The organism is Pseudoalteromonas sp. M58 (assembly GCF_042604605.1).
Lineage (GTDB): Bacteria > Pseudomonadota > Gammaproteobacteria > Enterobacterales > Alteromonadaceae > Pseudoalteromonas > Pseudoalteromonas tetraodonis.
Genome location: NZ_CP152390.1, coordinates 921,739 through 979,409, shown reverse-complemented (window position 1 = coordinate 979,409; position 57,671 = coordinate 921,739). Strand labels below are relative to the sequence as shown.

The window sequence follows — 57,671 nt, the reverse complement described above, 5'->3', positions numbered from 1 at the left end:
TTATACCTACGCTCAATAGCCACAACACACTTTGTAGCCATGCCTGCATTGTAAACTTTAAGCTTACAAAGTTATGTAGCAATAGGTATTACACAACGTATTAAAGACCCCATACCCACTTTACTTTCAACCTCTATAGTGCCATTGTGCTCTTTAAGTACATTGTAAACTATAGCCATTCCCATACCAGTGCCTTGGCCTACGGGTTTAGTGGTAAAGAAGGGATCGAACATTTGTTTAAGTGTATCAGCGTCCATTCCACAGCCGTTATCTGCCACCTCTATGTAAATATTGTTTTCATTGGCAAACAGCTTAACACTTATTTTTCCTTGCTGATCGCGCAAATCGTCGCAGGCGTGTTTGGCATTAATTAATAAGTTTACAAACACTTGTTTCATCGATGATATATTACACCGTGTTAGAGGTAACTTTTCAATGTGTAACTCTATAGCACATGTCCCTAGCTGGTTGTCGAGTAGTTTTAGTGTGCTATTGAGTGATTCTGTAATATCTGCCATTGCAGTTACGTTGTCTTTTAGGCTTGCAAAGTCAACAAGGTTATTAACAATATGAGCGATACGTTCTAATCCCTCTTGGGTATCATCAACTAAGTCATCAATATCGTCCACAATAAAGCTTAAATCGTTTTCTTGATTGAGCTGAACTAAAATAGACTCTAACTGCGATACTGAAATCGATTTATCTACAAATTGTTGAGCCGCCGTCATTAACGAAACCAACACGGGCTTTATAAATTTTATACTTTCTACATTGCTGGTTATGTAAGCAAGCGGGTTATTTTTTTCGTGGGCCATCCCAGCAGAGAGTGTCCCTAGCGTGGCCATTTTTTCACTTTGCATTAAGGTTATTTGTTGGTTTTTAACCGTTTCGAGCTTTTCTTCCAGCTCTTGATTAACAATAAACAATGCCCGTGTTTTGTCTTCTAGTAGGGTTTCTAATTGATCTCTGGCTGATTTTTCGCGCAAATACGCTTTTTTATAATTGTAGTCGTCTTCAGCCATGGGGAGTCTCATATTTTATTTCAATTAAACACGAATCAAACCCATCATGCATACACTGGGCATGATTAAGTTTAGCATCAACCCCATAATGAGCCGCAGCACCAAAAATAAGCCCTTCGGCGCACATACAAAGCTGTCGCTTAGAGTTGTAACGCATTAAAATAAACCCGTCTTCAATAATTTGGGCGTCAATTTCAGGTAAATTAGGCTCATGATAAAGCTTAGCTACTTCAACATGAATTACTTTATCAATACCAATAATGAGATCAGCAAAACAATTAAAGTTAGCAACAATGCTTGGATGACGTGCCTTTAAGTGAGAAAATAAATACTCTCCAAAGGCCTTTAATACCTCTGGCATAGACATAGAAAGTGCAGTTGCTACATCTTGTGCTAAACCAACTATTTCTTCATCTGGATAACTTTCTGCAGAAATATAAACACGACCCTCCGGTGCATTTTTTTCAAGTAAGTCGTCCCATGCTGCCATGCCACGTTTTTCAATAACCAGTGCCTCAAGCCCTCTAAAGATAACGCCTTTCATGCATGTTCCCTCTATTATCACTTTTAGATTGTTAGCTGCATCTTCAATTAGTTACAAACGCTCGCTACCTTACTGCTCATATGTACACTAGGGTAATAAGTCTTACCCAGTAAAATATCAGCATTAAAGTAATAATAGTTTAGTCGCTTGTAAAACGCCCAAAAATGTTCGTTATTTGTATGGTCAACGTTTAACATTAAGTGACATTAAGGAAGCGTGATCACATTCTGCTTTTTACTCTATTGGTGGCAACGCTATTGGCAGGATCGTCTGGCCAAAAGTGCTTGGGGTAGCGCCCTTTCATCTCTTTTTGTACCTCGCGGTAACTACTATTCCAAAAATGTGCTAAGTCTTGGGTTAACTGTAGTGAACGCTTGCCTGGCGATAACAACTCCATTAGCAATGCTAATTTACCGTTAGCTAGCATAGGTGTACTGGTTAAACCATATACCTCTTGCATGCGCACACTAAGCTTGGCAGGTCCATCAAGTTGGTATTCAATTTTTATGTTAGAGCCACTTGGTACTGTTAGTCGCAGTGGGAGTAAAGATTTTAGCTCGCTTTGCTGTTGCCAATTAAAACAGTTTTGTAGTGCCTCAAAATAATTAAACTTTTTAAGTTGCTCAAGGGTTTTAATATCTTCAAGGTATACCCCTAACCAATCACCTGCTGTTTCAATGAGCTGCTGCTGATTAATAACAGGAAACTGTTCTGGCATCAATTTGCTGGCTAGGCACATTCTAATAAGTAACTGCTCACTTTCTTTTTGCTCGTTAAACAGTGAAAAGCCCTGCTTGGCAAACACACTAAGCCATGCCTTGGCACGCTCTGTTTTATCAAGCTTATGTTTACTTGGTTGGCTGCTAAGGGTAATTTCTCCAAGTTTTACTTCATCTTGATGAATAAACCTAGCAGCTTTTTCATCAAACTCGCAGCGGGTCAACTCAGTGAATAAATGCGGTAAATACTCTTTAAGCGCTAATGGATTTAGCGCCGTGGCCGCAAAAACTCGCCCGCCTTTGTGTCCGCCCATACTGGCAATAGCTATATATTCGTCATTATGCCAGTAGTCAGGGTTTAGCTCGGCCCCTGCGCCATTAGCAAGTAAGTAGCCATTACCGCGTTTTTTAGCGATGCGATCTGGGTAGGCAAGCGACACTAATAAGCTTAAATGATCGGTGTTTAAATCTGTTTTGCTGTCGGTAAATTTTAAGCGTTTTAACCAATAATTTAATTGTTGCTTAAACACAGGATGCGGACGCTGCTGTTGACTATGCAGTGCTAGGTTGAGCTCATTGGCAGTGCTAACTCGGCTTTCTAGTAAGGCGACTAAATAAATAGCTAAGCGATAAATCCCACTTAACTGTGGTTCTAGCATTTGCGCTTTTAATAACATGTGCGCTAGGCGAATATCGGCACCAAAGCCCAACATTTTACTCCCCAGTGCGGTGAGCTTACCGTGGCTATCTATCGCTTCAAGCATAGATAATAAATTGGTAGCTTGGTTGCATTGTTGCTCACTCGGCGGGTCAAGTAAGGTGAGTTCACTAATGCTTGCGCCCCACTGCTTCGCCTCAAGCATCAGTTGGCTAATATCTGAGGTCAAAATATCAGGGTTATCGTGGCTGTTTCGTCGCTCAAAAGTTTGTTTTGAACCTAAACGATACACAACCCCTGGTTCTATTCGTCCTGCACGCCCTGCGCGTTGTACTGCCGATGAACGAGATATACTTTGAGTCGTCAGCTCAGTTACACCGGTTTTTAAATTAAAGCTGGCTGCACGGCGCTTGCCGCTATCAATCACAATTCGAATGCCTTCAATGGTTAAGCTGGTTTCGGCAACATTGGTGGTCAGTACTACTTTTCGCATCCCTTGAGGCGCAGGTGCTATTGCAGCTTGTTGATTGGCTTTATCTTGCTCACCAAATAAAGTGGCGACTAGGCAGTTACTAGGTAAGTCGCTCAATGCTTGTTGCACGCGCAGTATTTCTCGTTGGCCGGGTAAAAATACCAGCGCACTGCCGGTTTGCTCATTGAGTGCTTGTTTTATAATAGCGGGGATGGCATCAAGCCAGCGGCTTTCATCTTTTATTGGGCAATATATTTCGTCAATCGGGTAACTTCGCCCGCTTGACTGAATAACTGGGCAATTAAAAAATGCGGTATAACGATCGCTATCGAGGGTGGCCGACATCAGCATAATGGTTAAATCTTCACGTAGCGCCGCTTGCGATTCTAAAGCAAAAGCCAGCGCGGTATCTGCTGCGATAGAGCGCTCATGAAACTCATCAAAAATCAGTAAATCAACATCACTGAGTTCAGGGTCATTTTGTAACATGCGTGTCAGCATGCCTTCGGTGACTATTTCAAGGCGCGTGTGTACGCTTACTTTACTCTCACCTCGCATCCGTAAACCGACACTTTGCCCCAGCGTTTCGTTTTGGCAATGCGCTAAATAATTGGCAATATTACGTGCAGCTAAGCGCCGAGGCTCCAACATCACTATGTGTTTATAAGGCCCATCGCGCATAAGCTGTAATGGCAACCACGTTGATTTACCTGCACCAGGCGGCGCTTGCAGTAAGGTGATTGGGTTGGCTTTTAATGCATCAATGAGTGAGTTATATATTTCTTGAACCGGCAGCACGCTATTTACCCTAAATTACTTTGTCGCCATTGTAGCAAAAATTAGCAGTTATTTATGTAGGGTACGACTATGTGCTTGGCTTATCATTTCATCTAAAACTTTAGCTTCTTGTTGCTGCGCTTGGCTTTGAAAAGCACGGTGCCTGTTGCTTACTATCCCTTCTATGCCTTTGGTAAAGCTCATTTGCTTAAAACAAGCTTGCTGTTGACGTAATTCATCTTGCTGTGAATCATGAATCCGCGCTTGTTGCTGCGCTGACAAACCAGACAAAATACGCTTCATCCCTGATAAATTTTGTAAGCTTAGCGCCGAGCTCATTTGCTGGTTTTTATCCATACTGTTTATGTGCTGCTGTAGCTGCGATAGTCGCTGCTGCTCTAAGTTACTTCTTTGTTGTAATTGAGTTTGCTCGGCCAGCATTTTATCTAATTTTTGTTGTTGTAATCCTAAAAATTTATTAAGCATTCAGTTCACCCATCACTGCATTTAACTGATTCACTGACTGTGAGAAATCCACTTGTTCGTTCAATCCTTGGCATAGAAATGATTCGATTTGTGGATACAAATTTACCGCACTGTCGAGTTCCGGGTCTTTACCTGCCTGATACGCCCCTAAAGGTATAAGCTCATGTACTTGCATATAGCGGCTATAAAGTTTTTTCAATTTATAACAAAAGCTTAGCTGCTCATCACTCACTATATTTGGCATCACTCGACTAATCGATGAACCAATATTAATGGCCGGATAGTGGCCCTTTTCTGCTAAGGTGCGATCTAAAACTATGTGACCATCAAGGATTGCTCTGGCATTATCGGCAATTGGGTCTTGTTGATCATCCCCCTCAGCCAATACCGTATAAATGGCGGTCATGCTGCCTTTACTTTTTTCACTATTACCTGAGCTTTCGACCAACTGGGTTAATTTACTAAATACCGATGGCGGGTACCCTTTAGATGCGGGCAGCTCGCCTACCGATAGGCCAATTTCACGCTGTGCTTGCGCATAGCGGGTTAATGAGTCCATTAATAGCAATACATTTGAGTTTTTATCTCTAAAATAGGCCGCCAGTTTATGACTAAGCTCGGCGGCTTTAATACGCAATAAGGGAGAATCGTCCGCCGGTGATGCAATCACAATAGCCTTTTTTAACCCTTCTTTACCTAAGCTTTGCTCAATAAAATCTTTTACTTCCCAACCACGCTCACCGACTAGGCTTACAATGACTACATCGGCCGAGGTAAAGCGGGTCATCATGCCAAGTAATTTACTTTTACCCACACCCGAACCTGCAAATAACCCTAACCGCTGGCCTTTACCCACACTAAATAGGCTATTAATAGCGCGAATACCCACATCTAACGGCTCGGTAACGCCTTTGCGCTCCAGTGGCGTTAAAGAATAATCGTTACTCAATTTACAAGCACCCATTGTGCTGTCTTGTTCAAGTGGCCCTAGGTTATCAATGGGTTGCATTTGCGCATCAATTACTCGCCCCAATAACTTTTCTGAAATAGCCACATGGCTGTTTTTTATAACTGGTCTGACTCGCCCACCAGAATATAAATTTTGTATTTTTTTCAAGGGCATTAAATAGGCTTCATCTTGATTAAAACACACAACTTCAGCGTCATACCAGTGACCGTCAACACTCTCAACTTGGTACTTTTCGCCCATAGCGAATTGCCCACCCGTCGCGGTAAGTGTTAAACCATTGACTCGTGTTAAACGACCATAGCTTTTAACTAATTCAGGCGGGGTTAGCGCTGTCAGCGCAGATTTTAAACTAGTGTGTAGGGGGTTAGTCATGTGGCTGCGCTTTGAGTATTTCAGGTATCACTTCACCCAGTAAGCTTTGTAGGCGCTCTGAAAAAGAAAACCGATGTGTTTGTTGCTCTGCCACCAGTTCAACGTCTCCACTGATCAGAGCCTCATCAAAGTAAATCGGCACCGAAAATTCAGCTAAACGCGCATCATTAAAGCAGTGGCGATCAGCCCCTGAGATCATAACTTTTGTTACTACATCACGATTGCTAAGCAAGGTAATGGCTTTTTCAATAAGCTGCGCGCGTATTTCGGGGCGTACTTTTAGCTCGCAGTCAATAACGTGCTCTGCTAACGTGCTTATCATCAAGGCAATGTCTTGTTTAAACTCATCATTAAAGTTAAGTAGTTCGTTATTCGCTTTGTCGAATAAAGTGTTAAAACGTTCAATAAGCTGTGTTTTTTGCGCTTCAAGACACTCAGCAACACGCAACTCTATTTGTTGCTCCATTTGCTGCTCTAATTCACTTTGCTTATTGGCAGCACCTTGCGCAAGGCCTTTTTCATAGCCCTGCTGTAAACCAACACGCTGAGCAGCATCTAAACGCTCTTGCAGCGTTTGATGTTGCTCATTTTTATTTAAAGTGGGAAACCTGAATACTTGACTCATAGCTAGCCTGCAGTCTCTTCTTCAAATAAGCGATATTCAATATCACCTTGTTTGCTCATGTCTCTGACAATCGACATAATTTCTTTTCTGGCGGCAATGACTTTGCTCAGTGGTTGTGCACTTAAGCCGTCTATTTGCTGTTGGTACACTTGCGCTAAACGTTTAGGTAGTGCACCTAAAACACGCGCTAAAAACTCACTGTTCACACCCTTTAATGACATCGTCCATAACTCATCAGGAATGTCATTAAGCAACAAGGTTAATGTCTCGTCTGTTTGCTTAATTAAGCTGTCAAAATCGTACATTTTTTCTTGTATTTCATCAGCCACGTTAGTGTTATGTTTTTTCATTAGTTCGATAATTTGGCTCTTATTACCGTTATAACGATTCATAATTTCAACTGCTTTATCCACACCATTAACCTGCGCGCCCACTTGGCGACCAACAAATTCAATACACGACTCAAGCGTTAAGCGCACATCATCAATAACGTGTTCACTCACTTCACGAAGACTGGCAATTCGATACAGTAAATCATCATGCTTCGATTCTGGAAACAGTACAATAATGGCTGAGGCTTGCTCTGGGGGTAAAAAGGCCAAAAACAGCGCTTGCATTTGCACATGTTCTTGCTCTAAAAAGCGTACAATAAGCTCTGGCGGGATCCACTCTAAACGACGTAAATCGTCATTCATGGCACCACCATAAATATCATCAAGCATAGTTTTGGCAAGCTTACGGCCGACGGCTTTATCAAGTGCTCGCTCTAAATACACACGCGACGCGCCATTGACGCCACTTTCATTGCGGTAGCAATCAAAAAATTCACTCAAGGTGCCTGCAACATCATGTTGAGTAACGTTTGAAATTTTAGCCATACGCTCAGAAATAGCCTGCACTTCACGGCGGCCTAATTTACGAATAACACTGGCGGCGTTTTCCTCGCCCATACTTAGCAATAAAATAGCGGCACGATCTAATGCCGGTAATTGTGAGCCTTTATCAAGCTTTTCTTGATTCAATTTCAACTCCTTGTTCTACCCAATATTTTATTACCGATGTGACACGCTCGGTTTCTTTATTAGCAAGTAACTGCATGTGCGCTATCTGTTCTTCAAAGTCATTGCCTATTTGCGGTAACGACATATTTTGATGTTCGCTTGCGCCCTCTTTGGCAGTTAAGTTTTCTATTTGCGATTTCGCATTAATGGCTTCATCAAGCGGACTACTTTGTCTTTCTGTTGCAGAGACTGACTTAACCTCATTATCTGTGGTTGCCATGGCGTTGTTTGCGTCGTTACTTTTGCCTTTAATTAAGTGATTAACTAATGGACGCACGCCAAATAAAATCAGCAATAAACTAATTAAAGTGCCAACAATATAACGGGCATACTCTTTAAGCTCTGGCATTTGCCACCACTCAAGGCCTTCACCTGGGGCAAGTATTTTTTGTTCTACAAAGGCAAAGCTAGTTATGTTGAATTGATCGCCGCGTGCGTCGTTAAACCCCGTGGCTTTTTTTACCATTTCACCTAATGAAGCGAGCTTTTCTTCGCTCCAGCCATCAGCAGTACCTGCTACTTGCTCATTAATAAGTACCGATAAGCTCATGTTTTTAATTCGGCCTACTTCAAATTGGGTGTGAGTGACTGAGCGGCCATTTTCAAACTGTCGCTTGCTCTCACTTCGTTGTGAAGTACGCTCGTTGTTTTCATCTTCAGCTTGTTCATTAGGCACTGGTGGCTCATTAGCTAAAGAACCCGGAATGCCCGCCGCCAGCTGATCTAGGGTGCTATCAGATTTAATAAACTCTTGTGTTAATACATTTTGTGGGTCAACCATTTCACGGGTTTCTTCTACCACGCTAAAGTCAACATCACTTGAAACCTGAATTCTAAAATTGCCTTCGCCTAAAATGGGCAACAACATAATAGAGGCACGTTGCTCTATGTTGCGCTCAACTTTTTCGATAAAGGCGAGTTTTTTATCGGTTTCTTTGCCTACTGGGGTGGTATCAAATAAGTCGCCGCTGAGTAATTTACCGCGCTGATCCACCACCGACACAGAACGAGAATCAAGCCCTGGCACACTGCCAATAATCAGTGCAATAATGGCTTCAACTTGTTCCGGTTTAAGCTCATGGCCTGGCGCTAAATCAACCATCACAGACGCTGCGGTTTTTTGCTCAGTACGACCAACAAACAAGCTGCGTTTAGGTACCGCTAAATGTACGCGCGCGTTACGAATACCTTGCATGTTAATAATGGTGCGCGCCAGCTCACCTTCTAAGGCATGTTGGTATTGCATAGATTCGATAAATTGACTGGTGCCCATAGACACTTTATCGCTAATATTTTCAATTCCCTCAGGCATAGAGGCTTTTATTCCTCTGGCTGCAAGCGTAATACGTGCATCCGCCAGCTTTTCTTGAGGAACCAAAATATTACCGCTATCGGTATCAATGCGAAACGTGATTTGCTCTTTATCTAAAATCTCTAAAATATTGGCTTTATCGTAGCTTTCTTGGTTACCGTAGAGCGGCACGTAGTTTTTAGCCGATGTCCATAAAATAAGGACTATGGTTGCCGCTACTAATGTCGCTAGTAGAGCAATGGTCGCGACACTTCTGTCACCTGAGCTACCAAAATTTAATTTATTTGAGAGATTAACCACTCTTTCTTTTAGGTTATTCTCATTTTGCTCAGGTACTTTTGCTAATTCTCCTTTCATATCAGCCTCTACAGTGACATGCGCATGACATCATCAATGCCATTGAGCACTTTATTGCGCATTTCCATTAGCATAGAAAAACTAAGCCCTGCTTTTTGACTGGCAATCATCGCCCCTACTACGTCTTCACTTTCACCGGTATCAACGGCTTTTACCATCTCACCAGCTATATTTTGTTGGGCGTTGATAGAGCGAATAACATGCTTAAAATCTTCACTAATATTTACATTTTGATTACTGATAGCAGCCGGCTCTATACTTTCTGGACCTGCAATTTTTTGCATGTCCATCATTTTGCCCAGCATCATTTGTTGACTTTCAATTGGCGACATTTTATTTTTCCTTCAAATTATGCAATTGCATCAATATCAATACCGCATTCACGCATTGCGGCAATTTTGTATCTTAATGCTCGGGTAGTTACCCCAAGCGCCTGTGCTGTTTGGGTGCGATGCCCTTTAAATCGACTCAACAAACTGTATATGTAATCAAATTCTGCCTGCTTTTTATTTTCTTTTAACTGGGTGGCACAATAAGCTGCCGCCGCCGGTGAGCATTGCGGTAAATTTAAGTCTTCAACCTGAATCTCTGCCCCTCTGGCCATCACTAAGGCGCGTTGGATTACGTTTTCAATTTCACGCACATTCCCTGGCCAGTTGTAACAAATCATCACATCTTCTGCTTGTTTACTAATATGAAACTCAGAGTTGCCATATTTTTTGATAAAGTGATAAGCCAATGGGATGATGTCATCAACACGATCCCGAAGTGCAGGCCAACTAAGTGGTAATACATCTAAACGATAAAATAAGTCTTCACGAAAAGCGCCTTGCTCAACCTGTTCACGCAGTACGCGGTTGGAGGCGGCAATAATGCGTATATCTAAATTGATTTTTTGATGACTACCCAGTCTTTCAACTTCGCGCTCTTGCAATACGCGCAGTAATTTAGCTTGAAGTTCCAATGGCAGCTCAGTAATTTCATCGAGTAAAATAGTACCGCCATTGGCTAATTCAAATTTGCCTGGCTGGGTATTTACAGCGCCGGTAAACGCACCTTTATTAAATCCAAATAACATAGCTTCGAGCATATTTTCTGGGATAGCAGCACAGTTAACTGCAATAAATGGCTTATCTTTGCGATCTGAAGCTTTATGAATAAAGTGCGCGAGCTTCTCTTTACCTGTTCCAGACTCGCCGGTGATTAACACGCCTGCTGAGGTATGTGCAGCGCGGTTGGCTAAACGTAATACTTGCTGTGATTTAGTAGAAACAGCGATTAAATCTTCAAACCCATGCTTCATTGAATCAGTGTTTCTGATTGTTTTTTTAAGCTGTTCAGCAAAGAAAGGTTTTAAGAGATAATCAACAGCGCCACCGGTATTAATTGTTTTTGAAGCAATTTCACTTTGCGATGAATCCACTAAAGTAACAATTTGTGAGGTTGGGCATGTTTTGCGCAGTAATTTTACTAATTCAACAAGCTCGAGTTGTTGAGTATCAGCATCAACAAACACGAGCTCCGGTTTACTAATAAGACAGTGACTAACCGCATCGCTGATAGAGTTTGTATGCAAAAACTTAAAATTTTCGGCAAATACAACTTGCTGAATTTCAGGCGTTGGCTGTTGTTCACTGATCCATAAGAGGTATCTTTGACTCATATAATTCCCTTACGATGCAATTAACTTGAGTGTCTGAAAAGACGAACTAAAACACGGCGATTAGACGATGCGCCCTGCTTTGAATTTTTAATAATGGGGTAGCGTTGACCATGCGCTCTCACTTCTAACATGTCTTTGGGTAAACCAAATTCAATGAGTCTTGAAGCTACGTCATCCGCTCTTTCTTTTGAAAGCAGCCGATTAGATAGCGGCGAGCCTGTATTATCGGTGTGGCCATCCACAAGTACTTTACTAACGCGATTGTCTAAAGAAATATAACGCACTAAATCCTTTAGAAATTTTAAGTCTTTTTCAGCTGTTACCGTGCGCTGCCCGCTGGCAAACTGTAACTGATGATCACGTGCTTGCTCCCAAGAAAGCGGAGAAAGGTTATTTAAACACTGTTGATAATCTGCAACTATTTCATCGCTATGGGTATTGGTAAACGTTAGGCGCAACTGCTCATCTTTAAAGCTGACTAAAGTGTCTAACCAACCACCTTGCTTAATTAAACGAAGTAAAGCACTTACATCCGCTGAAAATTGCACTTTATTGTCTTCGATATCTGTTGATGTGAAGTTAAGTGGGGTGAGTACTGTATTTGCTGATTGCCAATCGGCTTTGCGTGATGAAACGTGCAAGCGGGTTATTGGCTTATCTTTTAAAAGCCAAGTAAACACAAGTTGTTGCTGCTGTGCTGGCACGGTTTTAACTTCAAGCAACGCATAATTTTCAAAGCGCTGTTGTAGCGAACAAGCGAAAGAATCGCCCTTAACAGTCCAAGTCGAGTTTTCATAACTTTGGACCAGATTTTGTTCTGCAGCCTGCCCTGATTGCGTTAAAAATAATGCACAAGGAAGTGCAAATTTAATAATGTTAGGAAATCCGTTCATGAGTATTCCGTATAAGTTTAGAGAACAATTAAGTTTTTTAAATGAATAGCGAAATACAACAAATACAAACAAGGTATTAATTAATATCACTAAGTTAATGTAACCCCACGATCGTAGCGATTGCCTTAGACTGGAAGCTTTGCGTCCTATGCTTTCGCATAGTTTGCCATTTAATTTACTTATGCATTGTTTTTTACCAACATAAAAACTAGTAACTATGTATAATAAAAACAATAGACTATAGTTAAATAGGATTAATTGCAAATATTACTTACAAAATTCATGCTAAGTTCATTTGATAGATGAAATCTAACTAATTATCCCAACGATCCGAGTATATCAACACGAATGGTATCTGGAATTTCATTATAAGAAAGAACTACTAAGCTGCCTTTAGTAAAGGTTTTGGCGTAACGTGCCAGCAAGGGTCGTAACTGTGGCACCACAATTAATGTAGGTGTTACCCCTCTTGATTTCATATCTTCGACAATCAGTGGCATAGTGCGTTGAAATTGGCCTAGTAAATTAGGGTCAACCGCAAAACTATCCAGTACAACTTTGCCTGCTTGCATCGCTTGGTCGAGTGAGCTTTGTAAGGTACTTTCTAGTTTTTCATCTAAGCTGTAAGCACTGAGTTCATCACGATTACCCATTACCTGTTTTACTAATACTTTTTGCAAAGCACAGCGCACATCTGAAACCAGTAGAATAGGATCTTTAGTTACCTCAACACTGTCAATTAAAGTGCCTGCAATGGTGACAATATCTTTAATGCTAATGTGCTCTTTAAGCAATAAACGAATGACTTTAAGCTGCAAGTTAGTGGGTAAGGCTTTTTCGAAGGTTTCCGCTAAGCTAGGTGAAATCTCTTTTAAACGCTCATTGAGTTTTTGTACATCCTCATAACTGAATAGCTCATCTAAATGCTCTTTGATCACCTTACCAGTGTGTGTGGCAATAATGGTGCCTAAATCTACCACTGAGTAGCCCATATTCAACGCTTGGGTTTTGCTGTCATCTTTTATCCATACAGCTTCAAGCCCATAAGCAGGGTCGGTGGTTATTTCACCATCTAGCGAGCCATATACATCCCCGGTATTTAACGCCAGTAACTCTTTGGCATTCACATTGGCACTGGCAACGGGTACACCCGCTAAGTTTACTTTGTATTCTTGTGGATTTAGTTTCAGGTTATCTTTTATTCTGATCTCCGGTAATAAAAACCCAAGTTGTTCAGAGAGATTTTTACGCACACCTCTTAAGGTTTTTACCAGCTCTTCCCCTTTGTCTTTATCTGCTAAATAAACCAAACGAAAGCCAAGCTCAACCGACAGCTTATCAACATGAGAAATATCTCCCCACTCTAAGTGAGCTTGTTGCTCACTTAAAATGGTGTCGGTCATCTGCTCTGCTTCAATTAAGGAGTTATCGGGGAGAGAGCGCTGCAATCGCCAAGCAACATAAAACAATGGCGCAGCAAATGCTAAAAAGGCGACAGTTGGCATCCCTGGCACAATACCAAGCGTGACCATGATTAAAGCGGCGGTAAAAATAACACGCGGAGAGGCAAGTAACTGCTTACCGACTGCTTCACTCACATCACCTTCATCGTTCATTCGCGTAACAATAATTGCAGCAGCAACGGCTAACAGCAACGAGGGGATTTGTGCAACTAAGCCATCACCTATGGTTAATAGGGCAAAACGTTGAAACGCTTCGGCTAAACTTAAACCATGTTGAAAAGCACCTATTGATACACCACCGAGTAGGTTAATCACTAAAATAATTAAACCGGCAATGGCATCACCGCGCACAAACTTTGAGGCACCATCCATAGAGCCATAAAAATCGGCCTCTTGGGCTATGGTGCTGCGTCGCTCTTTTGCTTGCTCAGGGCCAATTAATCCAGCATTTAAATCCGCGTCAATTGCCATTTGTTTACCGGGCATAGCGTCTAGAGTAAAGCGTGCAGCCACCTCAGAAATACGCTCACCGCCTTTGGTAATAACCACAAAGTTAATCACCATTAAAATAACAAACACCACAATACCAACGACGTAGTTACCGCCTATAACCACTTCACCAAACGCTTGGATAACGCGACCTGCCACATCGGAGCCTTCATGGCCATGCAGCAATACCACACGTGTTGAGGCAATGTTTAGTGTTAAACGCATCAAGGTGGCGACTAACAAAATAGTCGGAAATACAGAAAAATCGAGCGGCTTTTTAGTAGATACCGCCACTAACAATACAATCACCGACAATACAATGTTAAAAGTGAATAATGCATCTAATAGCCATCCTGGTAATGGCAAAATAACCATCGACAAAACAGCTAACAGCAAAATAGGAATAGCGGTGTAAGGTTGAGTAAAACTGCGCCAGTTCAAATTATAACTCCAACATCTAAGGTTTCTGTAAGTTTTTAGGGATTGTTAATTCAGGTAAGGCTGCGGGTGCTTGCCCACGTCCTTGCTTGTATGCTTTTAGTTGCAATACATAGGTCAGTACATAGGCAACTGCGCTGTATAAGCCGTTGGGCACTTCTTGGTCGACCCGGGTCGAGAAATAAATAGCCCGTGCTAATGCGGGGATTTCTATTATTTCTTTGTTATTCATACGGGCCACTTCGCGTATTCTCAGCGCCATTTCATCCACGCCTTTGGCGACAACATAAGGGGCTTTAGCTGCCTCTTCACTGTACTTTATTGCCACAGCATAATGAGTTGGATTGGTGACAATGACATCGGCAGTGGGAACGCGCTCTTCAATTTTTCGGTTTGATTGCTGATACTGTATTTGCCTAATTTTATTTTTAATTTCAGGGCTACCGTCAGAAGATTTACGCTCTTCTTTTACCTCTTGGTGGGTCATTTTTATTTTATCGGCAATCTGTTTTTGCTGAAAAGGCACATCAATAACTGCAATAAAAAGTAGTAAAGTTACCGTGATCATTAACGATAAAAATAACAGTTCAATACCTTGGCCTATCGCCACTTTGATATCTAAGTTTTGTAATACCATGAGCTGCATCCACAGCTTGGTTAAAAAGGTATATAAGCAAATCGCCAGTAAGGTTATTTTTAATATCGATTTAAGCAGCTCAACTAACGACTGTTTACCAAACATTTTGCCTAACCCGGTTAATGGGTTGAGCTTGCTCATTTTTAGTGCGACCAGTTTTTTTGAAAACACAAACCCACCCGGTAAACACCCAGTGATCCACATTGCGCAAAAGCTTAATAATAAAAACGGCGTAAGGGTGGATAGCATATTCATAATGGCGTCACCCAATGCGATGGGCATCATTTTTTTGTTATTTATAATTGTGTGATCCAGCACCATGGTGCTGTTCATTAAGTTAACAAATAAGCTGTAAAATAAATTGGCAAACCACAATAGCCCAGCAATACTAACCATTAATAAAATAGCGGTGTTAAGCTCTTTTGAGCGCGCAACTTGGCCGTCTTCTTTGGCTTTTTTTAGCCGTTTCTCTGTGGGTTGTTCTGTTTTTTCTTGCGAGCTATTTTCAGACATACCGCTACCTCATCGCCTGTGCAAAGGTTGTTAGCACATGATACGTTAGCCTTGAAAACGCACTTCCGGTGTACTCTAAGGTCATAAATACACAGAAAAAGCCCATCAACAGCGACATAGGAAAACCCAATACAAAAATATTCAATGACGGCGCTGCTCTACTTGCCACACCAAAGGTTAAGTTAACCAATAACATGGCGACTATCCCTGGTAGCGAAAGCAGTAAAGCAGAGGAAAACATCCACGCAAATAGCATAATGATCGATTGAATATCAAACTCATAAATACTGCGCCCAATCGGAAAACTATGAAAACTCTCCACCATAACTTGTAGAGTTATCAGGTGGCCATCAACAGCAAAAAATAATAAGGCACACATAATCCAAAATAATTGCCCTAACAGGGCAACTTGATTACCACTGCCTGGGTCCATAACAAGCGCCATCGACAAACCCATTTGCATGGATAAAATCAGCCCTATCATCGCCATCACTTCAAACAAGATGCGCAGTGATAGACCCATCATCACCCCAAAAATGATTTGTTCGAACGTTAAAATGACCGCATCCAAAGAAAATAAGTCGATAGCAGGGGCTAGCGGTAACTGCGGAGCAACTAAAAAAGCCAACATCATAGACACTAAAATACGTGAGCGCGGCGTTACTGCCGGATTATCAAATACCGGCATAGACCATAAAAGTGCAGAAAAACGCACAAATGGCCACCAAAGCGTGCCCATCCAGCTGACTAAATCAGTAGACGTTAAAGAGAGTAATGAGCTCAATCAAATACCCCAGGTAACATAAATTTGAGCTTATCAAACCAATCAATCAAAATTTGTAGCATCCAATGGCCTGCAAATACCACCATTAACAAGGTTAATAACATACGGGGTAAAAACGTCAGAGTTTGCTCTTGGATAGAAGTAGCACCTTGAATAATGGCGACCACAATACCCAACAATAATCCGGGTACAATAAGCACTAAAATGAGCTTGATAATGGTATAAACTGCGCTTGAAATAAGCTCTACCGACATTTCTGGGGTCATGGTGACATTCCAAATGTAGCCGCCAGTGTACCCGCTATCATTGACCAGCCATCGGCAAGTACAAATACCATGAGCTTAAACGGTAAACTAATGATCAGCGGCGATAGCATCATCATACCCATAGACATCAATACACTACTGACCACTAAGTCAATAATTAAAAAAGGAATAAACAACATAAAGCCAATTTGAAAAGCGGTAGTAAGCTCACTTAATACAAACGCAGGCATTAACACTTCAAACGGAATTTCTTCGGCGGTGAGTGTCGTTGGCTCATTGGCAATTAGCAGCACTTGGCGTAATTCACTTTCGCGAGTTTGTCTGAGCATAAAAGCACGCAAAGGCTTTTCTGCGGTGAGTAAAGCTTCCTCTAATCCTATGGTTTGCTGCTGAAAAGGCGTATACGCGTTTTGATAAATATCTTGCCAAACCGGTCGCATAATCAACATAGTGAGCATCAGTGAGATGCCAATTAAAATTTTATTCGGCGGGCTTTGTTGTAACCCCATAGCTTGGCGCAAAATTGCCAATACAATGATGATTCTGGTAAACGACGTTAAAACCATCAGTAGCGCAGGCAATAAACTCAATACCGTCATTAGTAAGAGTATTTGCAGTTTAACGCTGTAGTCTTGTCCGTCGGCCGTATCTTTTAGAGAAAACAGCGTAAGTTCTTCTGCATTTAGCCAGCTTGGTAAAAACAACATGATTAACAGTAAGCTAACTTTAAAAATTACGCGTTTATTCATTTGTTTACTGATCCTTTGCGGTATCTGTTTGAGCAAATTTCAAACCATACTGCCCTTCAACCATTACCACTTCTGCTTTAGCAAAAAATACCCCATTCACTTTTACATCAAGCGCTTCACCAGCTACTTTGTCTAGCTTAAGCACATCGCCTTCTTTGGCTTGGCTAAGCTCGCCTAAGGTAATTTCGGTACTTGCAACTTCAAGAGTCACTAACAAAGGAACGTCTTGAAAAAATGACATATTGCCTTCGTTCGTTTTATTAGCAGATTTATCATCAAATCCATCAAAAGCATCCAGCTCTAAGCCCGCTAAGGCGCTATCAAGGTTTTCGTTCATAATTTAATTACTCGTTGTATTGTTTGATAATTGTGTGATTTGAAATGCTAAGCCAGCCTCTTGCTCAACGACTTGGCCTTTAAATATTTGCTTATGCCCTAGATTAAATAGCGCCGCTTCATTAAGCTCAATCGGTAATACACCGCCGGCCACACAAGCTTTTAATTGTTTTAATGTGACTTTTTTCTTCGCCATTTCAATTTGGCCTTGCACTGCAAACTGTGTCCACATATCGGTATTGAGTGTGTCGCTACTTGCTGGGTCTTGCTCGCTATCGGCTGCGCAAAAAAAGCTAATTGGTAGCCATAAAAACCAACTTATTACTTGGCTTTCTAATATAAACCGCACTTTAAAAGCTAAATATTGCAATGCTTCTGGTAAAGCATGCGATTTTTGTATTTCACCTAATAGCGCAGAGCGTTCTCTAAATAATAAGCCCTGAATACCTTGTACTTGGCGTTGTAATAAACGGCCACAAATACGGCTTTCTGTTGAGCTTAATTCGTTATTCACCTCATCAGAGACTTGCTCTATGCTGTTCACATTATTAAATTGCCCACCTAAACATAAATCCGCTGTTTTATATGCACTTTGATAATCAAGCGCTAAATAGGCCTCACCATGAGTAGGTGCGAATAAAGGACAGGCAAGAAATATCCTTGGGGATTCTTTAAACCAACTGTTAATAACCGAATGTGAACAAGGCGAAATTTCTACATCAAAGCGGCTGTCGTTAAATAATTGGGCTAGCTCTAACTCCAAAGTTTTACGAATATTAACGTTTATGTGCGCTGCTTTTTGTTGTGCTTGTTCATATGCTCTTTGCTCAAGCGTGAGTGCAAATGGAGTAATATGCTCAGAATTTTTCGCTTTAATTAGCTTTGTTTTAGCGTTTAACGTTTTACTCATACCACTGTTTTTCCTGATTCATTTATATTCAGCTTATGCTCGTTTTTTTAGCTTTTTTCAATTGGGCTTGTAACTGTAAACGATTAACAATATCGCTGCGTAAGCGCTCATTTTTGCTTATCCACTCAACCCCTAAAAACATTAATTTTTCACTCACTGCACGGCGATACATTACCTTGCCTGCCAATCGATTAGTTTTATCAAACACCACAATAATTTTATTGGGGATCGTCTTTTCAGCAGGCACTAATAAACCCACACCGCCCACGCTAATATCTTTTGCCACACCATGGCATAGTGAAATATCAATAAAACAACGTCGTAATAACTGCACGCCTACTCCGCCAAGCTGAACTGACTCAGGCTCGTAATTATCTTTGAGGTTTAAGTTCCATCTTTTGTAACTTCGTTTAGTTTCTGATTGGTTACTCATAATTCTCTTCAAGGCGTAGCACAGGTTTATTAGCAGTTGCCGCACTGGCAGATTTTTTTACTGGGTTATTAATATTGCTATCATCAAACAACTGATTAAATTTTCCCTCTGCATCTTTAGTTAAAATAAGTAGTTCAACCCGTCTGTTTTCACTGGCTTTTTGGTTTTCTTTGTTCAGTGGTCGATTAGATGAAAACGCATTTACTTGAAGCACTTGGCTTGATGGCATTCCGCCCATGGTCATCACTTTTCTGGCCTGTTGCGCCCTATCGCCAGAAATGTCCCAATTACGAGAGCTGCCATCAACAAATAAGCTGGCATCGCTGTGCCCAGAAATAATAATTTTGTTATTGATGTCTTTTACTAAGCCGCCAAGGTATAAAAACAGATCTTCAAAAAACGGAGTCATTTGCGACTTTGAGCGTTCGAACATTTGATGATGTTTGTCATCTCTAATAATCACTCTTAGCCCTAAAGGCACTTCTTCAACTAATAAGTTATTTTTTAATAACTCTTCTTTACTAAGTTCATCAATGCTTTCAAGTAATAAACTCAGCTCAGATGAGGCTTCAAATTGGCTATCAATGGCTGAATTTAACTTCTCGCCTTGTCCTGCTTTAGGCTCAACGGTTCCATCGGGCACTTGTAACACTTCACTGATTCCTGGCCTTGGAGAGTCCGGCGGCGTAATTCCCGACTCTAAGTGCTTAATTACTGAAGGAGACCCACCTAAATCAACAGGGAATGGGCTGTTTTGAGGGTCAAAAATAGCAGGGCCACCATCAAAAATTGAGTGAGTTCGCATGTAGTGTGCAATTTCTTCACGCTCAGATTCATTGGTGATCGCCATAATCCACATCACCATAAAAAACGCCATCATCGCCAAAGTAAAGTCGGCAAAGGCGACTTTCCATGCGCCACCATGCGGTTTTTCGGTTGCTCTTCTACGAGAGCGTTTGATGACGATTTCTTGATTTTTGTTTTCCATCATTAAGCCGCCTTGTTAGTGATCCACTCTTCCATGGTGGTAAAGGTCGGTTTAATTTCTTCATTAATTAATTTTCTACCTGAGTCGGTCGCTACAATTGGCACGTGGCCCTTGGCATGAGCGACTAACATGGCACGCACACACTCAAACATTGCCACTTGTTTTTTTACATACTGCTCCATCGCAGAAGCAAGCGGTGCAATTAAACAATAACAGGCAAAAATACCAATAAAGGTTCCTACTAGCGCGGCTGCTACATGGTAGCCAATTTCACTTAAAGGCCCATCTAAGTGTTGCATGGTGATAATAATGCCGCCTACCGCAGCCAAAATACCAAAACCGGGCATAGCTTCAGCAATATTAGCCAGTGAGTGAGATGGCTTCAGGCGCTGCTCTTCAATGGTGTAAATTTCTTGCTCTAACATGGCATCAAAATCATGCGAGTTGATTTTTCCCATACTAAACAAACGTAAGTTATCGCAAATAAAAGTGACTAATTGAGGGAACTCATACACTTTTGGGTAGGCAAGAAAAATAGAGCTGGTTTCGGGGTTTTCAACATGCTCATCTAGGCCCTTTATGCCTTTCACTCTGGCTAAATCTAATAAAGAGTAAATAACCAGTAGCAGGTCGTGGTAAAGCTCAGAGGTATCGGTTCCTTTACCACTAATAAATTGATACTTTAATTGCGATAGCATTTCTGTCAGTACATATTTTGAATTACCCACAATTAGCGCACCTAAGCCAGCGCCAAAAATGATTAAAAATTCGTATGGCTGCCACATAGTGGCAATGTTACCGCCGGCAAACGCAAAACCACCTAATACTGTTGCAAGTACCACTATTAACCCTATAACTCTTTGCATTCTTTATTCCTTAGGTATTAGATTTTTTGAAGCGCTTGTGTGAGCGCTTCAAGTGCTTGTTTATGAAGTTGGCAAACACGTGCCTCTGTTAAATCGAGTGTTAATGCTATTTCTTTCATATTCATTTCGTGCATGTAATACAATTGTAAGAGCAGCTTTTCTCGGGTATTGAGCTTGCTCATGGCCGCTTTTAGCGTAGCTGCTGTCTCTTCCTTGTCGTGTGTATGGGCACTGGTAAGCGCTAAATTAGGGTTAGCTTCTAATAGCGCTTCAAGGCTATCAAATGCCTCGGCTTGCTCACTGTAGTGCAGTTGAATAAGCTCTTTATGGCTTATGCCTAATGCTTCACACATTTCGGTGTCTGTTGCATCACGACCAAGCTGCTTTTGAAGTGAGCGGCTCATATCACGAAGCTGATGAGACTGCTGCCTTAGTTGACGCGGTCGCCAATCAACACGTCGAAATTCATCTAGCATGGCTCCACGAATACGCTTAAACGCAAATGCAGCAAACTTTTCATCTAAGTCGCGGCCATAGCGACGAATAGACGACAGCAAGGCAATAATGCCTATTTGATAAATATCATCGTTATCAACAATAACGCCTACTTGAGTGCGCATATGCGCAGCCGCTCTATTAACTAAAAAAGAGTACTGCGATAATAGTTGCGTCTCTTTTTGCGGTGTGAATATCACTGGCGGCTCGGTGACTAGCTCGCCCCACTCCTCTTGCAGCATCATAGCGATAGCCTATTGAATAAAGACATTCGTAATGAGTACATTATCTAGACGAACCGAAACCGCATTCGCTAAAACCAAATTAAACTGCTCGAGTAAGTCTTTTTGAACCGCATCGATATCCTTAAAAACAGCTTTTGCTTGGCTATGGCTCATGTTGGCAAACTGTTTTACCAGTACATTTCTCACTAGCGGCTCCATGGCCTCTGTTCCTGTGTTGTAAACTGATGGCGAAGTAACAAGTACCAAGTCGAGCACCAAATAACGGGCAATTGAGTCATCTGATACGCTTATAATAAAGCGCTCCATTTCGTGATATTCAACTTTACTAATGTCAGCTTGTTTACTCTCTTGAGATGAGTCACTGTCGTTAAAAAACTGTCCCGCAAAAAATGCAGCCGCAATAAGTGCTAATACGGTTAGGGCTATTATTATTTTTTTCACTTTTATCTCTCTTAATCCAAGGTAGTTATACTAATAAATCTAACCAATCTAATGGCGATTTTGCTGAGTGAGTGCTGGCTGTATCACTATGGGAAGGCGACTCGGTTTGATTATTTGCAATCTCGTTATTTTCAAGCTGCTGTTGCGACTGCTGCTGTTTATCACTTAAATTAACATCCACTGTGGTGGATGAGTTTTGTGATAATGACTGACGCAACTGATCTAAAGTTTGTGCTATAGCATCTCTCACCTGCGCATTACTCGTAGTTAAACTGACTGAGGTTTTATCACCTTCAATATTTATCGATATTTCAATACTGCCTAAATTAGGAGGATCTAATCTAATTTGCGCGCGTTGTAGTTGTTGGCCTATTTGCAGTTTTACCTTGTCGCCAAGTACATGTAATAAGCGCTGCCCCCATTCACTGGGAGCCTCTTTTAATTTTTCTTTATGCCACTCAAAGCTCTCTGGCGCGGGTGCGGACGCTGAAAATGCATTCACTAATGTTGATTTTTGACCCGTACTCTCGCGACTTTCTGTAAAGACCATTTTCGATTGCGCACTTTGTGACAATGCCGCAAGCTCAAGTTTGCTCAGCGACACACTCGGTTGTATGGCTACTTGCTCACTGGTTAGGCTACTTGATTGCGCTTGTGCATAAGTGTTCAACACTACCGAAGGTTGATTTAATCGATTCAAAAGCGCTTGCGAGTATAGTGTTTGTGGTGCTTTGTCTACTTCGAGTGTATTTAATTCTTTATTAACTACTGCATTTGCTGACGTTACATTTATGGCCGCAGTAGGCGCAGCCGTGGTGGCTATGTTCATTGCAATGTTTTGCACAGGCGTAGTTTTAGCAGGCTCTTGAGTTACAAAGCTGTCTTCGCTCTGAGTCTCTAAATGCGTGGTCTGCAGCTGTTCATTAGCCACAAGCTGTGCTGTTGGTGTTTCCTCAGCCATTACTTCGCTATCTACACCAAGGTTACTATTTGGATTTAGTAAGGTTTTGACAGGCGCGCTTATTTTATTGGTATCAAGATTATAATTTGCGGTGCTAAAAAAATACGGATTTATTACTTCATCCGTCTCTACACTGGTATCTTCACTTTGCTGTAACTGAGCTGAACTCACTTGTGTTTCATCAACGCTTGGTTCTTGTTGCTTTGATTGCTGCTTTGAGAAAAGCGTAAACGGCTCAATCGCAGCCTCTTGTTCCGCTGTATCTGCCGATACTGTGCTTTTTAGTATTGTTGGCTTATCAGCGGCACTGCCAAAATCAGCCTTTGTAGTCATAGAGTTCGCTTGAATACTCATAATGACAGTCCTTGTTGTACTTTTTCATATGCCAGTAAGCCTTCTTTATCCTCTTGATGGCGCTGCATTTGCACTTTGATAGCTGCTTGCTTTTGACTAACCAACTCAATTAAGTCCGCGTAGCGTGCTTTTAGATTGTCTTGTTCAGTTTTCATTGAGCTAAACCAAGGCATACTTTGTAACTGTGCATAAAGCGCAAGTAACTGCTTATCGGCTGCTTTAACTTGATACCAATTACTCTCATGGATAGCATCTTCCATGGTGCTAAGTAATTGTTCCATTTTTTGCGCTGCGTATTTTTGAGAGTGTTCCATTAGCAATACTGAATTCATTATAAGTTCATATTTCTTTTAGCAAAAAGCAAGCCAATTTTAAGTTGTTGTTTTATATTAATAAATAAAATAAAAACCCAAAAAGGCGGAAGCGGAACTTCCACCTCGGAAGGAAGTGATGTGCTATTAATAATAAATAGAAAGATTATTTAAGCAGTAGAGGAAGTAAAAAATAGCCGTGTTAAAAATGAAAAAACCAGCTAAGGGTAGCTGGTTCTAATACGTTTATTGTGTGCCTAACCCTTGCCACCCTTCTTGCAGGTTGTTCATCACCACACGGGTGGAATCAATATAGCTCAAGTCGTTTTTTATACTCGCTTGCAATAACGCTTGCCCACAATGCTGATAAAGGTTTTGCATGTTTTGCGCTACTTCACCGCCTTTTTCAAGGTCTAATGAGGCCTCAAGCCCGCCTAAAATGCGCATTAGCTTTTCAATACTTTCGGCTTTTTTATCATGTCTTTTTTGTTTTATATGGCCGGTTACTCTTTCAAGCTCATCCGAAAAACCATCAAATAACATTAACACCAGTTTATGAATATCAGCACTGGCCGCTTTTGCATCTACCGATGTGCTTTTATAGGCTGAAAAGCCATCATTTAAATCTAACATCTATGTTTAGCCTCCAAATTGACCCATTGTAGATTCTAATTGCGCAATAGTCTGTTGCATTTGTGTAAACTGCGACAAGTAACGTTGGTACACTTGCTCCATCGACACTTCATGATCTTTTTGTTGCCTAGTGACTATATTTAAGCTCGCCTGCAATGATTGTTTTTTATCCGTCATCAAACCATAGCTTTTAGTGAAAGGCTCAACACGGGTTTCCAGCTTAGATAACAACCCGTTTTCACCTGTTAGCATGCTGGTTAACTGTTCAGGGTTAGTCGTCATGGCTTCTTCAAGTTTTTTATTATCTATTTTTAAGTTACCGCTACGATCAAACTCAATACCCACAGAGAACAAGCTTTTACCTTCAAACGTACCTTGAAAATCGTTGCGTAAAGAGCGAGCAAGGCCGGCAGCCATATTATCTCTTTTTAAGTACTGGTTACTGGTAATGCCATTGGTGAGCGAATTAAATTTATCTACAAAACTTTGGATGTTTTCTTTAGAGCTTTCTTGATCTTGGTTAATTGATATGTGAATTGGCTGATCGCCCGGCGACTGCGCCTGCGTTAAATCAATCGTCACCCCATCAATAACCGTATCGAGTTTATTACTGCTTGAAGTGATTGTCAGTGCTGAGTTAGCCCCTAGCTTAACAATCGCATCTTGCGCTAAGGTTAAATCTTGTTTGTTTGTTATGGCATTGGTGATATCACTGCCATTGGCATCCGCAGCTGGAGTAAAACTCACACCCACCTGATTAGCAGCACCCGGCTCAGCACTGGTTAAAGTTAAAAAAGTTTCTGTGCCAGAGCGCACAACAGAGGCTTTAACACCGCTATTATCAACATGCGAGTTGATAGCATTAGCAACATCAGTTAATGATGCATCGGCGCCAAGGCTTGCAAAATCAATGCTAAACGCACTGCCTGCCAAATCAATGCTTAACTCACCATCAGTGGTTAAAGCTTTAGCCGGGTCAAAACTCAATGCAACTTGGTGTGCTTGCGCTAATTGCTCCACAAATACATCGTACTCGCCGCTGGCTGCTGTGCCAGTTGCACTCACAGCTAATGCCGATGGATTGCTCACTGTGGCTGTGTTGGAAAATAAACTACTGGTGTCTTTTAAGCTAGCTTGTAAGTCATCAAAAAAGCTTGATAAATTACTTTTCAAGCTATCAAACGCCTTAATTTGATTGCTAAAAAGGCTACTTTTAGTACTTAATTGCTGATCTTTAGCGCTACGCTCAATTTGTGTATATTGTGAGGCTAATTGCCCAGGATTGATTCCTATTGCAGAGCTCATTTTAATCTCCAAGCATTTTAGTTATAAGCAAAAAAATCTAGGGTAAATATTTTTACTTATGACTATAAACAATAATAGCTACACCCTTAGGTGTAGCTATGCATACTTAATTGATTAATCACTATTAACGAAGTAGTGAACCAATCATTTGTGTTGTGCTGTTAGCTGTGCTCAGTACCGAGATACCAGAGTTCATTAGCAATTGTTGCTTAGTCATGTTTGATGTTTCAGCAGCAAAATCAGCGTCCATTAACGTACCTACAGCAGCTTGAGTGTTTTGCTTCATGTTAGATACGTTAGTCATTGTATGGTCAAGACGGTTCATTGATGCACCAAGCGTTGAACGTGCAGTACCAATTTCGCCAACCAAAGTATCAACAAACGCAATCTGCGCTTGTGCTGTTGCAACGTCTGTAAATGCAGCAGCATTACCAATAGCCGTTGTCACATTCCCTAGCTCTGTAGAAATATCAACATTAAGGGTTTCTGCTGCACTTGAACCTACTTGGAAATTAACCGCACCTGCACCAAACTTACCAGCAGCTGCTAAAAGTTTAGTGCCATCACCAAACGACGTATTAGTCATTATGTTTGTAAGCTCAGTAGCTAGTGCTGTGTATTCTGCACTTTGTGCAGCCCACTCTTTTGCACCGTTTGTATCACTTGAACCTTGAGTAGCAAGTTCTTTCATGCGGTAAGCAATGTTAGTCATTTCATCAAACGCACCTTCAGCAGTTTGCATCATAGACATAGCGTTGTTACCGTTGTATAAACCAGCGTCTTGACCACGTACTTGTGCGTTTAAGCGTGAAGCGATTTGTAGGCCAGCTGCATCATCTTTTGCAGAGTTAATTTTAAAACCAGAACCTAAACGCTCAAGTGCTGTAGACAAATCGTTGTTGCTACGACCAAGTTGGTTTTGGATTGACATTGATGCCATGTTTGATTGAATTGATAAAGCCATGTTTATTTCCTCTTTGAATTAATAGCTAAAGTAATTAGTGAACCTAAATCACCTTCTAATAACTAAGAGCGACCATATTTTTAATTACATAAACTTTTTTCTAATTATTTTTTATTTTTTTAATCAATGTGTTCAAAAAAGGTAAATTAAGCGTTTTAAACTGGCTAAAAGCAGATAAGTGGAATAGCAGAAATAAAAAACGATGCAGCAATACTAGATTGCTGCATTAAAAAATTAAGTGAGAGAGTATTGCACCATATTACGAGTAATGTTTGCTTGCGACATAATCGCAGCCACACTATTTACACTCGGGTTTTGCATATGCTGTTTAACCCCTAAACTTAAAGCAAGCAGTTCATCGGTGTTGCCTAATGAACTAGCAGAGTCAAGCTGCTCTAGTTGGCTTTGTAACTGCTGTTTTTGTGCCTGAATTTTTATTAAATTGGCCTTTAAATGACGCTGCGCACTTTGAATTTGTTCACGATGCTGTGCAATAGAGGCATTTTTATCCGCTATTTTAGCAAGCTCATTAAGTGGGTTATCTAAATCATTAAGCTGCAACGAAATCGGGTTACCCGCCGCAACGCGCACACCTTGACCACTCATCACCCAAGGCTCTAAAAGTGGGGATGCATTTTCTTTTTGCGCACTAAAAAGCAGGCGGTTTTCACGATTAAGCTCAACATTAATATGATGTGGTGAAAACGCATTTTGAATGGTGGTTAAATTGGTTTTTTCGTCTTGATAGGCGGGTAGCTTTAAGCTTAATGATTTGCCCGAACGACCCATTACTAGCTGGATATTTTCTTCATGTGGGCGTGCGCTAAGTAGATCTATATTTGCATTAAGCTGTTTGGTAATAGCACGATTTGGATCTGTTATTTTTAGCTGGGTATCAAGCCCTGAGCCTTTTTTATTTGCTATGCCCTGTAATGACGCTATTTGCACTTTAATCTTTTGTTGTTGCATAGGTTGTGGCTGAGAGTTAGCAGCTTGGGTATTTAATTGTTGTGCTAACTTTTCAAGCCCCATGTACAAATTTCGTATTGTGCTTTCACTTTGCTCGGCTCTAGCCAACGCTTGACTAAGCGCACCACGCTGTGCCCAATCAGTCAGTACTTTAACTTGCTCCTCTCTGGCAACAATTTTGTTTTTCCACAAATTGTTAGCAGAGTCTTTTGTTGATGTAACGAGTGCATCCGATTTATTGGTATTAACCAAGTCAATTGCTTGTGCCTTTTCGCTACTTTTAACCAGCATAGTTAGTTCCTGACAGTATTAAAATTTTAAATGTATGAAAACAATGAAAGTTTGCTTACTGTTGAGTAAACCTGCATCGATGACTCATAAGCCGCCATTGACTCTTTCATCGAGATAAACGCTTCAGGGTAATCTACAGCACTCAAATCATCCTGTAAATTCACCGTAAACGTAGTGATATCTTGATTACTAGTAGTAATAGAATCAAGCGAAGCCATAATAGAGCCTATAGTGGTCACTTGGCTACTAATAGTACCTAAAAAGTCAGCTAATTTATCTATCATCACCCGTGATTGATTGCCAACGCCACCCGCTGGCGGATTATTTACTTCTACAAGGTAGTCTTGCATTGCATTTAAAAAACCCGCACCAGGGTCTAAATCATTACCCACAATATTATTTTTTACACTTGAGTCGTCAGATACAGCGACCTCTCTGACAATATCGTCCCCAGCATAAACGTAATTCCCCGTAGCATCAATTTGAAACGGTTTTTCATCGGTTTTACTACCCGAAAAATAATACTTCCCATCGCTGTCGGTTGCATTCAGTAAGTCAACAATCGCAGGAAAAGCCACACTCATTTCTTGGCCAAGCGCTTTAATTTCTGCCTCACCCATTGAGCCATCCGCCGCGGTGGTAATTAAACTTTGTAATGAATATATTTGGTTAACAATACCGGTTAGCTGTACTTCTTGTTGACCTAATGAAAAGTTAACTGCATCCATATTAGTTTTGTATTGCTCTAGCGATTTAATTTCTGAACCTAAATTCATAATCATCACAGTACCAAGCGGATCATCTGAGGGCTTAAGAATTCGCTTATTGGTTGCCAGCTGAATCGACTTTTCGTTAAAGTTTTCAGTATTACTTTGAATGTTTTTGATTGAATTTAAATGAAACTGGTGACTACTAACTCGCATAACGTTGCTCCCTAAAACATTTGCAGTAAAGATTTAAACATTTGATCTGCGGTGCTAATCACTTTGGCATTGGCACTATACATTTGCTGAAAATGCATTAAGTTTGCCGCCTCCTCATCAAGGTTTACCCCGCTGTAGCTATCGCGCGCTGCAATAGCGTTTTCACTCAAATTAGTGGCCGTGGTAATACTGTTTAGGTTTTGTTTACTGGTAATGGCAAGCTCACCCACTAATAACGTAAATTTATCGCCTTTTCCTGCCATTGAGGCAACAATATTTGCAATATTAGAGTTATCGCCCGGTCCTGAGGTACTACTGTCTTTAAAGCCAAGTTTATCGGGGGTGATCGCAGGGTTTATCTCAATTGTCCCTAATGGGTTTAATGGATTGTAAGTAAACAGCGCTTCACCGGGGTCGTTATTTAAATCAAAGCCACTTTGCAGTGCACCGTTCATATCATCAGCAAGGTCGGCAACTAGGTCGTTTAAGGTTGCAAGGGTTGGTTTAATTACATCGTTATCAACACTGATCAAGCCACCAAATTGACCGCCGACGTTTTTATCAAGAGTAAATTCTTGTCCAATAAACTCGCTTGTAACTGTAGTACCATTTACAGAGATTGAGGCGGCTTTACTACCTACCACCAGCGGGGCACCACTTAAGGTACTGATATCAATAAAGCCATTATCTCGCTCAACAATAGATACACCAATATGCCCAGATAACTGGTTTACTAGGCGTTCTCGGTTGTCTTTTAGCTCTGCGGTTGATTGATTATTTGCTGTTGCTAACCCGATGCTACTGTTAATTTCGGCTATTTGCTTAGTTATAGAAGACACGTTAAGCGCTACGTTACTCATTTGTGCATTTAACTTTGTTGCTTGGCCTGCCAGTGCGCCATTAATTTGCGCAATATCTTGCATAAAGCCTTCGGCTGAAGATAAAAATTGCTGCCTGAAAGCCTGTGAATCAGGCTTGGTTGCAGCAGCATTGAGTGCATCCGTTAGGCTTGCAAGAGAGTTATTTAAGTTGAGTGAGTCGGTACCAATTATTTGCTCAATAAAACCTAGATATGACTGTTTGTTTTCATAATAACGGGTATCTGAATTAGTGCGCCAAATATCATCATTTAAAAAGGCGTCAACAACACGGTCAACCGATGCCACCTCAACCCCGCCTAAATATACATTAGAGGTTTTAAATTGAGCTTGCTGACGCGAATAGCCTTCTACGGCTGCATTCGCCACATTTTGCCCTGACACAGTCAGCGCAATATTTGCTGCATTGAGGCCGCTTAACGCGTTATTTAACATAGACATAATTAACTACCTAATCGTAATAGCATTCAATGGCTGAACAAACGCCGACCCGGCATAAATATCATAGCTTTTGGTGGGTTCAACATTTTCAGCATCTTTATGATGATCATTAGCGACCAAGGTTTGGCTATTCTTAAATGTATTTTCTATCGGGGTAATTTTCTCATCAAACTGCTTAATAATCGCTTCGGCTAAACCCAATTGATGAGTTGAGGCCAAGTGCTGCGCAGTTTGGGCGTTATGCATGTCTCTAAATTGGGCTTGCTCGTTACTATTAAAAAAACCATTGTCACCGGCCATAGTTTTGGTGGTGCTATCCATACTTTTTAATACCAGCTGTAAAAAAATCGCTTCAAACTGCTCTGCCGCTTGCTTTACGCCTGCTTCACTGTTGCCGGTAATGTTTTCTAGGTGAGTGGGGTCTATCGCTAATGACTGAGATAATTGGGTTGATGACTCTATTTTCATGGCTATTTCCTTTAAATAACTAATAGCTCGGCTTCTAAAGCCCCAGCATTATCAAGTGCAATTAATATCGACATAAGCTCGGCTGGCGTTGCGCCAAGTGCATTTACCGCTTTAACTATTTCATCTAAAGAGGTGCCTTCAGGCCACAGCAGCATATTTCTTTGTTGTTGATCTACCGTGATATCACTTGATTGTGTAGCTGTGGTTTGGCCATTTGAAAACGGCCCAGGTTGCGACACTTGCTCTTGTTCGCTAATGGTAATGGTTAAATTGCCATGATTAACGGCCGCCTGATTCACCCGTACAGTATCGTTCATTACGACAGTACCGGTGCGACTATTAAATACGATTTTAGGACGCTCAGAGCCTTGCTCTACACTAATGTCTTGTAGCATCGACATAAACGTGTTGCGACTATTGGCATCGCTTGGCGCACTGACCACTAAACGCGCCCAATTTTCAGCAGTGGCCACATCGGGTCCAAATACTTTGTTTATTGCGCGCACGACATTGCGAGCAGTTTGATAATTTGGATCTTTTAAATTAAGAATTACATCGCTTTGGCTTTCATACATAGCCGTAACACTGCGCTCAATGATGGCGCCATTGGGAATAAGCCCCGAAGTAGGCACATTGACAGTCACCGAGGAGCCACTTTTACCACTGGCATTAATACCCCCTACCACTAAGTTACCTTGTGCTAGCGCATACACTTTGCCATCAACCCCTTTTAACGGGGTCAACATTAAGCTACCACCATGTAAGCTTTTTGCATCGCCTAATGAGTTCACAGTTACATCAATGGCTTGGCCTGGGCTTCCCATTGGCGGCAACGTAGCATGTACCGCAACGGCGGCAATATTTTTTGATTTTGGTAATCGCTCTTCATCTACAGAGACACCAAATTGCTTTAGCATATTACTTAACGATTGGCCGGCAAATTTCACTTGGGCTTTATCACCCGACCCCGGTAAACCTACCACTAGTCCGTAACCTACCAGTTGGTTTTCTCGCACACCTAGCACATCAACAATATCTAATAATGGACGTGCTTTGGCGGTCACAGTTGCAGGCGCTAATAGGCTAAAAAAGCACACTAGCATTAATAGTAAATATTTCATTAAAACCTCAGTAATCCCTTAGAACGGGTTTAAGAATCGGGTAAATAAAGTGGTAAACCAACCTGGACGATTCGCATCAGCCAATGTGCCTTTGCCGGTATAGCTTATTTGCGCTTCAGCAATACGAAGCGACGAAACACGGTTACTTACATCAATATCGCCAGGGCGAACTAGCCCTTCAATTTCAATGTATTCGTCACCTTGGTTGAGCTTAATTTGCTTACGCCCTTTAATAACCAGCGATCCATTAGATAAAACATGATTAACCCGCACAGTAATAGCGCCACTCAGGAAGTTTTGCTGGCTGGCACTGCTTTCACCGTCAAACTTAGCACTCGATCCTATACCCAAATTAAAATCAGCTACATTGAGTGCACCAGCTACTGGCACCGAAACATCCAAGTCGGTACTTTTATCTAAACTCGAATCGGCACTTTTACTTGATTGCGTGCGCTCGTTAAGCACCACAGTTAAAATATCGCCAACCCGGTAAGCACGTTTATCTGCATACAAAGAAAACATATAGTTATCTTGAAATAAGCTACCATCTTGCTGATTCAAACCCTGTGCATAGGCATCTTGGCTTATTTCATAGTCTTGAACTGATTTTTGAGTGGTATTTTGTGGGCATTTCACTTCCCCATACACCACTTCACATTCCACCATTTGGGTTTTTGATGGAGTGTTGCTGCAACCAGCAACACCTAAAAGCAGCAAAAATAATGTTAACTTATTCATCATAATCATACGTTTTGGTTTATAAAGCGCAGCATTTCATCTGCCGCAGAGACTACTTTAGCGTTCATCTCGTAAGCGCGCTGTACGGCAATCATGCTCACCATTTCATCAACGACGCTCACGTTTGAGCCTTCAATAGTAAATTGTTGTAAGCCCCCAAAAGCATCTTCGCCAGGGATACCCTCAACAGGTTCACCGGATGCCGCTGTTTCGCGGTACAAGTTGCCACCTAAACTTTGTAAGCCTGCAGGGTTTGCAAAGTTAACCGTTAACATTTGACCTAACTCTACCGCTTGCGCATCTTTACCCACTACCGCAGTAACGGTGCCATCGGTGCCAATACTCACTTTAGTGGTGCCCTCTGGCAGCGCAATATTTTGTGCCAATGGTAAGCCGTTGCTGTTTACCAGTAATGACTCAGAGTTAAGCTGAAACTGACCGTTACGGGTAAATAATAACTCGCCGTCAGGGCTTTCAATTTGAAAGAAACCTTGCCCAGCAATGGCCACATCTAACTGATTACTGGTTGTTTCAAAACTGCCTTCAGTAAATTGCTTTTGCGTGCCGTTAATACGCACACCGGTTCCCACCTGAATCCCAGATGGCAGCTGATTAAGCTCATCTACCTGCGCGCCAGGTTGTTTTTGTACTTGGTAAAATAAGTCTTCAAATACCGCTCTGTCTTTTTTAAAACCGGCAGTGCTTACGTTCGCGAGGTTATTAGATATTGTTGTCATTCTTAAATCTTGCGCTGCAAGACCGGTTTTACTCACCCATAATGCTGAATTCATGTTTGGCTTCCTGTTTATCCACGTCCACTGATAAGTTTATTACCGCTGGTCGCTAATTCGTCAGCAGACTTCATCATTTTTACATTCATCTCAAATTGGCGACTGATATTCATGGTTTTGATCATTTCAGCCACCGCATTCACGTTAGAGCCTTCTAAAGCACCGGTTCTTACTGTGATTGTTTCGTCGGCTTCAAGCGGCTGTAAATCGTTAGCTCTGAGTAAGCCATCAGCACCTTTGATTAAGTTTGCATCGGTACTGGCTAATTTAATTTGCGTATCTTCTGCAATCACACCACCGCCAATTGGGGTTAGGTTGATCATGCCGTTTGAGCCAATTTCAATATCACCAAACTCTGGGAGTTGAATATCGCCACCGTCACCTTGCACACGGCGGCCATTAACAGTAACAAAGCCATCGGCATCAACCACTAAGTTACCCGCACGGGTATAAGCCGGTTCGCCATTGTCATCCATCACCTCTAAATAACCGCCGTTGCTCAGTGCTAAATCAAGATTACGGCCAGTATCCATGATTGGCCCTGACGATAAGTCAGTAGTTACTGGTGTTAGTTGCGCGTGGTAACGAGTACGAAAGCCTTCGCCTTGTACCATCATTGATTGCGCTTGCTCTAAGTCGGCTTTAAAACCTACGGTGCTAACATTTGCTAGGTTATTTGCAGCAACGCGTAAGGCGGTATTATTAAGTTCAGCACCCGAAACGGCGGTATAAATTAACTTTTCCACGCTTAGCTTCCTTAGGTGTTACTAAATAAAATTTGCATCATTTCATCAGCACTGCTGATGGTTTTAGCATTGGCTTGGTAATTTTGTTGAAATGACATTAAGCCAACCAGCTGTTCACTAATATCAACATTTGAGCCCATAAATGAACCTGACAGTAATTTACCCAGTGAACCACTTTCTGGCTCGCCATAAAGTGCAGAGCCTGACTCTTCAGTTTGATACCACACGGTATTGCTGCCTTGCTCTAAACCATCAACGTTCGCAAACGAGGCAAGTACAACTTGGCCTTGTAATTTAGATTCACCGTTAGTAAATGTCGCAAATACACGGCCATCGTCTTCAACTTTCACACCAGAGAACGCTCCTGAGGTATAGCCGTTGGCATCATTTTCGTTAACACTGAAACTTGAACCAAACTGCGTAGTGCCATCGAATTTAAGTGCGATATTTAATGCTGCAGCACCACTGGTTATTTCTGCATTACCTGGTGTTGAAGTAATAGGCACTTCTAAATCAACCGCCGTTAAATCGCCTGAAAACGGCACCATTTGGCCATCGGTATCAAAGTTAAGTGTAATGGTACCGGCGTTAATTGAACCACCCGCACCATCATCAATAGCTTGAGTACCTGTCGTAGCACCAAGCGCTGAGAGCTGACCTTGAGTAAGGGGTTTACCATCTAAGAAAAACATCGCTTGCCATTCGTTACTACCCGTATGGTTAAAGTACTGGGTCATCACATGGCTATTACCTAATGAGTCGAACACTTCGGTAGATTGAGAAAAGTTATATTGGCTACCATCTTTAGGATCAAATACCGCAGGAGCTGTTGGATAAGCAATCACGTCGCTAGAAGAACTTAAGTTACCGTTAAAATTAATGTTTGTACTAGCTTGCGCTTCTATGTTTGAGGCTTCAATTTTTAAATCGGTTAATACACCCGGTACAATTGTCGGGTCACCACCATCAACTTGAGACACGCCAAAGCCTTGCAGTTTGCCGCCGTTGGCATTAACAATATTTAAGTCGTTATCTAACTGAAACTGGCCTGCTTGGGTGTAAGCCGTTCGGCCGTTTTCTGATATGGCAAAAAACCCTTGGCCATCAATAGCGATATCCAGCGCATTACCAGTGCGCACAATTTCACCACCGGTGACAAAATCTTCTTTAACATTGGCAACTTTTACACCGCCGCGTTGGCTACCGTTATAAACCGCGGCAAATTCTGCAGTGTTATTTTTATAACCAGCAGTACCCGAGTTAGCAATATTATTACTGGTTACTTCTAATCCTGTTTGGGTACTTTTAAGACCACTTAATCCTATATTGAACATAGACATATTATTTATTCCTCTTATTTATGCCACTTGATTAATTTCAGTGATACCAAAATTACCCAAACCATCGACTTGCAATAAAATATCTTCTAACGACTTACCTACAGAAACACGCTCAACCTCACCGCTTAACCAAATATCAAGCTGCTTTGGCACCTCTGCTGTAGTGGCATACGCTCTCACTGCATACGCACCGGCTTCTTGGTTTTCAAATTCAAAACGCAGCGAACCGACTCCTGAATAAGGCAGTTGTTTTTCTTCAACTAACTCACCATCTTGGTTATAAAGTTGTACTGTGACAGAGTCTGCGGCTTCACCTAAATTAACCATGCCTGAGACACTGCCATCTTGCTCAAGGGCAATACTGCTTGCTTGCACATCAACCGTTTGGCCAACCATATTGGTGGCTTCAAGCACCGCTAAGCTGCTGACATAATCCAAGCCATCGGCGGTGTTTTGGCGAATGCTTTGTAACGACTCAACATTCGAAAACTCCGCAAGCTGGCTTACATACTGAGTGCCATCCATAGGCTGTAATGGATTTTGATTACTAATTTGCGCAACGAGTAACTCTAAAAACATGGTCGACATTTCATCTGCAGAACTATTACCGGCAATATTCGTGGTGTTTTTTGTGGCGTCTGCAGCGCTTGGAACGGCAGAATTAACTTGCATAATATTATTGCCCTAACTTAAGAATGCTTTGCTGCATGCTATTTACACGCCCCATTACTTCAACAGATGTTTGATAGCTGCGACTTGCAGACATCATGTCTGCCATTTCTTCAAGTGCATTTACGTTGGAGTAAAATACATAACCATCGTTGTTAGCTATTGGGTTGTTTGGCTCGTAGCGCTGCTCTACTGCACGGTTTGACTCGGTGATCCCTAACACGTCAACCGAGGCTGAAATTGATTGGCTGTCTTGAGTTTGTTTGTACAAAGCAGAAAATACCGGTTTAAGTGCCTTGTAAGCGTCGGCTTCTGAACCGGCTGCGGTATCGGCATTAGCTAAGTTAGATGCAATGGTATCGAGGCGAATAACTTGAGCGCGCATGGCGCTGCCGCTAGCGTCATAAATTGAATTAAAAGACATTATGATTTCCCTGAAATAACTTTATGTAAGCCATTTATTTTCATATTTAAAAAGGTCAAACTGGTTTGAAAATCCATACTGTTGCTAGCAAATTTTGCTTGCTCAATATTTAACTCAACAGTATTGCCATCACTTGATGGTTGATAAGGAACGCGATATTTAAGTTCATCTGTTTGTACGCCAGCAAAATCAACCTCTCTGTTTTGCGAAAAACTGGATGAAACACTTTGCATAATTTGACGGTAATCTACATCTCGAGATTTAAACCCTGGCGTGTCAACATTAGCCAAGTTACTGGCAATGATTTCTGCTCTGTCTAACCTTAATTTCATTGAAAAAGGGTGAACACCTAACGCTTTATCAAATAGTTCCATTGTTGCCTCTAATTTTTGTTTCTTGTATGCTTTCGCGCTTCGCATACACTTTCTACCTTGTGTATAACAACCTTTATGCCAACTTTTAAAAGTATATTTTTTCAATGACTTATATAAAAAAAGAGCAAAAAACAGCCCAACATACGGAAGCTGAACTTCCCCAAGGGAAGCGTTGGTTTTTCCGCTTACTTTTAACTATTGGACTACTGCCAGCTCATGCTATGGCCACCCCCATTAATTTTGATAAAGAAATTCGGCAGTTTTTACACAGTGAAATAAATAGCTATTTGCACTCGATTAATTCGCAGAGTCAGCAGCAAAACATAGAGCTATTTATTCCTAAAGGTAGCGAAAACCTAAACTGTGATGAGTTGCAAATCACTCGCTCACAAAGTCACACGCCACCCGCAGGCAGAGTAAGTATTTCTGTATCTTGCCCATCGCCTGCTTGGCGCTTTAGAGCCAGTGCCAAAGTAAGTGTGTGGATAAACCTAGTGGCAGCAAAACACACTTTAAACCGAGGTAAAGTGCTTAATAAGCAAGACTTAGAATATAAAAGCGTGGATTTAGGCAAGCACCGCCATCAAGGCGAAACCGGTATTGATCAGCTAGTTGGACTCACCGTTAAACGCGAGATTGATAAAGGCACGGTGATCTCCACCCGCTACCTAGAAAAGCAGTATTTAATCAATAAAAATGAGCATATTTCACTGCAAATAAATACCGCAACTTTCTCGGCCAATGTTAAAGCCATTGCCCTTGAAGATGGTCAGCTTGGTGAGGTTATTAATGTAAAAAATTTATCATCAAAAAAAGTAGTTCAAGGCAGAGTAATTGCGCAAGGTGTGGCAGAGGCGGCGTTTTAAAAAATGTCGAAATAAAAGTTAAGTAATGCTTGTACTTGGTCGCTGATATAAACTAAGCAATATAAATTCGATAAACGAATTAGGTAACAAACAATGAATATAAGCGCAATAACAACCACTGCGGTTGAACAAAGCCAAAAAACAAACCAGCGTTCATCACTGGATGCAAAACCAGAGCAACAACCTGTAGCGGCTAAACAAGAGCAAGTAAATTCAGTGAGTGCATTAAGTAAATCAATAGACTCAACATTTCAAGATTTAGCTGCAAAGCCAGACGTTGATATGGATAAAGTAGCCCAAATGAAAGCGGCAATTGCCAGTGGTGAATTTAAAATTAATATTGATGAAACCGTTAACGCTATGGTTGAACTTCATAAAAAATGAAAACTGTAAAAGAGTATATTGTAAGTCTGCAACAAGACATTATTAAGCTAGACGCGTTAATTGAATTACTTGAAACGCAATACGAATTGCTAAGCCAACGTAATGTGCAGCTAGAAACACACAATAAAAAAATGCTTGGCTTTTTAGAAAGCTTAAATGAATCACATAACCAGCGCGATGGCTTTTTGGTGAGTTTAGGCCTGCAAGGTGGCAAAGAAGGCTTAGCACAATTAACCGCGTTGCTGCCTGCTGATATAAACTCGCTCACTACAAAATTATTACACCAGCTTGAGCTAAAAACTAAAACCTGCAAAATAATGAATGAACGCTCAGGGCAATTACTGTCAAGCCAACGTCGGTTGTTACAGCGTTTAACTGGCGGTGAAAACAAACAAGCGTACCCAGAAATGCCTTTATAAATACGTTACATAAAGGCATTTCTCGTTTAGTCACTTTGCGCCATATTTTTACTTTACTCCTATTATTACCTTTCAAAACCCTATCTTGAGTCCAAAAATAGTCGTTCCGTTAAAGCTTAGTATTGTTAGCTTTTGTGCAACTTTGCGGCTAATTGTATTTATAATAAGCAAATAGCGGCTAACGCCACCTTTATTAGACTAAAGAATGATTGCTGCTGAATCTGCTGATTTTATGACCTTTCTGCTATTTTACATGGCAAGATCACACTGTAAAAACAAAAACATAAGCCATTGAATTTAAATGGCTTTTAAATTTAACAAGCCAGTTACAACATATCCCTTTGCTATTTTTGTTAACACTTACAAAGCGTTAAGCTGGGCTATGCACGACCTTTTGCCTAATTACAATCTGTAGCAAGCTGTTTTACCCTGCGCACTCAATGTTCATTTGCTTTGTAAAAGCTGTATTTTTATTTTGAGTTAGCAACTAAGTTGCAGGAGAAGTCATGACCACCAAGCCGCTAGATGATAATTCATCTGATGCTATACCAGGAGCGGATACTCAAACCGTGTCCGATAGCTATGAAAATCTTCATAAGCCCAGCTCTGAGTTTGAAAGCCGCGACGCTTACCTAGAGCACGAACTGCAAATTATGCAGCCAAAACGCTGGCGTCCAAATTTACCATTTAGAGATTATCGCTTTGAATTTGAAGACACCATTCCAGCGATGGCCGCTACTATAGGTAAAGTAGTCATGGTTGCAGCCATTGCTGCCACGTTTGCAGGCCCTTTGGGTTTAAGTGATGGCTTTGTACTTGAAAACGTACGCTACGAACTTTTAATTGTTTCGCTATTTATTTTACTATTTTCGGGCTTTATTTTACCGACCGCTAATTTAGCCGGTACTCATGGCCCACTCATTCCATTAATTCCTATTGTGGTTGCAGCAGGTGGACATCCTATGGCCTTTGGTTTACTCATAGGTGCCTTTGGATTGATATTAGCATTTAGTAAAGGCGGCAGCCTCATGGCCAAGCTCACCAGTAAAGGGGTGTGTGGTGGCCTACTCCTCTATTTAGGCTTTGTGGGTACCATTTCACAAGTTAAAAAGCTGTTTGCATGGGCTGAAGAAATTCAAATGACCCATATTGCTTTTATCGTAATCTTAGCCACAATTTTACTTTATGCTTTATTGGAGCATTACAAAAAACGCTGGTTAGCCGTGCCACTGAGCTGTTTAATTGGTGGTTTTACTGCTTTTGCATTGGGCGCACCGTTTGAGTTTCATACCGCACCGGGCCTACCAAACATGAACCCTATGTACTGGTGGGGGGAAAACACTGGTTGGATGCTTGGTTTACCAACCGCTGAAAGCTTTGTAGTTGTACTTCCTTTTGCAGTTTTAGCGGTTGCTATGTGGTCGCCTGACTTTTTAGGCCATCAAGTATTTCAAAAAATTAGTTACCCAGAGCGTACTGAAAAAGTACAAATGAATATTGACGATACCATGCTTAGCGCATCAACAAGACAAACCTTTGGCTCGCTATTAGGCGGTGCTAACTTTGCGTCATCTTGGGGCACTTACATTGTTCCTGCTGCTATTGCAAAACGCCCTATTCCTGCAGGCGCTATTTTAACTGCGTTATTTTGTATTATCGCGGGTGTTTGGGGCTATCCAATGGACTTAGCTATTTGGCAGCCAGTATTATGTGTTGCCTTAATTGTAGGGGTGTTTATTCCACTACTTGAAGCGGGTATGGAAATGACCCGTGAAGGTAAAACCACGCAGTCGGCAGCTATTGTGGTGTTTGCATCAAGCCTAGTAAACCCAGCATTTGGTTGGTCATTAACTATGCTTTTGGATAACTTGGGCCTTATTGGCTGTAAAGAAAGAAGTGCTGATTTATCGCGAATGAGTCGCTGGGTCATCCCACTTATAATGTTTGTGTTATTAACCGGTGTAATGGCACTGGTAGGTATGCTACCTGGCATTCCTGCGCTAATGCCAAGCTTTAGACATTAATTCCTTTATTAAACAGCAAAGCGAGCTTTAATAGCTCGCTTTTTTTGTACTTATAGAAACCAGCACAGTGTACTTGCAATAATCCCCCATGAAGTAACAGCCCCTGAAGTCACAGTCCCTGCAATAATTACAAGCCACCCTGCAGAATTTTTATAAAGCTCGCCACCAGCTAAAAAACTTTACGCACCAAAAACCATAAGCAGTTGATATATAAATAAAATTAAATTTTTATTTTCTGGTATAGCCTTTGCAACTTTATAAGTGAACGTTAAAAATCATTTTATTAGTAACGCTTTTAAAATGAAAAATCATCACTCTTAATAAGGAGCTAATTATGAATAGCGATCGTATCGAAGGAAACTGGAAAGAACTTAAAGGTAAAGCGCAACAAAAATGGGGCGATCTTACCAACGATGATTTAGATAAAATTGAAGGTAGCCGTACCGAGCTTGTTGGTAAAATTCAGCAAAAATACGGTAAATCGAAAGAGGAAGCCGAGCGCGAAGTAAATGACTTTGAGAAAGGCCATTAAAATAAAGCGTGTTAACAGCTTTACTTGCTAATAAAAAACCGCCAATTGGCGGTTTTTTTGTTGGTAAATAATAGAATCACTAGATTTAACATATTCGGTAATTCTTTGAATTAACCAACCTGTTTATTATTTGAAATCGACGTCAAAAGTTCAGATATCAGCTGCCTATCTATCTGAGCATTTTTTTCACTCAGTTTATGAATAAACTCTAAAGGTGTAAGCCCATGTGATTTTTCTTTAATGGTAATACTCGCGCCTTTATCCATTAAAAGTTGCACTAAACCAAAGTCATTAAGCAAAATAGCCGAGTGTAGAGGTGATAAACCATCTATGTGACTTAACGTATTTACTTTGATTCCTTTAGAAATAAAGTATTCGATATAAGCATCGCGCTTATCTATATCTTTAATTTCAAATAAAAATGCTAGACCAGCGCCTGATTCAAGTGATTCAATATCACTCTTATCTGCTCTATAATTAAGTAAGTAATATTCACAAGCGTCACTTGGGATGTAATGAGTATTCTCATCAGTGCTGCAAATAATAACATCTTCAATATCACTATTAATGAGCGAATATAAAGCAACTGTAGAATATCCAACAGATAATAAAAGTAACAAATAAATAGTAAGCTTTTTCACCTCTACCCCCAAATTACTTTACTATCAGCATCACTGTATGCAAACATACCGAAGTGATTATTTACAGAATTAAGCTCAATCTTATTTATTTAGCCAGCGCTAGTTTTACTGCTGCCTTGGCATGTATTTTGGTGGTATCGTAAAGCGGAACCTGCGTATGTTGTGGTTTTACCAACAAGGCGATTTCAGTACAGCCTAAAATAATAGCCTGTGCGCCTTGTGCAAATAAGCGCTCTATAATACGCACATAATCAGCTCGCGAATCGTCATCAATAATCCCTTGGCATAACTGCGAATAAATAACCTCGTGCACTCGCTTTCGCTCATTAGGCTCAGGTATTAATACCTCAATGTTATGCTTATTAGTTAAACGCTCTTTGTAAAAGTTTTGCTCCATTGTAAATTGCGTTCCCAACAACCCTACTCGCGTAATGTTATCGTGCTTTAGTTGCTCAGCGGTGGCATCGGCAATATGCAAAATAGGAATGGTAATATTACTGGCAATCTCATCGGCCACTTTATGCATAGTGTTGGTACAAATAAGTAAAAAGTCGGCACCACCAACTTCTACAGATTTAGCTGCCTTGGTGAGTAACTTAGCTGTTTGTTGCCAATCACCTTGATGCTGTAGCGCTTCAATTTCCGAAAAATCAACACTCACCATACAAATTTTGGCACTATGTAGTCCACACAATGAGTTTTTAACGCCTTCGTTTAAAGCTTTGTAATAGCTGGCTGTTGACTCCCAACTCATGCCCCCTAACATACCGATTGTTTTCATAGTTAGTTCCCTCTCTCGATCGCTGTTTACGTTTCACAGTAAGTTAAAAATAACAGCTCTTCACTAGAAACTTAATTAGCTTTATTAACTGCACTGATCACAGCGTCAGACAATAACAACCTTTCGTCTTTATATACTTCAAGCCAACCTGGTGGTGAGGTATCACAACCAATTACCGTTACTTGCAATACGTAACTGTAACGTCCGTTTTTAAACGTATAGTGATGATTGCCGCCACTACCTTCAAAGGTAATATCACCATTAATTAAAACGATATCAGGCTTATCGCTTGGGCTTTTATCAATGCTCCACGACGCATAACGGAAGTTTCCATCGCCTAAATCATCAACACGAACTCGGTATTTTGATGTTTTCCAATCGAGTATTGGTTTTTGAAAGGTTTTAATACTTGAATGGAGTGATTGTTTATCTTGAGCAATTAGCTTTTCAACACGCACTTGCTCAGTGGCATTTTGTGTATTCACAGAAATAATTTTGCCGTCTTTGTCTACCCACACTACGCCGTTATTGAGCATAATGCCGCGCCAACCTACGCTATCCCAATCGGTATTGATATTAGAGCTACCAATAACGGCAACGAGTTCATCGTCAAACACTTCATCAAAACGGGTAATAAACTCAGCTTCATTTTTAATATCAGGAAGTGGATACTGCCTTTTTAGAGGGTAGCGAATATGCGCAGCAATCGCAGTTTTATCATGTGCTTTAAAAGCAGCAATAACAGGTAAAACACTCTCGTGATATATTTGCTCAAGCGCAAATGTATTCGATGTGAAAAATAGAGTTAGGCAAAATAATATGTAATTTAGATATTTCATGAATAGCCTATTAATATGTAACAAATAAAAAGTTTTGAGTGTTATCGTTTAAAGTTAAATGTCTAAGACATTTATAATTTTGAGATTAAAAATCTAAATCCCGACTTTAAACTTTGACTATACATACAAATTGTATAAGATAGACGCCTTATAGGTACATACTATTTATAAGGAAATAAAATGTTAATATCCGCCAGGGAAGATCTTAGAAGCCGCCAAAAAGAAAAGCAGCTATCTGCAACCTTAAAGTCAAACCAGTATAATCTAGTTCACATGAATGCATCTGAATTTGTTGATTATATTGTTAGCCTCAAAAAGCTTGCTGGGCAAAGTCCTGGTAAAATTATTAATTGGTTTGAGACTGTATTTGAGAAAAATAATATTTCATCTGACTTATGGCCACTTTACAGAGACTGGATAAAAAATAGTTCAGGCCTTATTCCAATTGGGATGGATATAGTTGCAGTTACGGCTATAGCAACAGAAATGAAAAGAAGCGGAAAAGCTTTTGATACTTTTAAAGTAAAAAGTTATTCAGGGAAAAACTATATAATTTTCAAAGGTTATCCAGGTCTAAGACAGCACCTCACTGGAACTCGCTATTTAGCGAACAACCCACAACTTGTATCATTTGGTATAGGTAAACTCGGCGCAAAAAAATCAATTAAAACAGGCTTTTTGGTTAGCATCCTTATATCTGCAGGATTTCATACAGTAGAACAGTTAGTTAATGATGAGAAGCTGTGGCACGATTTTATAGGTGGTTTCTCTGTTGATGTTGCTATTGCCGCTGCATCATCTAGCATTGCATGGTATGCTGTCTCTTCTATTGTAGGCACAGCTGCTGTTGTTGCTGTAGGTCCGATGATAGCTGTAATAGTGATTGGTACTGCATTAACTTTTTTTGCTTATACTTTTATCGATAGTGATGAGTTATCTGAAAAAATTGCTTCAAGCTTAAGAGTAGCGGAAAAAAACTTAAAAAGTAATATACAAAGAACACAAAACCAATTGCATGATGCTCAACGCTTGTATGAAGAAAGCCCCATAGAATTTATGCACCGAATTTTCGGTTTACCTTTCTTAAAATGAATTACGATAATTTAATGACATCTGAAAAATTAACTTTAAGCGAAAATATTAAACATACTTTTTTATTTATACTGTTTTTAACTTTTACCATAGCCTCACCTTTTGCGGCATGGGTTGAAGTATCGTCAGTAATTGAAGCTTTAAACAACAACGACCTCATTTTTAAAGAACGCAGCTTTAGCCCAAGTTTAATTTTTTGCGTTCCAATGTTTGGGACGCTAACAGGCTTACTCTGGCTAAAAATTAAGAACACTGAAATTAGCCCAAGCCTACTGAATAAGTGGTTCAAACTGTGTGGAATAACTTTATTAGTTATGGTTGTGACCATACCCGTTTACACTAACATTATTGAAAATAAAATTGAGAGTGAAGGTTATAGTATTTGTAATTGGTATGGCCGAGGCTCAATTGGTGCGCCTGATATTTGGGTAAGCTCCCAAAGCTATTGCATTAAAGAAGGCTTTAAAGTCAGAGTGGAGCTAATAGATTGGTTAAAACAACAAACGACTAAACCAACTCCAAAAGATGTTACGAATAAAATAAATGAGTTGCTCACTGATAAACTTTAAAAACAAAAACGAGCCTAATTTGGCTCGTTTTTGTTTTAACTGATAGCTGACCGCTAAAAACTGACCGCTTCGCTATTTAACCACTTCGCTTTACTCCGGCTCATACCCCAAATTAGGCGATAACCACCTTTCGGCTTCTGCGAGCGTCATATTTGTTCGCTTAGCGTAGTCTTCTACCTGATCCTTCTGTATTGCAGCAACGGCGTAGTATTTCGCTTGTGGGTGTGAAAAGTACCAACCCGAAACCGCAGCACCTGGCCACATGGCGTATGAGCTGGTGAGCTGCATACCAATGCGCTTTTCGGTATCGAGTAGTTGCCAAATTTTCTTTTTCTCGGTGTGCTCTGGGCACGCTGGGTAACCCGGTGCTGGACGAATACCTTGGTAGTTTTCGCGAATTAGCTCATCGTTAGGCAGGTTTTCATCGGGTGCATAACCCCAATACTCTTTTCGCACCTGCTCGTGCAAGTATTCGGCAAAGGCTTCTGCGAGCCTATCAGCAACCGCTTTTATCATTATTTTATTGTAGTCGTCTTGCTGTGCGTCGAACGCATTGGCTAGGTCGTCTTCTTCTAAGCCACCTGTTACCGCAAACGCACCAAAGTAATCAGGCGTGCCTTTTGGCGCAATGTAATCGGCTAAACAGTAATTAGCAAAGTCGGTTTTTTCGGTTTGCTGGCGCAAATGGCTCGAGGTAGTTAATAGCTCTTTGCGCGTTTCGTCGGTGTAAATTTCTATATCATCGCCCACACGGTTAGCTGGGAATAAACCAATAACACCTAATGGCTGTAAACTGCCTGACTTTTCAAGTTCATCGAGCATGTCGTTGGCGTCTTTAAACAAGCTTTGTGCTTGTTCGCCCACTACTTCGTCGGTCATTATGCGCGGATATTTACCGGCGATTGACCAGGTCATAAAGTACGGCGTCCAGTCTATGTATTTGCGTAAAGTCGCGATTGATACATTTTTAAACTCAGTCACGCCCAGCTTTTTAGGCACGGGTGGGGTGTAGTTATCCCAATCAAGCTGTGCTGCATTATCACGAGCGCGCTGTATGGTAACCGGTTTTGAGCGCGGCTTTTTGCGTGCTTGTTGTTCGCGTACTTTGTCGTACTCGGCGCTGGTTTTAGCTAAAAATTCTGCTTTATGCTCTTTTGATAATAAATTAGACACCACACCCACGGCGCGGCTGGCGTTATTTACATACACTACGCCTTTGTCGTACTGCGGCTCTATTTTAACTGCGGTATGCGCTTTTGAGGTGGTTGCCCCACCAATCATGAGTGGTAGCTCAAAGCCACGACGCTTCATTTCTTTGGCAACATGTACCATTTCATCAAGCGATGGGGTAATTAAGCCCGAAAGGCCTATAATATCGGCTTTTTCGTCAATCGCGGTTTGCAGTATTTTATCTGCTGGCACCATTACGCCAAGGTCGATTACTTCGTAGTTATTACATTGTAGTACTACGCCAACAATGTTTTTACCTATGTCATGCACGTCACCTTTTACGGTAGCCATAACAATTTTACCGTTGGTGGCGCCTTCCTCTTTTTCGGCTTCTATGTATGGGTCAAGGTAGGCGACCGCGCGTTTCATTACACGGGCCGACTTAACCACTTGCGGTAAAAACATTTTACCGGCACCAAATAAATCCCCAACCACGTTCATGCCGTCCATGAGTGGCCCTTCAATGACGTGAATAGGTTTATCGGCGCCAGCACGGCACTCTTCTGTATCTTCATCTATAAAGGTGGTTATACCTTTTACTAGGGCATGCTCTAGGCGTTTTTCAACCGACCAAGTGCGCCATTCTAAATCTTCTACCCGCTCAGCTTGCGCCATGCCTGAATATTTAGGTGCAAGTTCAACAAGGCGCTCGCCAGCACCGGGGTCGGTATTAAGAATTACATCTTCTACGGCTTTGCGAAGTTCCTCGGGGATGTCGTCGTAAACCGCAAGTTGCCCTGCGTTTACTATGCCCATATCCATGCCCGCTTTTATCGCATGATATAAAAATACCGAGTGAATCGCTTCGCGTACTGGGTTATTACCTCTGAATGAAAACGATACGTTTGATACCCCACCCGACACTTTACAATGGGGTAAGTTTTGCTTAATACGACGGGTGCCTTCAATAAATTCTACGGCGTAGTTGTCGTGCTCTTCTATGCCGGTGGCAACGGCAAATATGTTGGGGTCGAATATAATGTCTTCTGGCGGAAAGCCAATTTCGTCGACCAAAATACGGTAGCTGCGCTCACAAATTTCAAACTTACGGTCTGCAGTATCGGCTTGGCCGTCGGTATCAAATGCCATCACAACAGCGGCGGCGCCAAAGCGTTTTATAATTTTAGCTTGGCGAATAAACGGCTCTTCACCCTCTTTGAGTGAAATGGAGTTAACAATGGCCTTGCCTTGAATACACTTTAAGCCTGCTTCTATTACTTCCCATTTAGAGGAGTCGACCATAATAGGTACTTTAGAAATATCAGGCTCTGAGGCAATTAAGTTTAAAAACTTCACCATGGCCGCTTTTGAGTCCAGCATGGCTTCGTCCATGTTGATATCAATAACTTGGGCGCCATTTTCTACTTGTTCGCGAGCTACATTAAGGGCTGTTTCGTAGTCTTCTTCCATGATCAAACGTTTAAACATGGCCGAGCCAGTTACGTTAGTACGCTCGCCGACATTGGTAAATACTGCAATTTGTTGGGTCATTGGCGGCTCCTTAATTTAAGTTACAGGCTTCTAGGCCTGATAAACGCATACGCACTTCAAGCTCAGGTAATTTTCGTGGTGCTGTGCCTTCAAGCCCTTTGGCAAAGGCACGAATGTGCGCAGGCGTAGTGCCGCAGCAACCGCCAACAATATTAATAAAGCCCGATTTACCCCAATCTATGATCTCTTTTGCCATGTCGTCTGCTTCTAAGTCGTATTCTCCAAACTCATTGGGTAAGCCCGCGTTAGGATGAACAGAGACAAAGGTTTCGCACACACGTGATAGCTCTTCAACGTATTGGCGCAGTAAATCTGGCCCAAGGGCGCAATTTAAGCCAATTGAAAGCGGCTTAATATGACGAATAGAGTTATAAAATGCTTCGGTGGTTTGCCCTGAAAGCGTACGGCCTGAGGCATCAGTAATAGTACCTGAAATCATCACTGGCAATGTGCGCCCTGCTTGTTCAAACGCTTCTTCTACTGCGAACGAGGCGGCTTTTGCATTAAGCGTGTCGAATATGGTTTCGATTAAAATAATATCTACACCGCCCTCCATAAGCGCAAGGGTTGACTCAACATACGCAGTCACTAACTTATCAAAGGTGATATTACGATAGCCGGGGTCGTTTACATCCGGCGATAACGAACAGGTTTTAGACGTTGGCCCTAACACACCGGCTACATAGCGCGGTTTTTCTGGGGTTTTGGCGCTAAATTCATCACATGAAGCGCGGGCTAACTTAGCCGACTCTAAATTGACTTCACGGCTTATGCTCGCCATGTCGTAATCTTCCATCGAAATGGTGGTAGAGTTAAAGGTGTTAGTTTCGATAATATCGGCACCAGCGGCTAAAAAGCTGCGGTGTATATCAGTAATAATTTCTGGCTTGGTTAGGCTTAATAAATCGTTGTTGCCTTTAATAAGCACGTGCCAATCTTTAAAACGTTCACCACGGTAGTCTTGCTCTTCAAGCTTATGCGCTTGGATCATGGTTCCCATTGCACCATCTAAAATTAAAATGCGCTGTTTGAGCGCAGCGCTCAGCTCTTGATGCTTATTGTTTTGAGGATTATTCGGCATAGTTGTTAGTCCTTACGTCTTGGCTAACTAAGTTAATATCATAGGGTGTGGTTTGGTAAACGTAATAATTTAACCAGTTTGAAAACAGCAAAAACGCGTGGCTTTGCCATGTTTTAGATGGTTGCTTGCTGGCATCGTCATCAGGAAAATAGTTTTCGGGCTTTGGCGCATCAGGGCTTTTTTGTAAATCGCGCTCATATTCGGCTTTTAAACTGTCGGCATCGTATTCTGGGTGGCCGGTAATAAACACTTGGCTGCCCGATTTATTTTTAAGTAAATAAGCCCCGACTCGTTCAGAGCCCGCTAATACCACCAGCTCTTCACAGGCGTTTATTTTATTTATATCTATGTGGCCATAGCGTGAGTGCGGCACTAAAAAGGTATCGTCAAAGCCGCGGGTAAGTGCACCATGGGCAAAGTAGCATTGATGGGTAAACACCCCACACAGTTTATTTTCTTTTAAATCGCGCTTTAAATTATAACGGTGATATAAAGCCGCGTGGGCAGCCCAGCAAGAAAACAAGGTAGAGGTTACATGCTGCTCGGCCCAATCAATAATCACTTTGAATTCTTCCCAATACGCCACCTCTTCATACTCTAAATGTGCGAGCGGCGCACCGGTAATTAATAGTGCATCATAGTTGTTGTCTTTCACTTCTGAGAAATAACGATAAAAGGTATCTAAGTGTTGCTCTGAGTTACTACTGCTACGGTGCGTGTCTAGGCGCAATAGCTCAACATTTACTTGCAGCGGAGAATTAGCCAACAAGCGAATAAACTGTACTTCGGTTTCTACTTTATTAGGCATAAGATTAAGAATAGCCAAACGCATAGGGCGTATTTCTTGCGTTTTTGCACGTGTTTTTGGCATTACAAACACGTTTTCATGACGTAAACGTGCAATAGCTGGCAATTCATCTTCTACTGTAATTGGCATTCTTAAAGCTCCTGCTCATAAAAACCGAGAATTAATACGCTCTCATTATGAACAGAATGCCAAAAATATCAACCTCTAGATGTATAGATGTCTAAATGAAATTTATTCACGCGGTTTGTACAAATTGAATATGTACTTTAAAACAGCCCCATTCGTTGACTGTTTCACCTGTGAGCCACTACAATACAGCATTGAAATTTTTATTATTATTGAAGGCTTCTTCCATGGTTTTACCTGATAAGTTTATATTCTCGATGAGTCGAGTATCTAAGGTTGTGCCACCAAAACGCACTATCTTAAAAGATATTTCGTTGCATTTTTTCCCAGGCGCAAAAATTGGTGTGCTAGGTCTAAATGGTTCTGGTAAATCATCATTACTACGCATTATGGCAGGTGTTGATGAAGATTTTGAAGGTGAAGCTCGCCCTCAACCAGGCACTAAAATTGGTTACTTGCCGCAAGAGCCTGTTTTGGACGAAAGCAAAACAGTTCGTGAAATTGTTGAAGAAGCTGTAGGTGAAGTAAAACATGCCCTTAACCGCCTTGACGAAGTGTATAACGAATACGCAATGGAAGGCGCTGACTTTGACGCACTGGCTAAAGAACAAGGTGAATTAGAAGCGGTTATTCAAGCGCACGATGGTCATAATATCGATAACGTATTAGAGCGTGCAGCCGATGCTCTGCGTTTACCTGAGTGGGATGCTAAAATTGAGCACCTATCGGGTGGTGAACGCCGCCGTGTTGCTATTTGTCGTTTATTACTTGAAAAACCAGATATGCTTATTCTCGATGAGCCAACTAACCACTTAGATGCTGAGTCGGTTGCCTGGTTAGAGCGCTTCCTACATGACTACGAAGGCACTGTTGTGGCAGTAACGCATGACCGTTACTTCCTTGATAATGTTGCTGGCTGGATTTTAGAGCTTGACCGTGGTGAAGGTATTCCGTGGGAAGGTAACTACTCGTCTTGGCTTGAGCAAAAAGATGCCCGCTTACAACAAGAGCAAAAATCTGAAAAAGCACGTCAAAAGTCGATTGCACAAGAACTTGAATGGGTTCGTTCAAACCCTAAAGGTCGTCAAGCTAAGTCAAAAGCGCGTATGGCACAGTTTAGCGAGCTACAACAGTCTGATTACCAAAAACGTAACGAAACCAACGAGCTGTTTATTCCACCTGGCCCACGTTTAGGTGACCAAGTATTAGAAGTAAACAACTTACGTAAAAGCTTTGGCGACCGTGTTTTAATTGATGATTTAAGCTTTAGCATGCCTAAAGGCGCTATTGTGGGTATTATTGGTGCCAATGGTGCAGGTAAATCAACGCTATTCAAAATGCTAAGCGGTGAAGAGCAGCCAGATAGCGGTAATATCAGCATTGGTGAAACAGTAGAACTGGCAACTGTTGATCAGTTCCGTGGCAACATGGACGAAAGCAAAACGGTATTCCAAGAAATCTCTGATGGCCAAGATGTACTAAAAATTGGTAACTTTGAGTTCCCAAGCCGTGCTTATGTTAGCCGTTTTAACTTTAAAGGTAACGATCAACAAAAGTTTGTTAAAGACCTTTCAGGTGGTGAGCGCAACCGTTTACACCTAGCTAAGCTGTTAAAAGCAGGCGGCAACTTAGTACTACTGGATGAGCCAACCAATGACTTGGACGTTGAAACATTACGTGCCCTTGAGAATGCTATTTTAGAATTCCCTGGTTGTGTCATGTGTATCTCGCATGACCGTTGGTTCCTTGACCGTATTGCTACACACATTTTAGATTACCGTGACGAAGGCCAAATTAACTTCTTTGATGGTAACTACACTGAGTACGAAGAGTGGCTTAAAAAGACCCTTGGCGCAGAAGCTGCACAGCCTAAGCGTATTAAGTACAAAAAAATTGGCTAACAGCCACAGTGAATAAGTTAAAAGCCCTGCATTTTATGCGGGGCTTTTTTATGCGAGCTATTTTTATCTTTGAGCAAATTGGCGTGTTGAGCATTACCAGCTATGCTTATTATAAATAACAACTTTATAAGATTATTATGCAAAACCGTCGGCAATTTTCTCGTATTATGTTCTCTACAGCAGCGCAATTGGAAACGGCTAGCTCCCAGTATGCATGTACCCTATTAGATATTTCTTTACATGGTGCACTGATCACTAAAAGCGATGCCTTTACATGCAACAAAAATGACGAAGCAATATTACGTTTTACCTTGCCACAAAGCGATATTGAAATAAAAATGCCGGTGGTTATTCGTCACATAGAAGAAAACCATATTGGTCTTAAATGTCATAACATTGATATAGACAGCATTACGCATTTAAAGCGCTTGGTTGAACTAAACCTTGCTGATGAAACATTATTACACCGTGAGCTTGAAACGCTTATTTACCAAACATAAATAGACGCACTGCGTGAAGTTGATTACCATAACCAAAAATAATTAAACGACGCAGATATGAGTTTAAATCCCAATCTACCTTTAGTTTATCATCCTAATTACTCGTTTAGTTTTGATCCCAAACACCGCTTTGTAATGAGTAAATTTGCGCAGCTATACCAGCATGTTAAAACCCTTGGGCTTGCTGGCAGCAATATCATAGAGCCACCACATGGTCGTGTTGAAGAGTTAGAAATAGTGCACTGTGAAAACTACATTCACGATTTATGGCATAATCGCCTAGATGAAAAAGCCATGCGCCGTATAGGCCTACCTTGGTCGCAAGCACTAATGAACCGCACATTTACCGCCCCATTAGGGACACTGCAAACTGCGCGTTTAGCGCTTAAAAGTGGTCTTGCGTGCCATTTAGCGGGCGGCACTCACCATGCCCACAGTGATTTTGGCTCGGGTTTTTGCATGGTGAACGATTTAGCTTTTACCGCACAAACGTTAATTCAAAATCGTGAAGTTACCAACGTACTGATTTTTGATTTAGATGTTCACCAAGGTGATGGCACCGCAGCCATGCTGGCTCATCAACCTTATGCGTTTACCTGTTCAATACATTGTGAGAAAAACTTCCCATTTAGAAAGTCTCCTAGCGATTTAGATATTGGTTTAGCCAATAATATGCAAGACGCTGAATACTTAGGTATTGTTGACGATACGCTACAATTTTTATTACACGAGCTTAACCCAGATCTGGTTTTGTATGATGCTGGGGTTGATATTTGGCAAGAGGATGGCTTAGGCAAACTGGATATTAGTTGGCAAGGAATAGAAAAGCGCGACCACATAGTGCTTAAGCGTTGCCTTGCAAATAATACACCTGTAGCCACTGTGATTGGTGGAGGCTATGACAGAGATCATCAGCGCCTAGCAAAACGTCATGGCATTGTTATAGAGCAAGCTGCCAGTTTTTAATTATACTTTTAACTGACTCGGCGTAATACCTGTCCAACGCTTAAATGCACGGCGAAAATTAGGAATATCATAAAATGCAAGCCGATCAGCCACTCGTTCATTACCTTGCTGGCACACCCCCAGTAAATGCAGAGCTTTAAGTTTATTTTGCTCATCTTGTAATTGAGAATAACTGACACCGTGTTGTTTTAACTTACGTTTAAACGTAGCAGAGCTCATGGCAAAATGCTCAGCACTGTTAGCAAGGCTGTTGTTTTTATCACGGTAAATGCGCTGGCACACAGCCTCAACAAAAGACTGTGATACATTCTTATGTAACTCACTTTGCGCTATGCACTGCTGCCACCTAAGCTGACTAGCCTCTGGGTTTGTGCACTTAAGTAGTTGTTTATTAAAGTGCCAACGGGTATAGGGTTGTTCAAACCGTATTCGTAAGCCTAAGTGCTGCTCATATTCTTGAATATGCCGAGGGCGTTTACAGGTAAAGTCAAAATAACAATGTGGATACACATTACATACTCGTTTAAGCAAGCTCATTAACGCAGCGCTATATATTTCAAAACAATAATTTTTTAATGACTCGTCCATACCGATACTCGGTTGCAAGTACAGATATAAATCGTCTTTAAATATATGCTTACGGGTAAATAATAAAGGGGCAATAACGGTACTAATTTGTTGTAATTGCTTTAAAGCCATACCTAAACTGGGGCTTAAACGCACACTTTGCACTGCTGGGCTAACGTCATTAACCAATTGATGACCCAGTAAAAAGCCACTATCATTACTCTTCATTAAGGCTTTAAACTGGCTAATTAAAGCCAATAACTGGGATAAACTAAAGCGCTGTGATAGATCATATAAATCTTGCTCAAAAATACCCGTACCACGCAGCAATTTATGCAGCGGGATCCCTCGCCCTTGAGCAAGCTCCACCAGCGCAGTGATCATTCCCTCCGCGCTGAGGTATTTATCATCTAGGCTAATATACTGCTGCACCTACAAGGGCCTTTTCTTGTTGTAATTGTTGATGTAACTGGCTGGTTTGCTGCACTGGATCTTGCGCTAAATCCATTGCCATGGTGGCGGTTAAAATATGCTGGAACTGTGCGCCTTTGCTTTTTGCGACTTTAAACGCACAATGGTTAAGCGCCGCTTTCATTTGCGCTAGTAATTCTTTGGCTTGGCTTTGGCTGGTATTCGGCATAAGCACAATAAAACAATCGCCAGCATAGCGACAAAGCACATCATTCAAACGGCAATTAATTACTAATAAATCACTAATTTCTCTTAGTAACCTATCACCTTCACTAAAACCAAACTGCGCATTAAACTTTGCAAAATCACGAATATCAATAACGCCTAAAGTGCCGCCTTGCTGCTCTGTTTGTTGTTGCTGCATGAGTGAATGTAAGTAGTTAACTCGGTATAACCCTGTTACAGGACAGACTTTTTCATGCTCTCGCAGATGCGCTTCACGACGACGTAACTGACGATTTAGAACAAACTGTTCTTGGTGCCAATAATAAAGCCCAGCGCTGGTAAGCGACATACCAAACGGCGCTGGCAGTGATTCAAACCAGGTGAGCCATAATTGTGAAGGTTGCTTTAACCACTCATCGAGTAAATCGAGCGTGGCTGAGAACATAAACAAACCTAAACCTAACACTAATAAGGTAGTTACTTTGCCTGGCGGTCGTGAAATAAGTAACGCAACTATCCAGCTGAGTGTCATCAACACAATACCGCCCTCACCAACAATATCGAGCCACGCAATGTCTTGCCATTGCTTAAGTTCGCCAAAGTAAGCGCATATTGCTACAGCAATAACCAATAATAAAATGATGGTGTTGGTTAATTTTGCATGGCTGGTAAATGGGTTATATCGCATTAGGGTGGCTTCTTTAGTCTATGTTGGTCTGCATGCTAGCTTAGTCATGCTGTGTTCGGCAGGGTCATATTGGCTCATTGATATGACATTGAGATTAAAATTTATAGGTATTTAACCTAGTAATAACCATCTTTAGTGCGCTGGAGCCGTGTTTAAACAGCTCAAATGTCTGTTTAAAAAGCACTAAGTTGGCGTTTTGTCAGGAATTAACGGTAAAACTGTCACATTAGCGTCATTAACTTTTTTTAGTTTGCTCACCAAACCAAGGACAACCGGAGCAAATCAATGAAACAATTTAAGTTAAATGCTGTTGTGGCGGCGTTAGCACTGAGCCAATTTAGTGTTAGCGTGAATGCACAAGAACAAACATCACCAAGAGAACCTGAAGTAAAGGTTTCTGAAGAACTTGTGGTATATGGCGAGATTGGTTATCGCAACCGCTCGCAAGAACTAGCGCCCACGCTTGAATACTCACAAGAATACTTTCAGCGCTTTGAACCACTCACCGCAGGTGATGCATTAAAGCGTGTTCCTAGTGTTACTTTTTTATCTGATGTACTGGAATCAGACGGCGCACGTATGCGAGGCTTAAGCCCTGCTTACACAAAAGTACTTATTAATGGCGAGGAAGTTCCGGGCGCAGGTGCTGACCGTTCATTCTTTGTTGACCGTATTCCTGCAGAATTAATTGAGCGTGTAGAAATTATTCGCTCATCTAGTGCCAACCGCTCTGCCGATGCCATAGCAGGTACGCTTAATATTGTACTACGCGATGGCTATAGCTTAGACGGCGGTTATATTCGCGCTGGTGGCTTACGTTATGATGATGGCGAAATAAAAGAGAGCCTTGCGGGCGTTTACGGCACTGAGTTTGCAGGTGGGCGTTTACTGTTAGGCGCTAATTTACAAGGTCGTTATAACCCAAAACAAAAATCAAGCAGACGTTATGGCGATAGCCCTGAAAATAACCCGAATTACGCAACAGACGATTTTGATAACCGTGAAGATCAATCTGATACCCGTGATGGCGATGATACCTCTTTAAATGCCAGCTTTGAGAAGGTATTTGATAATGACGGTAAGTTTGACATTAGTGCTATGTGGGTTGATACCGACCGTACTGAAGACGAACGCTCTTTTGAATACGACAACCCAACGGCAACGTCAGGCTCTGTTGTTGAAGGGGGTAATTTACTCTCAGATAACGCAAACGTTTCGTTTATTAATCAAACCAACTACAACATTAATTCTGGCTATGAATTACCTCTGCTCGGCGGCACCAGTAAATTTAAAGTGGGTTACGCCAGCTTTGAAGAGTCTGTTTACGAACAAGAAGTTGAGCTTGATACCTCAGAACTTCCAATGGTATTTGAAGAAGCAGAAGAAACCGTTGATATCGATGATAAAGAATGGTCATTACAATGGCAGCACAGCTTACTAGTAGGTGATTCAAAAGAAATCCAATTTGGTGCTTTTATACAAGGCAAAGAGCGCGATACCGCTATTTTTGTCGCTGAAGATGAGCTTGAAAAAGACTTTACCAATTGGGATCAATTTACTGAGAATCCACTGACTCTTGCCGGTTTTGACAACGCCTTTGAACCAGTGGCTGGTGGCGTCAATACCCTAGAAGAAGACCGTTTTGATTTATTTGCGCTAATCAAACACGAAGCCGATGTGTTCTCGTGGGAGATGGGTGTGCGCTGGGAGTCAACTGATTCAAGTATTACTGATACCAATGAAGGCGTAACTGCCGAGAATGATTATGACTTTTTCTTACCGTCGGCTCACTTTCGTTATAGCATCAGCGATAACGGCCGAGTCAGTGCCTCTGTTGCTCACAGCTTACGCCGCCCTGACTTTGACTACATGACAACCGCCTTACTTGAAAAAGAGCTCGCTGATAATGACTTTTTAGGCAACCCAAGCCTTAAACCAGAATCATCTTGGGGTATCGATTTAGGCTATGAATACCGTTTAGGTAAAAGTGGTGTTGTTGGTGTAAACGTATTTTACCGTGACGTTAGCGACCTTATTGAAATTGCCAGTACCGGTGTTGAAGGCTCTGAAGGCGAAGGCACATTTGTACTGCAACCACAAAATACTGGTGATGGCACAGTTCAAGGTGTTGAGTTTGATTTATCAACTCCACTAAGCGCCTTGAACATGCCTAACACTGGTATCTTCTTAAACTACTCTTGGCTCGACAGTGAAGTTGAAGACAGCTTTGGTAAGCGTAAATTTAATGACCAATCTGATTATGTTTATAACGTAGGCTTTATCCAAGATTTACCAACACTTGGCGCATCATTTGGTGCCACGTACCGTAATCAAGGTGATGCATACGGACGCTTTGTGGGTGAAGAAGTGACAACCTCTTATGGTGCTGATTTAGAGTTATTCGTAGAAAAACGCTGGGAAAATGTAACGCTTCGCCTAGTTGGTTCAAACCTACTTGATGCCAGTAAAGATGAAGTTTTCAACAAGTTTGACTCTCTTGATGATCAAAATAATCGTAACTTTGATGAGTACGAGCTTGAATCGGAAGAAGCAGGTCCTGTGATTCAAGTAATGCTACGTTACGCATTTTAATCACACGTATTGTCATTTTAAGCACGTATTGGCAAGCCATCGCGTGCTTTTTTGGAGATAGAACATGTTTAAATTGTCTTTCATAATGGCCGCGCTACTTTGCTCATCAGCGCTTAGTGCTGGTGAGCCCGTTATTTATAAAGATACGCTATATCAACAACAAAAAATAGCCAAGTTAACTACGTTATCTAATAGCCTTAACTTTATGGTTATTGGTGATTGGGGACACAACGGCCACTTTTATCAAAAAGAG

60 protein-coding genes and 1 riboswitch (1 of these 61 running past the window's edge) are annotated in these 57,671 nt (G+C 41.4%); of the genes, 12 read left to right on the top strand and 48 right to left on the bottom strand.

The window, feature by feature from the left end; genetic code table 11:
* Positions 1-71: 71 nt before the first annotated feature.
* The 40 genes from AAGD16_RS04555 to flgB all read right to left on the bottom strand — a co-directional run bounded on the left by AAGD16_RS04555 (position 72) and on the right by flgB (position 36,730).
* Positions 72-1,022 carry a sensor histidine kinase gene (locus AAGD16_RS04555; protein ID WP_377113934.1) on the bottom strand — a complete coding sequence of 317 codons (951 nt, stop codon included), beginning with the start codon at positions 1,020-1,022 and terminating at the stop codon, positions 72-74.
* A complete protein-coding gene (locus AAGD16_RS04550) occupies positions 1,015-1,566 on the bottom strand; it encodes a heme NO-binding domain-containing protein (protein ID WP_368485419.1) in 552 nt (183 codons plus the stop codon). Before AAGD16_RS04550 ends, AAGD16_RS04555 begins: the two co-directional genes overlap by 8 nt.
* A gap of 220 nt (positions 1,567-1,786) precedes the next feature.
* Positions 1,787-4,213, bottom strand: a complete 2,427-nt coding sequence (gene hrpB, locus AAGD16_RS04545; RefSeq protein ID WP_368485418.1) for an ATP-dependent helicase HrpB — start codon at positions 4,211-4,213, stop codon at positions 1,787-1,789.
* Between the two features lie 48 nt (positions 4,214-4,261).
* A complete protein-coding gene (locus AAGD16_RS04540) occupies positions 4,262-4,678 on the bottom strand; it encodes a hypothetical protein (protein WP_064663150.1) in 417 nt (138 codons plus the stop codon).
* On the bottom strand, positions 4,671-6,020 hold the full coding sequence (locus AAGD16_RS04535; RefSeq protein ID WP_368485416.1) for a FliI/YscN family ATPase: 1,350 nt from the start codon (positions 6,018-6,020) through the stop codon (positions 4,671-4,673). Before AAGD16_RS04535 ends, AAGD16_RS04540 begins: the two co-directional genes overlap by 8 nt.
* Positions 6,013-6,645: a FliH/SctL family protein gene (locus tag AAGD16_RS04530; protein ID WP_368485415.1), complete on the bottom strand. Its 633-nt coding sequence runs from the start codon at positions 6,643-6,645 to the stop codon at positions 6,013-6,015. Before AAGD16_RS04530 ends, AAGD16_RS04535 begins: the two co-directional genes overlap by 8 nt.
* Positions 6,646-6,647: 2 nt before the next feature.
* Positions 6,648-7,667: a FliG C-terminal domain-containing protein gene (locus AAGD16_RS04525; RefSeq protein WP_028835449.1), complete on the bottom strand. Its 1,020-nt coding sequence runs from the start codon at positions 7,665-7,667 to the stop codon at positions 6,648-6,650.
* A complete protein-coding gene (gene fliF / locus AAGD16_RS04520; protein WP_013464403.1) occupies positions 7,648-9,375 on the bottom strand; it encodes a flagellar basal-body MS-ring/collar protein FliF in 1,728 nt (575 codons plus the stop codon). The genes AAGD16_RS04525 and fliF overlap by 20 nt, the downstream gene beginning before the upstream one ends.
* Before the next feature lie 8 nt (positions 9,376-9,383).
* Complete coding sequence (locus AAGD16_RS04515; RefSeq protein WP_010391195.1) at positions 9,384-9,707, bottom strand: flagellar hook-basal body complex protein FliE; 324 nt, start codon at positions 9,705-9,707, stop codon at positions 9,384-9,386.
* A gap of 17 nt (positions 9,708-9,724) precedes the next feature.
* Positions 9,725-11,038, bottom strand: a complete 1,314-nt coding sequence (locus tag AAGD16_RS04510; protein WP_377113927.1) for a sigma 54-interacting transcriptional regulator — start codon at positions 11,036-11,038, stop codon at positions 9,725-9,727.
* Between the two features lie 20 nt (positions 11,039-11,058).
* Positions 11,059-11,931, bottom strand: a complete 873-nt coding sequence (locus AAGD16_RS04505) for an OmpA family protein (protein WP_028835452.1) — start codon at positions 11,929-11,931, stop codon at positions 11,059-11,061.
* A 95-nt stretch (positions 11,932-12,026) separates the two neighbouring features.
* Positions 12,027-12,109, bottom strand: a riboswitch (cyclic di-GMP riboswitch).
* A gap of 139 nt (positions 12,110-12,248) precedes the next feature.
* A complete protein-coding gene (flhA, locus tag AAGD16_RS04500) occupies positions 12,249-14,324 on the bottom strand; it encodes a flagellar biosynthesis protein FlhA (protein WP_138764138.1) in 2,076 nt (691 codons plus the stop codon).
* A gap of 16 nt (positions 14,325-14,340) precedes the next feature.
* On the bottom strand, positions 14,341-15,471 hold the full coding sequence (flhB, locus tag AAGD16_RS04495) for a flagellar biosynthesis protein FlhB (RefSeq protein ID WP_028835453.1): 1,131 nt from the start codon (positions 15,469-15,471) through the stop codon (positions 14,341-14,343).
* A 4-nt stretch (positions 15,472-15,475) separates the two neighbouring features.
* Positions 15,476-16,255 carry a flagellar biosynthetic protein FliR gene (gene fliR / locus AAGD16_RS04490; protein WP_377113922.1) on the bottom strand — a complete coding sequence of 260 codons (780 nt, stop codon included), beginning with the start codon at positions 16,253-16,255 and terminating at the stop codon, positions 15,476-15,478.
* The gene (locus AAGD16_RS04485) at positions 16,252-16,521 is read right to left on the bottom strand and encodes a flagellar biosynthetic protein FliQ (RefSeq protein WP_377113919.1); all 270 of its coding nucleotides are present in this window, start codon (positions 16,519-16,521) and stop codon (positions 16,252-16,254) included. The genes fliR and AAGD16_RS04485 overlap by 4 nt, the downstream gene beginning before the upstream one ends.
* The gene (fliP, locus tag AAGD16_RS04480) at positions 16,518-17,270 is read right to left on the bottom strand and encodes a flagellar type III secretion system pore protein FliP (RefSeq protein WP_377113916.1); all 753 of its coding nucleotides are present in this window, start codon (positions 17,268-17,270) and stop codon (positions 16,518-16,520) included. Before fliP ends, AAGD16_RS04485 begins: the two co-directional genes overlap by 4 nt.
* 4 nt (positions 17,271-17,274) lie before the next feature.
* The gene (locus AAGD16_RS04475) at positions 17,275-17,607 is read right to left on the bottom strand and encodes a FliM/FliN family flagellar motor switch protein (protein WP_010391185.1); all 333 of its coding nucleotides are present in this window, start codon (positions 17,605-17,607) and stop codon (positions 17,275-17,277) included.
* A gap of 3 nt (positions 17,608-17,610) precedes the next feature.
* Positions 17,611-18,516 (bottom strand): FliM/FliN family flagellar motor switch protein, encoded by a 906-nt coding sequence (locus AAGD16_RS04470; RefSeq protein ID WP_377113912.1) that lies wholly within the window; start codon positions 18,514-18,516, stop codon positions 17,611-17,613.
* A 28-nt stretch (positions 18,517-18,544) separates the two neighbouring features.
* On the bottom strand, positions 18,545-18,949 hold the full coding sequence (locus tag AAGD16_RS04465; protein WP_377113909.1) for a PilZ domain-containing protein: 405 nt from the start codon (positions 18,947-18,949) through the stop codon (positions 18,545-18,547).
* A complete protein-coding gene (locus tag AAGD16_RS04460) occupies positions 18,942-19,940 on the bottom strand; it encodes a flagellar motor protein MotB (RefSeq protein ID WP_377113906.1) in 999 nt (332 codons plus the stop codon). Before AAGD16_RS04460 ends, AAGD16_RS04465 begins: the two co-directional genes overlap by 8 nt.
* Positions 19,940-20,803, bottom strand: coding sequence for a flagellar motor stator protein MotA (gene motA / locus AAGD16_RS04455; protein ID WP_010391179.1), 864 nt, complete (start codon positions 20,801-20,803; stop codon positions 19,940-19,942). The genes AAGD16_RS04460 and motA overlap by 1 nt, the downstream gene beginning before the upstream one ends.
* Positions 20,804-20,820: 17 nt before the next feature.
* Positions 20,821-21,543 carry a FliA/WhiG family RNA polymerase sigma factor gene (locus tag AAGD16_RS04450; RefSeq protein ID WP_051440338.1) on the bottom strand — a complete coding sequence of 241 codons (723 nt, stop codon included), beginning with the start codon at positions 21,541-21,543 and terminating at the stop codon, positions 20,821-20,823.
* A 9-nt stretch (positions 21,544-21,552) separates the two neighbouring features.
* A complete protein-coding gene (locus tag AAGD16_RS04445) occupies positions 21,553-21,984 on the bottom strand; it encodes a flagellar basal body-associated FliL family protein (protein ID WP_028835459.1) in 432 nt (143 codons plus the stop codon).
* A 25-nt stretch (positions 21,985-22,009) separates the two neighbouring features.
* On the bottom strand, positions 22,010-23,299 hold the full coding sequence (locus AAGD16_RS04440; RefSeq protein ID WP_377113900.1) for a flagellar hook-length control protein FliK: 1,290 nt from the start codon (positions 23,297-23,299) through the stop codon (positions 22,010-22,012).
* Positions 23,296-23,631: a hypothetical protein gene (locus AAGD16_RS04435; RefSeq protein WP_020476930.1), complete on the bottom strand. Its 336-nt coding sequence runs from the start codon at positions 23,629-23,631 to the stop codon at positions 23,296-23,298. The genes AAGD16_RS04440 and AAGD16_RS04435 overlap by 4 nt, the downstream gene beginning before the upstream one ends.
* A gap of 225 nt (positions 23,632-23,856) precedes the next feature.
* Positions 23,857-24,243: a flagellar export chaperone FliS gene (fliS, locus tag AAGD16_RS04430; protein WP_016899403.1), complete on the bottom strand. Its 387-nt coding sequence runs from the start codon at positions 24,241-24,243 to the stop codon at positions 23,857-23,859.
* A gap of 6 nt (positions 24,244-24,249) precedes the next feature.
* Positions 24,250-25,548: a flagellar filament capping protein FliD gene (gene fliD / locus AAGD16_RS04425; protein WP_377113896.1), complete on the bottom strand. Its 1,299-nt coding sequence runs from the start codon at positions 25,546-25,548 to the stop codon at positions 24,250-24,252.
* Between the two features lie 124 nt (positions 25,549-25,672).
* Positions 25,673-26,512: a flagellin gene (locus AAGD16_RS04420; protein WP_016899401.1), complete on the bottom strand. Its 840-nt coding sequence runs from the start codon at positions 26,510-26,512 to the stop codon at positions 25,673-25,675.
* Positions 26,513-26,746: 234 nt separating this feature from the next.
* Positions 26,747-27,772 (bottom strand): flagellin, encoded by a 1,026-nt coding sequence (locus AAGD16_RS04415; RefSeq protein WP_377113891.1) that lies wholly within the window; start codon positions 27,770-27,772, stop codon positions 26,747-26,749.
* A gap of 26 nt (positions 27,773-27,798) precedes the next feature.
* Positions 27,799-28,695: a flagellar hook-associated protein FlgL gene (flgL, locus tag AAGD16_RS04410; protein WP_377113888.1), complete on the bottom strand. Its 897-nt coding sequence runs from the start codon at positions 28,693-28,695 to the stop codon at positions 27,799-27,801.
* An 11-nt stretch (positions 28,696-28,706) separates the two neighbouring features.
* On the bottom strand, positions 28,707-30,014 hold the full coding sequence (flgK, locus tag AAGD16_RS04405; protein WP_377113885.1) for a flagellar hook-associated protein FlgK: 1,308 nt from the start codon (positions 30,012-30,014) through the stop codon (positions 28,707-28,709).
* 6 nt (positions 30,015-30,020) lie between these two features.
* Entirely contained in the window at positions 30,021-30,482 is a 462-nt protein-coding gene (locus AAGD16_RS04400) for a rod-binding protein (protein ID WP_377113882.1), read from the bottom strand.
* Between the two features lie 11 nt (positions 30,483-30,493).
* A complete protein-coding gene (locus AAGD16_RS04395; protein ID WP_377113879.1) occupies positions 30,494-31,603 on the bottom strand; it encodes a flagellar basal body P-ring protein FlgI in 1,110 nt (369 codons plus the stop codon).
* An 18-nt stretch (positions 31,604-31,621) separates the two neighbouring features.
* Entirely contained in the window at positions 31,622-32,344 is a 723-nt protein-coding gene (locus AAGD16_RS04390) for a flagellar basal body L-ring protein FlgH (protein WP_013464383.1), read from the bottom strand.
* A 2-nt stretch (positions 32,345-32,346) separates the two neighbouring features.
* Positions 32,347-33,132, bottom strand: a complete 786-nt coding sequence (flgG, locus tag AAGD16_RS04385; RefSeq protein ID WP_010391154.1) for a flagellar basal-body rod protein FlgG — start codon at positions 33,130-33,132, stop codon at positions 32,347-32,349.
* Positions 33,133-33,146: 14 nt separating this feature from the next.
* Positions 33,147-33,878, bottom strand: a complete 732-nt coding sequence (locus tag AAGD16_RS04380) for a flagellar basal body rod protein FlgF (RefSeq protein ID WP_377113874.1) — start codon at positions 33,876-33,878, stop codon at positions 33,147-33,149.
* Positions 33,879-33,889: 11 nt separating this feature from the next.
* Complete coding sequence (locus AAGD16_RS04375) at positions 33,890-35,218, bottom strand: flagellar hook protein FlgE (protein ID WP_128583248.1); 1,329 nt, start codon at positions 35,216-35,218, stop codon at positions 33,890-33,892.
* An 18-nt stretch (positions 35,219-35,236) separates the two neighbouring features.
* The gene (locus AAGD16_RS04370) at positions 35,237-35,890 is read right to left on the bottom strand and encodes a flagellar hook assembly protein FlgD (protein WP_028835467.1); all 654 of its coding nucleotides are present in this window, start codon (positions 35,888-35,890) and stop codon (positions 35,237-35,239) included.
* Positions 35,891-35,894: 4 nt separating this feature from the next.
* The gene (gene flgC / locus AAGD16_RS04365) at positions 35,895-36,311 is read right to left on the bottom strand and encodes a flagellar basal body rod protein FlgC (RefSeq protein WP_010391144.1); all 417 of its coding nucleotides are present in this window, start codon (positions 36,309-36,311) and stop codon (positions 35,895-35,897) included.
* Complete coding sequence (gene flgB / locus AAGD16_RS04360) at positions 36,311-36,730, bottom strand: flagellar basal body rod protein FlgB (protein WP_016899396.1); 420 nt, start codon at positions 36,728-36,730, stop codon at positions 36,311-36,313. Before flgB ends, flgC begins: the two co-directional genes overlap by 1 nt.
* A 59-nt stretch (positions 36,731-36,789) precedes the next feature.
* Here flgB and flgA point away from each other — a divergent pair, with 59 nt between their 5' ends.
* The 5 genes from flgA to AAGD16_RS04335 all read left to right on the top strand — a co-directional run bounded on the left by flgA (position 36,790) and on the right by AAGD16_RS04335 (position 40,910).
* Positions 36,790-37,551 (top strand): flagellar basal body P-ring formation chaperone FlgA, encoded by a 762-nt coding sequence (gene flgA, locus AAGD16_RS04355; RefSeq protein ID WP_377113869.1) that lies wholly within the window; start codon positions 36,790-36,792, stop codon positions 37,549-37,551.
* Between the two features lie 93 nt (positions 37,552-37,644).
* Positions 37,645-37,935 carry a flagellar biosynthesis anti-sigma factor FlgM gene (flgM, locus tag AAGD16_RS04350; RefSeq protein ID WP_016899394.1) on the top strand — a complete coding sequence of 97 codons (291 nt, stop codon included), beginning with the start codon at positions 37,645-37,647 and terminating at the stop codon, positions 37,933-37,935.
* On the top strand, positions 37,932-38,354 hold the full coding sequence (gene flgN / locus AAGD16_RS04345) for a flagellar export chaperone FlgN (RefSeq protein WP_016899393.1): 423 nt from the start codon (positions 37,932-37,934) through the stop codon (positions 38,352-38,354). Before flgM ends, flgN begins: the two co-directional genes overlap by 4 nt.
* Positions 38,355-38,860: 506 nt before the next feature.
* Positions 38,861-40,378: a DUF3360 family protein gene (locus tag AAGD16_RS04340; RefSeq protein ID WP_008464416.1), complete on the top strand. Its 1,518-nt coding sequence runs from the start codon at positions 38,861-38,863 to the stop codon at positions 40,376-40,378.
* 334 nt (positions 40,379-40,712) lie between these two features.
* Complete coding sequence (locus AAGD16_RS04335; protein WP_010391132.1) at positions 40,713-40,910, top strand: CsbD family protein; 198 nt, start codon at positions 40,713-40,715, stop codon at positions 40,908-40,910.
* Between the two features lie 110 nt (positions 40,911-41,020).
* On the opposite strand, the gene AAGD16_RS04330 is transcribed toward AAGD16_RS04335, so the two are convergent.
* From AAGD16_RS04330 to AAGD16_RS04320, 3 genes are all read right to left on the bottom strand, one after another.
* On the bottom strand, positions 41,021-41,551 hold the full coding sequence (locus AAGD16_RS04330) for a hypothetical protein (RefSeq protein ID WP_377113863.1): 531 nt from the start codon (positions 41,549-41,551) through the stop codon (positions 41,021-41,023).
* Between the two features lie 85 nt (positions 41,552-41,636).
* Positions 41,637-42,332 carry an aspartate/glutamate racemase family protein gene (locus AAGD16_RS04325; protein WP_377113860.1) on the bottom strand — a complete coding sequence of 232 codons (696 nt, stop codon included), beginning with the start codon at positions 42,330-42,332 and terminating at the stop codon, positions 41,637-41,639.
* A 71-nt stretch (positions 42,333-42,403) separates the two neighbouring features.
* A complete protein-coding gene (locus AAGD16_RS04320) occupies positions 42,404-43,171 on the bottom strand; it encodes a hypothetical protein (RefSeq protein WP_377113857.1) in 768 nt (255 codons plus the stop codon).
* 180 nt (positions 43,172-43,351) lie between these two features.
* Here AAGD16_RS04320 and AAGD16_RS04315 point away from each other — a divergent pair, with 180 nt between their 5' ends.
* Together AAGD16_RS04315 and AAGD16_RS04310 are read left to right on the top strand one after the other, a co-directional pair.
* On the top strand, positions 43,352-44,263 hold the full coding sequence (locus AAGD16_RS04315; RefSeq protein ID WP_377113854.1) for a hypothetical protein: 912 nt from the start codon (positions 43,352-43,354) through the stop codon (positions 44,261-44,263).
* A gap of 14 nt (positions 44,264-44,277) precedes the next feature.
* Positions 44,278-44,832: a hypothetical protein gene (locus AAGD16_RS04310; RefSeq protein ID WP_377113851.1), complete on the top strand. Its 555-nt coding sequence runs from the start codon at positions 44,278-44,280 to the stop codon at positions 44,830-44,832.
* Positions 44,833-44,922: 90 nt separating this feature from the next.
* Here AAGD16_RS04310 and metH read toward each other — a convergent pair whose 3' ends face one another.
* Genes metH through metA form a run of 3 tightly spaced genes read right to left on the bottom strand, consistent with a single transcriptional unit; the run spans position 44,923 to position 49,571 of the window.
* Complete coding sequence (metH, locus tag AAGD16_RS04305) at positions 44,923-47,553, bottom strand: methionine synthase (protein ID WP_377113848.1); 2,631 nt, start codon at positions 47,551-47,553, stop codon at positions 44,923-44,925.
* A gap of 10 nt (positions 47,554-47,563) precedes the next feature.
* The gene (locus AAGD16_RS04300; RefSeq protein WP_016899386.1) at positions 47,564-48,634 is read right to left on the bottom strand and encodes a homocysteine S-methyltransferase family protein; all 1,071 of its coding nucleotides are present in this window, start codon (positions 48,632-48,634) and stop codon (positions 47,564-47,566) included.
* Positions 48,624-49,571 carry a homoserine O-succinyltransferase gene (metA, locus tag AAGD16_RS04295; RefSeq protein ID WP_016899385.1) on the bottom strand — a complete coding sequence of 316 codons (948 nt, stop codon included), beginning with the start codon at positions 49,569-49,571 and terminating at the stop codon, positions 48,624-48,626. The genes AAGD16_RS04300 and metA overlap by 11 nt, the downstream gene beginning before the upstream one ends.
* A gap of 224 nt (positions 49,572-49,795) precedes the next feature.
* On the opposite strand from metA, the gene ettA reads away from it, so the two are divergent.
* From ettA to AAGD16_RS04280, 3 genes are all read left to right on the top strand, one after another.
* Complete coding sequence (ettA, locus tag AAGD16_RS04290; protein ID WP_016899384.1) at positions 49,796-51,469, top strand: energy-dependent translational throttle protein EttA; 1,674 nt, start codon at positions 49,796-49,798, stop codon at positions 51,467-51,469.
* 137 nt (positions 51,470-51,606) lie between these two features.
* Complete coding sequence (locus tag AAGD16_RS04285; protein WP_016899382.1) at positions 51,607-51,969, top strand: PilZ domain-containing protein; 363 nt, start codon at positions 51,607-51,609, stop codon at positions 51,967-51,969.
* Between the two features lie 57 nt (positions 51,970-52,026).
* On the top strand, positions 52,027-52,935 hold the full coding sequence (locus AAGD16_RS04280; RefSeq protein ID WP_024601900.1) for a histone deacetylase: 909 nt from the start codon (positions 52,027-52,029) through the stop codon (positions 52,933-52,935).
* On the opposite strand, the gene AAGD16_RS04275 is transcribed toward AAGD16_RS04280, so the two are convergent.
* Entirely contained in the window at positions 52,936-53,934 is a 999-nt protein-coding gene (locus tag AAGD16_RS04275) for an AraC family transcriptional regulator ligand-binding domain-containing protein (protein ID WP_024601899.1), read from the bottom strand.
* Positions 53,918-54,826, bottom strand: a complete 909-nt coding sequence (locus AAGD16_RS04270) for a GGDEF domain-containing protein (RefSeq protein ID WP_377113841.1) — start codon at positions 54,824-54,826, stop codon at positions 53,918-53,920. The genes AAGD16_RS04275 and AAGD16_RS04270 overlap by 17 nt, the downstream gene beginning before the upstream one ends.
* 285 nt (positions 54,827-55,111) lie before the next feature.
* Here AAGD16_RS04270 and AAGD16_RS04265 point away from each other — a divergent pair, with 285 nt between their 5' ends.
* Together AAGD16_RS04265 and AAGD16_RS04260 are read left to right on the top strand one after the other, a co-directional pair.
* Entirely contained in the window at positions 55,112-57,418 is a 2,307-nt protein-coding gene (locus AAGD16_RS04265; protein WP_377113838.1) for a TonB-dependent receptor plug domain-containing protein, read from the top strand.
* Positions 57,419-57,482: 64 nt separating this feature from the next.
* On the top strand, positions 57,483-57,671 hold the 5' end (the start) of the coding sequence (locus AAGD16_RS04260; RefSeq protein ID WP_016899377.1) for a metallophosphoesterase. Its footprint extends 786 nt past the window's final position; only the first 189 of its 975 coding nucleotides appear in the window; it begins with the start codon at positions 57,483-57,485; its stop codon lies off the right edge, out of view.

Coding starts and splice junctions, on each gene's coding strand:
- AAGD16_RS04555 (WP_377113934.1), bottom strand. CDS start 1,022: ATGGCTGAAGACGACTACAATTATAAAAAAGCGTATTTGCGCGAAAAA.
- AAGD16_RS04550 (WP_368485419.1), bottom strand. CDS start 1,566: ATGAAAGGCGTTATCTTTAGAGGGCTTGAGGCACTGGTTATTGAAAAA.
- AAGD16_RS04540 (WP_064663150.1), bottom strand. CDS start 4,678: ATGCTTAATAAATTTTTAGGATTACAACAACAAAAATTAGATAAAATG.
- AAGD16_RS04535 (WP_368485416.1), bottom strand. CDS start 6,020: ATGACTAACCCCCTACACACTAGTTTAAAATCTGCGCTGACAGCGCTA.
- AAGD16_RS04530 (WP_368485415.1), bottom strand. CDS start 6,645: ATGAGTCAAGTATTCAGGTTTCCCACTTTAAATAAAAATGAGCAACAT.
- fliF (WP_013464403.1), bottom strand. CDS start 9,375: ATGAAAGGAGAATTAGCAAAAGTACCTGAGCAAAATGAGAATAACCTA.
- AAGD16_RS04515 (WP_010391195.1), bottom strand. CDS start 9,707: ATGTCGCCAATTGAAAGTCAACAAATGATGCTGGGCAAAATGATGGAC.
- AAGD16_RS04510 (WP_377113927.1), bottom strand. CDS start 11,038: ATGAGTCAAAGATACCTCTTATGGATCAGTGAACAACAGCCAACGCCT.
- AAGD16_RS04505 (WP_028835452.1), bottom strand. CDS start 11,931: ATGAACGGATTTCCTAACATTATTAAATTTGCACTTCCTTGTGCATTA.
- flhB (WP_028835453.1), bottom strand. CDS start 15,471: ATGTCTGAAAATAGCTCGCAAGAAAAAACAGAACAACCCACAGAGAAA.
- AAGD16_RS04485 (WP_377113919.1), bottom strand. CDS start 16,521: ATGACCCCAGAAATGTCGGTAGAGCTTATTTCAAGCGCAGTTTATACC.
- fliP (WP_377113916.1), bottom strand. CDS start 17,270: ATGAATAAACGCGTAATTTTTAAAGTTAGCTTACTGTTAATCATGTTG.
- AAGD16_RS04475 (WP_010391185.1), bottom strand. CDS start 17,607: ATGAACGAAAACCTTGATAGCGCCTTAGCGGGCTTAGAGCTGGATGCT.
- AAGD16_RS04470 (WP_377113912.1), bottom strand. CDS start 18,516: ATGAGTAAAACGTTAAACGCTAAAACAAAGCTAATTAAAGCGAAAAAT.
- AAGD16_RS04465 (WP_377113909.1), bottom strand. CDS start 18,949: ATGAGTAACCAATCAGAAACTAAACGAAGTTACAAAAGATGGAACTTA.
- AAGD16_RS04460 (WP_377113906.1), bottom strand. CDS start 19,940: ATGATGGAAAACAAAAATCAAGAAATCGTCATCAAACGCTCTCGTAGA.
- motA (WP_010391179.1), bottom strand. CDS start 20,803: ATGCAAAGAGTTATAGGGTTAATAGTGGTACTTGCAACAGTATTAGGT.
- AAGD16_RS04450 (WP_051440338.1), bottom strand. CDS start 21,543: ATGATGCTGCAAGAGGAGTGGGGCGAGCTAGTCACCGAGCCGCCAGTG.
- AAGD16_RS04440 (WP_377113900.1), bottom strand. CDS start 23,299: ATGAGTATTCAAGCGAACTCTATGACTACAAAGGCTGATTTTGGCAGT.
- AAGD16_RS04435 (WP_020476930.1), bottom strand. CDS start 23,631: ATGAATTCAGTATTGCTAATGGAACACTCTCAAAAATACGCAGCGCAA.
- fliS (WP_016899403.1), bottom strand. CDS start 24,243: ATGTTAGATTTAAATGATGGCTTTTCAGCCTATAAAAGCACATCGGTA.
- fliD (WP_377113896.1), bottom strand. CDS start 25,548: ATGAGCTCTGCAATAGGAATCAATCCTGGGCAATTAGCCTCACAATAT.
- AAGD16_RS04420 (WP_016899401.1), bottom strand. CDS start 26,512: ATGGCTTTATCAATTCAATCAAACATGGCATCAATGTCAATCCAAAAC.
- AAGD16_RS04415 (WP_377113891.1), bottom strand. CDS start 27,772: ATGCTGGTTAAAAGTAGCGAAAAGGCACAAGCAATTGACTTGGTTAAT.
- flgL (WP_377113888.1), bottom strand. CDS start 28,695: ATGCGAGTTAGTAGTCACCAGTTTCATTTAAATTCAATCAAAAACATT.
- flgK (WP_377113885.1), bottom strand. CDS start 30,014: ATGTCTATGTTAAATAACGCGTTAAGCGGCCTCAATGCAGCAAATATT.
- AAGD16_RS04400 (WP_377113882.1), bottom strand. CDS start 30,482: ATGAAAATAGAGTCATCAACCCAATTATCTCAGTCATTAGCGATAGAC.
- AAGD16_RS04395 (WP_377113879.1), bottom strand. CDS start 31,603: ATGAAATATTTACTATTAATGCTAGTGTGCTTTTTTAGCCTATTAGCG.
- AAGD16_RS04390 (WP_013464383.1), bottom strand. CDS start 32,344: ATGATGAATAAGTTAACATTATTTTTGCTGCTTTTAGGTGTTGCTGGT.
- flgG (WP_010391154.1), bottom strand. CDS start 33,132: ATGAATTCAGCATTATGGGTGAGTAAAACCGGTCTTGCAGCGCAAGAT.
- AAGD16_RS04375 (WP_128583248.1), bottom strand. CDS start 35,218: ATGTCTATGTTCAATATAGGATTAAGTGGTCTTAAAAGTACCCAAACA.
- AAGD16_RS04370 (WP_028835467.1), bottom strand. CDS start 35,890: ATGCAAGTTAATTCTGCCGTTCCAAGCGCTGCAGACGCCACAAAAAAC.
- flgC (WP_010391144.1), bottom strand. CDS start 36,311: ATGTCTTTTAATTCAATTTATGACGCTAGCGGCAGCGCCATGCGCGCT.
- flgB (WP_016899396.1), bottom strand. CDS start 36,730: ATGCGAAGCGCGAAAGCATACAAGAAACAAAAATTAGAGGCAACAATG.
- flgA (WP_377113869.1), top strand. CDS start 36,790: ATGACTTATATAAAAAAAGAGCAAAAAACAGCCCAACATACGGAAGCT.
- flgM (WP_016899394.1), top strand. CDS start 37,645: ATGAATATAAGCGCAATAACAACCACTGCGGTTGAACAAAGCCAAAAA.
- flgN (WP_016899393.1), top strand. CDS start 37,932: ATGAAAACTGTAAAAGAGTATATTGTAAGTCTGCAACAAGACATTATT.
- AAGD16_RS04340 (WP_008464416.1), top strand. CDS start 38,861: ATGACCACCAAGCCGCTAGATGATAATTCATCTGATGCTATACCAGGA.
- AAGD16_RS04335 (WP_010391132.1), top strand. CDS start 40,713: ATGAATAGCGATCGTATCGAAGGAAACTGGAAAGAACTTAAAGGTAAA.
- AAGD16_RS04325 (WP_377113860.1), bottom strand. CDS start 42,332: ATGAAAACAATCGGTATGTTAGGGGGCATGAGTTGGGAGTCAACAGCC.
- AAGD16_RS04320 (WP_377113857.1), bottom strand. CDS start 43,171: ATGAAATATCTAAATTACATATTATTTTGCCTAACTCTATTTTTCACA.
- AAGD16_RS04315 (WP_377113854.1), top strand. CDS start 43,352: ATGTTAATATCCGCCAGGGAAGATCTTAGAAGCCGCCAAAAAGAAAAG.
- AAGD16_RS04310 (WP_377113851.1), top strand. CDS start 44,278: ATGACATCTGAAAAATTAACTTTAAGCGAAAATATTAAACATACTTTT.
- metH (WP_377113848.1), bottom strand. CDS start 47,553: ATGACCCAACAAATTGCAGTATTTACCAATGTCGGCGAGCGTACTAAC.
- AAGD16_RS04300 (WP_016899386.1), bottom strand. CDS start 48,634: ATGCCGAATAATCCTCAAAACAATAAGCATCAAGAGCTGAGCGCTGCG.
- metA (WP_016899385.1), bottom strand. CDS start 49,571: ATGCCAATTACAGTAGAAGATGAATTGCCAGCTATTGCACGTTTACGT.
- ettA (WP_016899384.1), top strand. CDS start 49,796: ATGGTTTTACCTGATAAGTTTATATTCTCGATGAGTCGAGTATCTAAG.
- AAGD16_RS04285 (WP_016899382.1), top strand. CDS start 51,607: ATGCAAAACCGTCGGCAATTTTCTCGTATTATGTTCTCTACAGCAGCG.
- AAGD16_RS04280 (WP_024601900.1), top strand. CDS start 52,027: ATGAGTTTAAATCCCAATCTACCTTTAGTTTATCATCCTAATTACTCG.
- AAGD16_RS04270 (WP_377113841.1), bottom strand. CDS start 54,826: ATGCGATATAACCCATTTACCAGCCATGCAAAATTAACCAACACCATC.
- AAGD16_RS04265 (WP_377113838.1), top strand. CDS start 55,112: ATGAAACAATTTAAGTTAAATGCTGTTGTGGCGGCGTTAGCACTGAGC.